This window comes from Variovorax sp. F042, assembly GCF_057814215.1.
The window spans coordinates 1-55,220 of the sequence record NZ_JBVASX010000009.1; the positions used below are offsets into that span (position 1 = coordinate 1).

Consider the following 55,220-nt stretch of genomic DNA (forward strand, 5'->3'; position numbering starts at 1 on the left):
GCTAGACGCGTTGCTCAAGCGGCTTGATCAAGCCATCGCCCAGTTCTACGACGACGGGGTCGCCATCGACGAGATCAATGGCGTTTGACGCGGCATCCGCGTCAAGATGACATGGCCGGTCGCTTACACTGATGCACTGCCGAGCGACATCCAAGAATTTCTCTTGGCTTAGTGAACTACCCGCTACATCACCAAGCAGATAGCCACGCCAAATCATTTGAAATCTCAATGGTTCACGCGCCGGTCAATCGACCGCATAGTCACCAGGAGACGCCACCGTTGCATTAGGCGCCAATCGGAATACGCACTCCACATACGGCCGAACCTCCAACCATTCCGCTTGGCGGTCATAAAACTGCGCAAGCACCCTCCCGACATCCACCGCGCTTGGTGCTCCAGAAGACCAGTGCACGGAAAACGCAGCCCGAACATCCGCGGTGGAATGCTTGTCCGCGTCCTGGTGACCGTAAGCGTGAAACTCTCTGACGGCTCCCGGCGCCGCGTAGTCGCTAGCAGCGCCCGGGCACTTGGCCCCCTTCGTTACTTGCTCACGCTCGACATGCGCGCGAGAGAACGAATCCTGAACGGTGTGCAAGAGGCTTCCGAACGCGACCGCACCCAGATAGGAAGGCTTGCGGATGTTCGGATTGCCGAGGGCAAAAAGGTCTTGCACGCTCCATCCGTTCAAGCCAAAGACGTCGCGAATACCCACCACATCCTGATTCGCGACGATGCCATTGGCAGGGATCTTTCTGGTCGCGACCTTCCACGTGAACTCCGCCCACATCATGATGCGCCCGTAAGTAATGTCCGGCGGCTCACCATCGACCGAGCCCATCGCGTGGAGAAACTGCATGTCTCCAAAGTGAGACCGTACAAGTAGCGGTGCGGTCTTGGCGTTCAGCACTTCGCCGCGGGCCGCTCTCTTCTTCCCGTCGTAGAACACTCGCCCCCAGCACTCGGGCTGGACCACAAGGCGCACCGTGTCTCCGGCCTTGCATCCTCCGTACTTGCCGAACGAAGACTCGAACCTGAATGGCGGGTCATCATTCCAACGTACTCCGGCAAGCACGTAGGCCTGCGCCGGGTCCCAATCGGGGTCGGCGCAGATATCCGCGTCTCCATCGCAGTCCAATGACCGGTTTGCAATCTCTTCGTGGACTGGGCTACCGAACTTTCGAACTCCCAGGTCCACGAGCTTGCTGAGCAACTTGTCTCCGGTCGGTTGCCCCTTCTTCGCGAGCTTCTTCTCGAAGGACGTTCCGTCCGGCGATAGCTCGAAGGCAAAGGATGCGCCCGGCATCAACATGAATGCCGCTGTGGCTACGCTCGCCGCTTTCCAAAGCATCTTCGGCCTCCCATACCTTTGTGGTACTCCCCTGCACTACGGTAGCGGGGGTGAAAGGTCCTGGGCATCCCTACTTTGTGGGATGCCCAGTGTTGAAGCCGACTGAGAGCGCTAGTGCACGCCCTACCCCAGCCCATTCTCCTGCAACAACATCTCCGCCTCCCGCGCCAGATCCGCAGCGATCCAGAGCATGCGGTCCCGGTGCATCTCCCCTGCTTCTTCGAACCACCCGTTGCCGTCGCCATAGCAACACCACAGCAGCGAGTTCAGCTGCGCCAGTTTGATTTCGAGGAGTGCCCTTGCTTCGTCGCTTGTCCGCGTGGCGGGTTTCGACGAGCCGCGTGTGCGGCGACGGGAAGATTGGGGCGTAGAACGCCCGGCCATAATTCGCTCAGCCATTTGGTGTGCTCCTTGTAGAAGATTGGCACGTCATGTGGTCAGACGGCCAGGGTGTTCACGCACCCTGGCCGTCGCCATTTGTGCCTCACGTTCGCACCAATGCACCAGGGCATCGGCAACCCGCCGTGAGGCAAGGCGGTTCATTCACTCATTCAATCGGTCGTCTTGGGGTGTTCCTTTGCGGTGGATGTTCGTCGCCCACAGGGAGGGGCGACTTGTCGATGGGGCATTCACTGTAGAGAAGCGAAGCCGCGCAAGGGAAAAGATTTCGTCGAGGATTTCTCGAATCGAAGAGATATCTGCCGGGGCGCTGCGGCGAGACACAAAGCCATGACAGTCGGGCGGCGCAAAGGCTGCGTGCTGTGCATGGCGGGCACAATCTGCGGCATGCCAACGACCATCACTCTGCACGCCCGGGCGCCGACACGGCTGGCCTTTGGCGCGTGCAAGAGTCCATTTGCCCCAGGCGGCAGTGCATGCGAATCCACGAACTGAAACAACGACTCCGCGAAGCCGGCGCGGGCCCCAGCCACGAGCAGCGCATCTTGCGGCTGTGGTCGCATGCGCTGCCCCGCAACAGCGGCAGGCGTCTGCCGGGCACCTTCTTTCCGTCGTCGTTGCTGGAGGCCCTGCCCGCCATCGAGGCCGAGCTTGCGGGGCTGGCGCGCATTCACGCGGTGCACCCCGGCGCGGATGGTTCGGAGCGGCTGCTCGTGGCCCTCGCTGACGGCCAGACGGTGGAGAGTGTGTTGCTGCCTCGCGATGGCCTGTGCGTGTCTTCGCAGGTCGGGTGCGCCGTGGGGTGCCAGTTCTGCATGACAGGCCGCGACGGCTTGCTGCGCCAGGTAGGAAGCGCAGAGATCATTGCCCAGGTCGCTCTCGCGCGCATGCGCCGGCCGGTGCGCAAGGTGGTGTTCATGGGCATGGGCGAACCGGCCCACAACCTGGACAACGTGATGGAGGCCATCGACCTGCTCGGCACGGTGGGCAACATCGGCCACAAGAACATCGTGTTCTCCACCGTGGGCGATCCGCGCGCGTTCGAGAGGCTGCTGCAGCAACGCGTAAGGCCTGCGCTGGCGCTCTCGTTGCATACGACCAAGGCTGAGTTGCGCAAGAAGCTCCTTCCGCGCGCGCCAAACCTGACGCCCGAAGAAGTGGTCGATGCAGGCGAGCGCTATGCGCGAGCCACCGGTTACCCCATTCAGTACCAGTGGACGCTGCTGGAAGGCGTGAACGACGGGCAGGATGAAATCGACGGCATCGTGAAGCTGCTCTCCGGCAAATACGGCGTGCTGAACATGATTCCGTTCAATGCGGTGGATGGTGTGGCGTTCAGCCGCCCATCATGGGAGCGCTGCGAAGAGATTGCGCGCACGCTGCACCAGCGGGGCATTCTGACGAAGCTGCGCAATTCAGCCGGGCAGGATGTCGACGGTGGCTGCGGCCAGTTGAGGGCGCGTGCAGCCGAAGTGCGGGTAACGCTTCATCGAAGGGCTGAAGACTCTCGTTGAAGGCGGCCTGCTCCCTCATCTCACGTGAGGGAGGCCACCCAATCCCAGACCTGCCCGGGCGCCTCGACCATCACGTTGTGGCCATGCGGGCCAAGGTCGCAGGCGTTGGGGTCGAGGGAGCGGGTTTGCTCCAGCGTTACCAATGCGTCGTTACCGCCGCGGGCCAGATGGATGGGGCAGCGCGCAAGGGTCATCAGCTCGGACAGCGGTGGCTTGCCTACGGCGTTGGCTCTGGGGTCCATTGCGAGGCGCCAGCCGTCGTTGTTGTCGTTATGCGCGATGCCTCGCGTGACGACGGTTGATGCCGCGTTGGTGATTCCGGCGAGGCCGGAGACCTTCAGGTATCTGTCCCATGCTTCTGCTTCCGTGGGGAAGCTCTTGGCAGGCTGGGATGCCAGCGTCTCCATGCGGCGGAGTTCTTCGTCGCTCCACGCGATCTTGATGCCGGCTGCGAAGACGCGGTGCGGTGTAACGCCGAACCAACCCGTTGCCAGGGCGAGACCTATCACTCCGCCGAGCGAGTGCCCGAGAACCACGAGGCGACCCTCTGGGTGGCTGTGCGGCAGCACTGCGCGCCCGACGCTTGCTGCGTATTGGCCGATGGCGTAGGAGTCTTGCCGATCAGATTGGCCGTGGCCGGGCAGGTCAAGAGCGAGCCAGCGGCCGGTCCCGCGGGCACTGGCCTCTGCGCACATGGGCGACCACACGGCGCCTGTTGCGCCCATGCCGTGCAGCATGAGGAGGAGGTCTGGGCCTTCGCCCCCCTGTTCTGTGTACATGTGCGCTGTCTCCGTTGTGCTTTTGACGGCGCAAGAATACTCGGGGTGCCCCTCAGCGCAGACCTCGAATTTGAGCGAGTCGGGCGAATTGCCCTTGCGCAGACGTTCAGGTAGAAAGTGCGGACCATTGCCAGCTGCCGCAAAGCGCTGGATCGCCGCCTCTGCCATTGAAGCTGGATGCCCACACCATCGCGCAAAGCAGTGCTTTCATGACGCAATACGGTCCATCGCGCCGCGCGGTACTGCTTGGTTTAGCCGCGTGCTCGGCACTGCGGCCGACGACAAGCAGTGCCCGTTCGCTCTGTGACGAGCCTGCCAATGACAACGGCCCCACCTTCTCGCCGACGGGGCCTCGTGCGGAAGCATTCGGTATCAAAGAAGGTTTCCCCGTCGCTGATCCCTTGTTGCGTGGTCAGCCAGGCGAACCTCTGGACATGAAGTACCGCGTCGGTGCCTTCAGTCACTTCGATGACCAGTACCGCACTCGCCGGGTTGCTCGCGCAGCAGCCCCATGGTGCTTTGCCTATGCGGTCACCGATGTTCGCTATCGCTACAAGGGTGCCGACCAAACCATCGAGGACTATCTGGCACGGCACCCGGTCACCGGTCTGCTGATCGCCAAGGATCAAACGATCCTGCAGGAGCGCTATCAGTACGGCCGGTCGGACCGCGATCGCCTGTTCTCGGGTTCGATGGCAAAGAGCATCACTGGCCTGCTGGTTGGCCTTGCTGTCGCGGACGGGTCGATCAGGTCGGCAGACGACGCGGTGCAGGGCTATGTTCCGGAGCTCCAAGGCACGGAGTACGGCAAGACTGCTCTGCGCGACCTCCTGCACATGTCCTCTGGCGTGAAGTTCGGCGAAGAGGCCAACGGCGACCAGGATCTTGATCGATTGTGGGGTGGGATGGTCCTCGGCCACCGCTCCTGGATCGACAGGCTGCTTGGGCGCGGAGGACCGCAGCGCAGCACCATCGACACGATCTCTGCCTTCACCCAGCGCATTGCCCCGGCCAGGACTGAATTCCACTACTCCAGCATGGAGCCCGCGGTGCTCGGCCTCGTCGTGGAGCGTGCGACCGGTCGCACCCTGTCTGACTACCTGCACGAGAAAGTCTGGTCTCAGATAGGCACCGAGGCCGACGGCGCCTGGCTCGTGAACGCGCAAGGCAGCGAAGTCGCCTGGACGTTCTTCGGCGCGGCTCTGCGGGACTATGCACGTCTGGGACGGCTGCTCGCGCATGACGGAAAGTGGGAAGGCAGACAGATCATTCCGGCCCAATGGATGATCGAGGCAACGACAACGCGCCCGTCGGATCGCTACCTTTCCCCCGGAGTATCTGGCCCTCAAGCCCTTGGCTATGGCTACTTGATGTGGCTGCTTCCCGGTTCGGGGCGCCAGTTTGTTCTTCTTGGCGGGTACGGACACCGCATCTTCATCGACCCGACTGCCAAGCTGATCATGGTGCAGACCGGTGTCGATAGCTCGATCGATCAGAGCGACGAGCCTGCTCGTCTTTGGGCGGCAGTGGTGAGCAAGTTCGGTCGCTGAAGCAAAGTATGGGATATGAGACGGCGCCAGGTTGCTTCATTTCTCGGCGGAACGGCACTTGCTTCGCTCGTTGGGTTACCAGCGTTCGCCGACCCGCCCAATGGCTGCGGTGCTCCAGGCGTGCGAGACGATGGGTGTCCTTGCGGGCGGTCGCTGGAATGACCGCCAAATCGTTTCCAGAGATTGGATCGAGACCTCGACGACATCAAAGATCAAGGCGACGGACGATCAACAACTGCAAAAGCAGGCAGCGATACAGCGGGCTAACCGTTGTGCCGCCAAACCCCTGGTGACACGCCGTACTCTCGCTTGAAGGCGCGGTTGAAGGCCGCTTCCGACTCGTAGCCGACGCCCTCGGCGATGCGCGCAAGGTTGACCTGGTCTCTGCGCAACATGCCTGCGGCCAGGATCATGCGCCAGTGCGCCAGGTAGTGCATGGGCGGCGCGCCCACCAGCTCTGTGAAACGGTCCGCCAGCACGCTGCGCGAGATGTGGGACTCCTGCGCCAGTGCCTCCACCGTCCACGCGCGTGCGGGCTCGCCGTGCATCAGCGCCAGGCAACGGCCCACGTGGGGGTCGCGCAGGCCGGCCAGCCAGCCGGGGTTGTTGGCGGGCATGGACTCGATATAGCCCCGCACCACTTCCGCGAACAGTAACTCGGCCACCTTGGCGACCAGCAACTCCGAGCCGGGCGCTCGCGCGGCTGCGTCGCCCAGCACAAAACTGACGGATTGCTCGATCCACGGCCCCGCCGGCCTGCTGCGCAGCGCCGTGATGAAGAGGCCCGGAAGGTTGGACATGACGGGGTTGGGCGCATCGCCTTCGTACGTGAGCCAACTGCACACGAGCACCGTGCGATCGCCATCGCCGCCGTAGCGAATGCGTTGCACCGCGGGCACCTGCGGGCGCACGACATGTTCGACGTCCACGTCCGCGTGGCGCAGGTGGCTCCCCAGGACATGCGGATCGCCGTGCGGCACGGCGATGACTTCGCCGGCGTTCACGCGAATCGGCTCTGCCCCCTGGAGTTGCGCCCAGCACTGCCCCTGCAGCACCAGATGGCAGATGGCAAGGCGTGGAGCGCCGGGCTTGAGCACCTGGGCCAAGTCCGCGCTCTTGGGGACGTTGAAGCACCAGGGCGCGCGCATGTCTCCGTTCAGGAACAGGGCGCCTTCCAGCCGGATGGTCCGCAGCACGTCCGACAGCACGTCCATAGTCACCTCTCGAGCAGCAAGGCCGGGGTTTCGGTCAATAACTCCGGAGGGGCGGTCAAACCACGGGCCTATCGGTTCGGCACCATGGGGCCTGGTCGCTTTTGGCCGATTCTACAAACAGGAGTATTAATATGCCCAAGTTCGTAATCGAAAGAGACATCCCCGGCGCCGGCAAGCTCACGCCATCCGACCTGAAGGCCATCTCGCAAAAGTCCTGCGGCGTCCTCAGCAGCATGGGCACCGACATCCAATGGATCCACAGCTACGTGACGGGCGATCGGATCTATTGCGTCTACCAGGCGACCGACGAGGACCTCGTGCGCCGGCATGCCGAGCTCGGCGGCTTTCCGGCCAATCGGGTGGACCGGGTGTACAGCGTCATCGACCCGGCCACAGCCGAGTAAGAAGGGCGACATAGCTGCTTCTCGGCTGCCCGATGACCTGATGTTCAACCGCGCGCGGATCAACGACCCGGGCGCCTATGCGCGCGGATGCGGCAGCGCGTCGTGGTTGTTCATCGTCGGCGAGGAATTCGCTTCCATGCCCGGCGGCATGTCATGCGAGCAGGTGCAGGCCGGCACGTCGGGCTTTCCGAGCTGCTTCCACACAACTGGCAGCTTTGGCGGGCCTGCTATCGGGATCGGCCTGCGAGGAGCCTTCGGCCCTACTTGGAATTGGCTTTGCGACCTCGTGAGGCTGTCTTTGTGGGCACGCTGCGGCCGTACTGCTCCCACCACGCCGTGAGGGCAGCCATCGTAGGTCCGAGTCCCAGGGCCTTGCCTGTGATCTCGTATTCGACACGGGGAGGCACCTCCGCAAACACCGTACGGGACACCAGACCGTCCGCCTCCAACTCCCGAAGCTGCGCCGTCAGCATGTGTTGGGTTATCCCTGGAATTGCTTTGCGCAACTCCCCGAAGCGATAGATCCGCTGGTTGAGCAACCACATGATTTCCAGCTTCCATTTGCCGGAAAGCAAGGCGAATGCCCTGCGCATTTCCTCATGCATGTTGGTGCTGCCGGCTGCATTAGTCAGTTTTTCCATACTAGCCACCGCTTTTTCATCCTACTTGTTCTTTTTGATCTTAGACGACATCCTCGCGGCCCTGACTCACCCTGATCTGGAAACCTGATGATCGAAAACTATTTCTACTGGATAAGCACTGCGCTTCTGTGCCTTCTGTATGTGGCTTCTGCGGTGATGTACATCACCAAGAGGAGCTGGGTCCGCCAGGCTCTCGCCGACCTTGGCTATCCCGAATACCTTGTTCCGATCCTGATTGCCGTAAAGCTCCTGGCGGTCGCGGCCATTCTTTCGCGTGTGAGCGTTCGGCTGAGTGACCTCGCTTACGCCGGCGTGTTCTTCCACCTGCTTCTGTCCGCGTCTGCTCACATGAATGTGCGCAAGGCCAGTGCAGCCGCACCTGCCGCGGTGGGCCTCGTGCTGCTGATCTCTTCATTCGCGACGCAGAACGCCGCTCGCGATATTCCGTCGCCTAACATCCCCGCCGCAACGGCGAAACAACCAAGCCTCGACTGAAGGAGATTCCGATGGCTCGACTCAATGGAAAGATTGCTGTTGTGACAGGAGCAGGACGCGGCATTGGCCGCGCGACTGCCAAGCTGTTTGCGGCTGAAGGCGCGAAGGTGGCCGTTCTTTCGCGGACTGCCGCGAATGTCGACCGTGTCGTCGCCGACATTCAAGAGGCCGGAGGCACTGCGCTCGGCGTTGTATGCGACGTGAGCGATGCTGGCCAGATCAAGGCAGCCATTGATACGGTCGTCTCGACCTATGGCGGTCTCGACATCCTCGTGAACGTTGCATTCGACCCTTCTGTCGTGCAAGCGACGGTCATTGGCACGTCGGTAGAGCAACTGCAGCGCAATTTCGAGATGGGTCCGATTGCCTACTTGCGCACCATGCAAGCCTGCCATCCCCACCTCAAGGCCAGCGGCGAGGGCCGGGTCATCAACTTCGCGTCGCTTGCGGGAGTGCTTGGCATGGCGCCCTACGCCCCATACAACATGGCGAAGGAAGCTGTTCGCGCGCTGACGCGATCTGCCGCCAGGGAGTGGGGAGCAGACAAGATCACGGTCAACAACATATTGCCCGTTGCAGACACCTGGGGCGCCGGAGCCGATGCACCTCCCGCAAGCAACGCGCTCGGACGGCATGGATCGCCTGAAGATGACATTGCTCCCGTCGTTCTTTTCCTGGCCAGCAGAGATGCACAGTTCCTGACGGGCTACAGCCTGACTCCTGACGGCGGGATGATCATTGACAGCGCGCGCTGATTGACCGTGTTGGCAGCATGAGCGGCAACCCCGCGGTGGCGCAGAATTTTCCCTGGCCGCCTGGCAGTAGACGCCCAAGGCAAACCCCGGGTGCCCCGCATAGACACTTGTGAGAATCCACATGATTCAAATGAGACAACCCGAAGACGCGCCCCACGCGTTTCAAGCCGCCTGGAACAACCACGACATGGAGTCCCTCGGAGCGCTGTTCCATGAGGATGCGACATTCGTGAATCGGTTCGGGCACTACGTGCGCGGCATCGAGGAAATCGTCAAGCTGCATGCGCCCATTCACGCAACCATCTACAGCGATTCCACGCTCGAGAACGAGCTGATCGACGTGGTCGCCATCAGCGACGGCGCGGCAATCATTCACTTCTGGAGCCGCCTCACGGCCGGTGCGGCTCACCCGGCGGGCCCGCACGCTGTCGACACGCTGATCCTTGCCGTGCTGACGCGGCAGGCTGGCGAGTGGCGAATCAAGGCGCTCGAGAACGTCACCCTGACGAATCCCCGTACGGGAGCAGCCGTGTTGAGGGACGAGCAGGGTTCCTGATCGAGCAGACAATCGAAGAAGCTCAATTCGACTTCACAGCCACACCATGCCCCGCCTCGACGACCCCCTCCACGACGCCGAAATCGGCTCCCGCGACAGCACGCTCGACACCACCCGGATCGACGACGTGCGCATCGGCGCAGTTCGTCCGCTCATCACCCCTGCCCTGCTGCAGGAACGCGTGCCGGTGCGCGACAACACGCTGGCGCTGGTCGAAGGCAGCCGCAAGGCCATCGCCGACGTGCTGCACGATCGCGACGACCGGCTGGTGGTGGTGGTCGGTCCATGCTCCATCCATGACCACGACCAGGCCATCGAATACGCACAGCGTTTGAAGAAGGTCGCCGATTCCCTGCAGGACGACCTGCTGATCGTGATGCGTGCCTATTTCGAAAAGCCGCGCACCACCGTGGGCTGGAAGGGCTACATCAACGACCCGCACCTGGACGGCAGTTTCGCAATCAACGAAGGGCTGGAGCGCGCGCGGCGCCTGCTGCTCGAACTGACGACCCTGGGCCTGCCGACCGGCACCGAGTTTCTCGACCTGTTGAGCCCGCAGTTCATTGCCGACCTGATCGCCTGGGGTGCCATTGGAGCGCGCACCACCGAGAGCCAGAGCCATCGGCAACTGGCGTCAGGCCTGAGCTGCCCGGTCGGCTTCAAGAACGGTACGGACGGCAGCGTGAAGGTCGCGGCCGACGCCATTCTTGCGGCGCGCGCGCCGCACGCCTTCATGGGCATGACCAAGATGGGCATGGCGGCGATCTTCGAGACGCGCGGCAACGACGACTGCCACGTGATCCTGCGCGGCGGCAAGGCTCCCAACTATTCGGCCGCGGATGTCGCCTCCAGCTGCGAAGCATTGCTGGCGAACGGCCTGCGGCCGCAGGTCATGATCGACGTCTCGCACGGCAACAGCAGCAAGCAGCATCAGCGGCAGATCGTGGTCGCCGAAGACGTGGCGGCGCAGATCGCGGCCGGCGAGCGGCGCATCACGGGCATCATGATCGAGAGCCATCTCGAAGAAGGACGGCAAGACCTGAAGCCCGGCGTTGCGCTGAAGCACGGCGTGTCGATCACCGATGCCTGCATCGGCTTTGCCCAGACGGTGCCGGTGCTCGAGGGGCTGGCTTCGGCGGTGAAGGCTCGGCGGCGCCTGTCGAAGGCGTGAGGCTGCGGGGGTGTCCGCTCGCCTGCGGGCGCCTTGACCTCAGAAAAGTATCACCCACTCGCCGCGCAGATACCGATACGTGTAGCTGGGGCCCGAGAAGGTGGTGCTGCGGCTGTAGCCGGCGCCAAAGCGAAAGACCTGCGATCCTCTGACTGGGCTTTGCAGACTCAGGTCCAGCAGTCTTGTTGGCTGATTCAAGTCGTGATTGATCGTCTCGTTGCCAAGCCCTGCCGTCAGAGCGGCAGTCCATCCCTGGAAACGATGCCGCCAGCCGACCGCCAGCATCGACTCGCTGTAGTTCTTCGGATTGAAATAGGCCCTGTCCACGTCCTCATGACTGCTCCGGTACGTTCGATAGCGCGCTTGCAAGGTCAGCCCCAGATCGAGCGACGGTTGATAAATCAGCCGCAGGCGGGCGTGGTCACGTCGATTGCTGTCGGAAAAAAACTGCTGTCCCAGCAGCCCCACCAGGGTCACATGGCTTCCAAGCCCTTGGTCCACGGCAACCCCGACAAATGAAAAATCGATTCCGCGGTCCAGGGATTTCGGGGTTTCCACCCAGTCGCGCGTCACAAGAAACTCCACTGCCGTGCTCTTTGTCGGCGACATGCGGTAGCTGCCGTCGAGCGTCAGCAGCGTGTGCCCTCCCTGCTCGAACAGGCCAGCCTCCATTGCCCCTCCATCGCCGGTTCTGGTTTCGATCGAGCGGGCCAGAAATGAGATTTTCTTTCCGGCTCTTTGCCAGTTATTTTGCCGGTATTGATAATCGCCAAGCCGAAATCCGAGGAAGCGATCGGCATTTTCAAAAGCAGGGAAAAACTCGACCGACACTCGCCGCGATTGAAAGTTGTCGCTGTCGTTGGTCAGATAGAAATCCGTGCCGAAAGCCATGTCGGTTGTTTTCTCCGGGCTTTTTTCCTCCGCCCCTTCGCAGGAGGAAGCCAGAAAAACAAATCCCGAAGCAACGGCGGCAAAATATTTCAACGCGTCGATCATTTTGTCCCCCAGGATTTAGGTCTTCTGAACAGTTCATCCAGATATCCGAGAACACTGGCCGGCTGCAGCAACAGGCTATATAGCAATACGTAGAAAAAGAAGCCCTGGACATTCTTGCGCACGACCAACCCTGTTTTCTTGAACGTCCGGCGCTCGATCAAGAACATCAGGAGGCTCAATGCAAATGCAGCCGGTATCAGCGCGAGAGTCATCGGACCCACAATCCAGTAGTAGCCGAAAAGGGCCATTGCCAGCCCTGGTATGAATCCGATGGTGAACGCCAGGTCCAGCCACGGAAAGAGCAGGTTCCAGTAAATGAAGAATGTCGACAAGCGGGGCTTCAGGAGAATTCCCGGGTGCTTGATAAAGGCTTCCGTCATGCCGCGCGCCCATCGCTGGCGTTGCTTGACCAGTTGCTTGAGGGTGCTGGGCACATTGGTGAACAGGCACGCGTCCTCGCAGTGGCCAACCCTATAGCCGGCTTTCAGCAGGGCCCACGTGAGCACGATGTCTTCTCCCACGCACTCAGGCCACCCGCCAACCTCCACCAGCGCGGCCCGGTCGTAGACAGAAAATGCACCTTGCGCAACCAAGGTGCCCTGGAACAGCGATTGCACCCGCTTGATTGCAGCAATGCCGTGGAAATAGTCCCACTCCTGGCAACGGGTAATCCAGTTCTGCCGCGAGTTTCGAACCAGGATTTTTCCCGCGACGGCCCTCGTATTGGGCGGGTCAGCCAGATAGCGCTCGACAATACTGGCCAGCGCGCCTCGATACAGGAAAGAATCGGCATCAACCGTGACGACCAGATTGTGCAGAACTTCCTTGAACCCGATGTTGAGGGCGCGGGCCTTGCCTCCGTTCTTTTTCAGATCGACGAAGGTAAGCCATGGATATCGATTCTGGACGCGCTGGACAACAAGAGAAGTGCCGTCGGTGGAGCCGTCATTGATCACGATGACCTGCAGCGGGCCAGGGTAATTTTGCCGGTCGATGCTGATAAGAGTTTCCTCGATGGAGGCTTCCTCGTTGTACGCGGCGACCAGCATGGATATCGCAGGATAAGCGGACAAAGAAGGATGCGACGGCCTCTTGTCCAAAAGCAGGCTTATGGCCATGAATGCATTCATGAAGCCCGGAATAATGGCAATGCCATAGACCAGAAAAATGGCCAGCGCGGCGCCGACGTGGTATTTCAAATCGGCCAGCCAGAGTTCGGCGGCCCATATTGAAAACCCCATCCAGGCAATTGCGCCAATCAATGCAATAAGGAATTTCCCCGATACCGGTAGATAAATCCTTGATCGCGGCGCTTTTTGGCCATCTTCGTTCATATCACCCTCGATAGTTTCGGGAAACGTAACACTGATGAAACGCTCCGAACAGTCTGTTTACACCTTTTGATGCACTCCAACAACCATTAGTCAAGAAACCATGCCCGCCCGGCTCCGATGAAGGCTTCTATTTGTATCTGAGGTAGGCTGCGGAGACCTTGCGCGATGTCAATCGATCGCACGCAAACGCGTCGCAGCGCTGGGGGGTCATCGGATCGCACCGCTTCGACAACCGCTCGTTGCATGGTGATGCATCAGACCAATGCGAGCGGTTGACGCCTGCATTCGCCCATGGCTACATTCCCCTCAAAAGCTCTTGGGGAGGCCACGTTGCCCAGACATGTCTACTTCGTACTCGCCTTCATGGCCATCGCAGTGCTCGCAGGCAACCTGACCGCAACGGTCGTCGTGTTGCGCAGCGACTTTTATTCGCCACTGCAACGACGACTTCAGTTGGCTCTGGTGTGGTTGATTCCTGTGATCGGGGCGGCCTGCTGCGCAAGTTTCGCATCCATTCACAGGCGCGCAGTTCCCAAGCCCGACAAGAGATTCCCGGGACCCGACTCCTTCGATCTTCCCGGTGGCGAGGCCAACGGTCTTTGAGACTGGCGGTGCCTTCCTGCCAGCACTGGCGATCCAGCGCGCAAGGAGCGAATGAAGATGGGTAGTTTTTCGATGGAGCACTGTGCTCTGGCGGCTTGCGTACAGCAAGTGGCCCAGCATGCCCGAGCAGTCCTGATGCATGCCCGTGTTTGCTGATACCCAGGCCCTGCGCGAATCGCTGCGCAAGGCCGGGCTGAGCGACTACGCCCGGCGCATCGGGGCCTCGGTGCGGCCCGTGGTGATGTTCGTTCGCCGCCAGGAGAAGGACGACACGCTGCCCGTCGGCACCAGCAAGATGGCCGGCAACCCCGACCTTCCACCCGATGCGCCGTGGCCCATGCGCCCCGCACTGGCCGCGCCCGAGCGGCATCTGGCGCAGCTTCGCAAGCAGATCGAGGACATCCGGCACCCCAAGCCGTCGATGTCCGCAAGCGATGTCGAAGGGCTGCTGCAAACGATGCGCGCCAGCGGCGCCACCGAGAAAGACCTGGCGCTCATGCGCGACGCACTGCCAGGCACCAAGCGGCGCGACCCGAAGGTCGATGCGAGCCGCATCGCGTGGCTGCAGGCTCGCATGGCCGCACTGCAGACCGAATTTCCACTCGCCTTCATCGCGCAGCTCGACCTGGGCCAACTGTCCGCGCTCCCCGGCTTCGATCCGAAGCTGCCGCGCAGCGGCGTGCTCTTCATCTTCATGGACGCGATGCGCGACGACGATGGCAAGACGCCGCTTCACCACGTGTACTGGCACGACGCACGGCCGGCCGCGCTGCGGCGCCGCGAATGGCCCGTCGAGCTCCAGCGCTGGAACGACCGCTGGTCTTCCTACGGCCATCCTGCAAGCCCCGAAGAAGCCTGGTCCCGTCTGCCGATGGCCGACCGGCTGCTGCCGCATTCCGGCCTCAGCGTGCCGCATCACTGGAAGACGGCCCTGCCGCAGCACAGCAGCAAGGCGATCTGGGCCTGGTTCCAGGGGGCAGACCCGCTGCAGCTGTCGCCCCACCTGCCTCCAGGCGACACCGCGCACGGCGGCAACTTCGGCGATCGGCTAGGCGGCTGGCCCGACGACATCCAGGGCCACGCCGAAGATGACGTGGACCCGGCGGGCGGGCACATCGCAGTGCCCGGCCAGACGCCATGGCGGCATCTGTTTTCGTACGGCGGTGAATACCATGCCGGCGCCCGCCGATCGGATTCCGTAGCCAGTGGCGACGGCAACCATTTCCTCATGATCCGCGACGAAGACCTCGCGCAACGCCGGTTCGATCGTGTGCGCGATACCTACCAGTCGACCTGAGCACCACGGAGGCAGGATGGCTGACAGCAAGAAACGCCTGTTCTTGAGACTCATGGCAATGCCTCTCGCCATGCTTGGGCTGTCCCCGCCGGCACCCGCAAAGCCCGTGTCGGAAAACATGCAACTGATGGGCACCAGCTACGGCCCAAGCTCGGATCAGCAAGCGGCAAATGACGCAGTCATGTTTTGGAAATGCCGTGACCGAGCGATCTGATCTCCGAATAGGCGACGGCACCGTGTCGAAGACGCGGATCACGCGACTTTCAAGGCCCTGAACCTTCGTTACGCGCACGACCGGGAGCGCGCCTGCTACATCACCGCCAAGGCGATCCGCACGAAGAGCCCGGAGGCCTTCGAGATCGTGCCGGAGATACGGCTCAACTACCGCGACGGTACGCGCGATGAGCTGCATGACATCAGCCACATCGCTCGTGATCGTGAAGCTGTCTATTTCTACGGAACCCGCCTGAAGGGTGCCAGGCCGGAAAACTTCCGCGACCTGGGCCACGGCTATGCGACCGACGGCACTACCGTGTGGTTTCTTGACGAGAAAAAGGTGATCGAAGGCGCGGATGCGGCCACCTTCACCGTTCCCGGCCCTGGCGAGCCGCATGTGCCCGGCCGCTGGTGGTGGCACCAGCTTGCGGGCGAAGCGGCGGGCAACAAAGGCCCGTCGCCCTAGGAGGCCGTCTTGCTCGCTGTTTACGACGGGTCGTAACCCGGCGCCGAGCTGATCTCGGTCGGCTTGTAGATCTTGTGCTGCGCTACCCCGCTGCCCGCATCCGTCACCACCAGCAGCCGCCACAGCGGCTCGCGCACCGAACACGCGCTCTCTTCGCTGCTGAGCTTGAAGCTGGGCACCCCGGGCGCCGTGCCCTTCACCACGACGCGCAGGAGCGTCTGCCCCTTGGCGTTCGAGACTTCGAGGTCGAAGCCGATGTTCTGGGCGATCACGCTCTCGGCCTTGTAGCCGTAGCCGGTGAAGTGCTTCGTCACGTACTCGATGGCGGCTGCGTGCACTTCCTCGGGCGAAGCCTGGCCGGTTGCGACCGCTGCCGCGGGCTCGGCCACCTTCGGCACGCTGCCGCGCGCCTTCGCGGCTTGCAGGTCGGCCTCGGTCGGAACCCAGCCGCGCGGGCCACGCACCAGCACCGCAAGCTTTTTCTCGGGCTCCCAGGTGGCGACGTGCCATTCGTCGTCGTCACGCACGCGGGTGGAAACCTTGGCGTCCTTGTTGCTCTCCAGCTCGGCGATGGCGATGCGGTTGGTCTGCAGCACGGCGCGGAAGCCCTGGCCTGCATCGAAGGTGCGCTTGAGCAATGCAAGCCGGTCCTTGGCACGCTGCACCTGCTGCGCGTTGCGCGGGCCGCCGCCAACGCGATGCTGCGTATCGAGCGACTCGATGCAGAACCAGCGCCCGCCCGAACCGACACTCACGAACTCGCCCCAGATGGTGGCGATGACGTTGTCGCCGGTCGCCAGCCAAGCGTGGTCGAATGGCTTGTCCCGCGCGTCGAACACACCCATCTTGGCGACGATCTCGACCGGCGTGAGCCGTGGTCCTTTGAGCCGCATTTCGTCGATGACGGCGAGTACGTGGGGTTCGACTTCCTTGTCCATTCAGTGGAATTCTGGTGAGTTTGAGGGGGGTGGGAGTATGCCGCATCGCTTGCCGCGCCCACCGGGACAGGCGCGATCGTATGGCAGGATCAAAGGATGAACGAGCCCTCACGCCGAATACCGTATCGCACCTGGCCGGGCGCGCTCGCGGTGCTTCTCGCCATTGCCGTCTACGTGGGCGGCCTGACATTCTGGGACCGCCATACCTCGGGCAGCAGACCGTTGCCCGTGGGGGAGACGATAGATGTCGGCCAGGCCCGGTTCATTCCCGCCGACGGATGGGAGATGGATGTGTCGCGCTCGAAGGCAGGCAAGTCGCTGATGCTGTTCAAGGGCGGCCACAAGTTCCTGGTGACCACGGGCCGGTGGGTGGGCGGACCCGACGGCCCCCTGATACGGCAGCAGCGGCTGATGGAACGCGGCCAGCGCCTGAGCATCGAGGGCGACGTGTCCGACTTCGTCACCTCATGGGGCCTGCAGGGCAAGACTTTCGCGTATTACGGCTCGAAGCTGGCCGGCCGGTTCTGGCAGGTGGTCGACCTGCGGCGCAAGTCGCTGGTGCAGATCGACTTCTACGGCTCCAACGACGGCATGGACGATGCGCTGACGGAAGCGCGGCGCATGCTGGACTCGATGGACCTGGAGGCGCCGCAATGAGTTCGCCCGCCTTCGAGCAGGGCGACGCAGGCTGGCCGGTTGGCACCGATTCATTCTTCCAGCCGCAGCGCGCCGCGTTCTGGGTGCTGACGGCGCTGATCGTCAACGGCCTGTTCTACACGGTCAGCATGTTCTCGATGGGGTTCCGCGTGGTGCCCGTTACCGCGTTTCTGGGGCTGCTGGTGTGGGGGCTCTACTCCCTGGCTTTCTTCCAGGCGTTTCGCACGCTGGACTTGCTCGAGCAGCATCCGCCAGAGGCTTATGTGCTGGCCTTTGCGTGGGGCGGCATGGGCGCTGTCTACTTCGCCGCGCCGGCCAACATCGCGATTCAGAGCCTGTGCGCGAAGCTGGTGTCGCCGGAGTTCGTCGCGGTCTGGGGGGCGGCGATTGCGGGGCCGATCACGGAAGAATTCCTGAAGCTGGCTGGCGTCATCCTGCTGGTGCTGGTCGCGCGCAACCAGTTTCAGACTTATCTCTCGGTGCTGATCGTCGGTGCGATGGCGGGGCTGGGCTTTCAGGTGATCGAGAACCTGAGCTACACCGTCAATTCGTCCATGCACTTTCCGCTCGAAAACCAGGTGTATCCGGTACTTCTGAACCTGCTGACGCGCGGGCTGCTGAGCGGGCTGTGGAGCCACGCGGCCTACACGACGATCGCGTCCTTCGGCGTTGCATGGTTCCTGCTCCACCCGGAGCGGCCGATGGTGATGCGGATTGCCTGCGCGCTGCTGTGCTTCGGCCTTGCGTGGGCCATGCACTTCGTGTGGAACGCGCCGTTTCTGGAAGACCTCTTCGAGGGCGGATACGGCGAGATGGCCGTACTGCTGATCGTCAAGGGCATTCCCGTTGTCATCGCGGCAGGGCTCTTCTGGCGGGTTGCCGTTCGCGAGAACGGCACATACCTGCATGCCCTCGCAGCCTGGTTCGTGCCGGAGCGCGAGTTGATCCGCGACGACGAATGGGTTCGCCTGGGCGCGCCCATGCAGCGCTACAAGGTCCGCAGGGAGATGGGGTGGACCTTCGGCTGGAAAGCAAGGCGCCTGAAGACGCAGCTGCAGCGCGAGCAACTACGGCTGATCCGCAAGGCCGGCACCTACGGACGCGGGGCGCAAACGCTGCGGCATGAAGTGGCCATCAGGCGGCTGCGCGCGGAGCTGGATCCGCTCATCGGGGCGAAAGCATGAGGGCGCTGCTGTTGCTGGTGCTCGCGGTGCTGGGAGCCGGATGGAGCGCTCCTTCGCGGGCAGTCACGCTCATCGAGCAGGCGCAGCTCACGCTGGCCTTGCGCGGTCAGGCTCCAGCCCAGGCACCGCAGCCGCAGACCGTCGCACTGCCTTATGACTGGGATCAGCGGCAAGGTGCAGTCGACGGCGAGGCACGTTTCGCGTTCGACATACCGGTGGCCGACCCTGCCGCGCCGCTGGCGCTGTTCGTGCCGCGCCTGGGCAACAGTTTTCGTGTGCTGGTGAACGGCCAGGAACTGGCCCGATTCGGCGCCTTCCCGCCGGGCCCCTACGACGATGCCTCCGTTGCGCCGCAGTACTTCGTGCTGCCGGCCTCGGGCTCGACGTCGCCGCATCGCGTTGAAGTCGTCATCGCGGCACAGGCTGCGAGGCAGGGAGGGCTGTCGCCGGTGGTGGTCGGCAGCAAGGCCGAGGTTCTTCCGTTATACGAAGACGCCCTGTTCTGGCATGTCAGCGGCGGACGCTTCATTGCCATCGTGAGTGGCGTGCTGGGAGCGCTGTCGCTGCTGGTGTGGCTGCGACAGCGCGAACCGATCTACCTCTACTACGGCCTGGGAGAGTTGTTGTGGTCCGTGCAGACGGCGCGCGTGCTGTTCACGCATGTGCCTCTGCCCTGGCCCTGGTGGGGTGTGCTGCCGCTGGCTGCGTTCCAGGCGGCGGTGCCGCTGCTGTGCCGCTTCGCCCTGGCCGTGGTGGGACGCGACAACACCCGCCTGGCACGCCTGCTGGGCCTGATGGCCTGGCTGGCACCGGTTGCGGCCGTGCTGGGCATCATGGTGCCTTTGCTGTGGCTGATGCCGCTGTGGCGGTCGCTGGGCCTGCTGGCCGCGCTGGCAATGATGGTCGTCGTGGTGCGCGTAGCGCTGCGCAGTGCCGTGCTGGAACACCGCGTGCTGGGCGTGGCCGTGGTGCTGGTGGTGCTATGCGGCGCGCGCGACGTCTGGGTGATGCGCACATCGCCGGAGGCCTACGCGATGGTGCCGTGGATCCGCTTCGCCTGGGTTGGCTTCGCCATCACGCTGGCATGGGTCATCGCCGAGCGCATGCGCAAGGACGCCCGGGCGATGGCGACAATGAACGCCTCGCTGGAAGCGGAACTCGCAGAGCGCAACGCTGCCCTGGAAGCTTCCTTCGCGCGCGAGCGGGAAGGAGAAAAAGCGCGCGGCGCGCTGGAAGAACGCCAGCGCCTGACGCAGGACCTGCACGATGGTCTCGGTGGGCAGCTGGTCGGGCTGCTGCAGATGACCCAGCAACCAGGAACGGCCCTCGGCGATGTGGCGCTGCACCTGCGCGACGCGGTGGACCAGCTCAAGCTCACGGTGGACGCCATGCATGGCTGCGAGGGCGACGTTGCCTCGGCCCTGGGCAGCGTGCGCTACCGCCTGGGGCCGCGCCTGCAGGCTGCCGGCATCGAACTGCACTGGGACGTGGGCCCCCTGCCGCTGATGACGGGCTGGAGCGCGCGCGAGTCTCATCAGACGCAGATGCTGCTGTTCGAGGCGTTCGCCAACCTGATGGCGCACGCGCAGGCGACGCGGGCCAGCCTCGGCGCGAGACTGGTGCCCGCCAGCACCGGCGAAATCATCGAGATCGAGTTGCGCGACAACGGCCGCGGCTTCGATGCAGAAGCCAAGTTCGCGGGCAAGGGACTGACGAACATGCACACGCGCGCCGCCGCGCTGGGTGGCGCACTCACGGTGCGCTCTCAGCCCGGAGATACATGCCTGCGCCTGCGACTGCCCGTGCCGGCGGCGACAGCAGTCGGCAAATAAAAAAGAGAAGGGCTTCAGGGAGAAATTCAGGGAGAAATCGAGCGCTGCGTCGCGCTCGACAAGGCCCGTGGCACCCATGCCGGGTATCCCGGTGCGTATCGATTTGACTTTATTTTAGATATATCTAAAATAATTCCGATACACATCACAAAGGATGCCCACCATGAGACATTTCCATCTCAACCATCACCACTGCCACACCGCCCGCGGCGAACATGAAGACGGCCTTTCCGGCGGCCGCGGACACCGTGGCGGCCGCGGCGGCGGACGCGTGTTCGGCCATGGCGGCCTGCGCTTCGTGCTGCTGCAGCTCATCGCCGACAAGCCGGCCCACGGCTACGAACTGATCAAGGCCATCGAAGACCGCCTCGGCGGCAGCTATGCGCCGAGCCCCGGCGTGGTCTACCCAACCCTCACGCTGCTCGAGGAAATGGGCTACCTCAGCGTGGAAACCGCCGACGGCAGCGGCCGCAAGCGCTACAGCATCACGGCCAGCGGCCAGGAATTCCTCACGGCCAATCGCGAGATGGCCGACGCCATGATGTCCCGCATGAGCGGCGGCGTCGACGGCGCCGGCCCGCGCGGCGGACGCCCGCCGCAGGTCACGCGCGCCATCGAGAACCTCAAGCTCGCAATGCGCATGCGCCTGTCTGGCGTGCTGACCGAGCAGCAGGCCCACGACTTCGCCGCGGTGCTCGACAGCGCTGCACAGCAGATCGAAAAGATCTGAACCCCATCTCAACCCGCCCTGCTCACCCAGGACTTCTGCAATGACTGACTTCAGTACTTCATCTGCTTCCACCGCCCCCGACCGCACGCCGCGCCGGGTGCGCCACGACCTGCGCTTTCGCCAGCTCACGGTGAAATCCGCGCAGCGCGTGACGCCGCACCTGATCCGCATCACCCTCACGGGCGACGACCTCGCGGGCTTCACCAGCCCCGGCTTCGACGACCACGCGAAGATCTTCTTTCCCGATGCCACCACCGGCAAGCTCACGCTGCCCACCGCCGGCCCCGAAGGCCCGGTGTGGCCCGCAAGCGGCCGCCCCACCATGCGCGACTACACGCCGCGCCGCCACGACGCCAAGGCCGGCACGCTCGAAATCGACTTCGCGCTGCACGAAGCCGGCCCCGCCACGCAGTGGGCCGAGCAGGCCAAGCCCGGCGACGTCGTCGGCGTGGGCGGCCCACGCGGCTCGTTCATCGTGCCGACCGAGTTCGACTGGCACCTGCTGATCGGCGACGACACCGCCCTGCCCGCCATCTCGCGTCGCCTGGCCGAACTGCAGGCCGGCTCTCGCGCGGTAGTGCTGGCGGAAGTCGACAGCGAAGCCGACGAGATTCCGTTCGACACGCAGGCCGAACTCACGTTGAAGTGGGTGCACCGCCGCGGCACCGAGCCGGGCCTGAGCCCCGTGCTGCTCGACGCGCTGAAGGCCATGCAGCTACCGGCCGGCGATTTCCATGCGTGGGTAGGCTGCGAATCGGCCATCGCCAAGGCGCTGCGCGCGCACCTGGTGGGCGAGCGCGGCGCGAACCCGAAGTGGACGCGGGCCTCGGGCTACTGGCGTCGCGGTGCGGTGGCAACGCACGACACGCACGACGAGTGATGGGTCCTTTCAGTGCGGCACTTCGGCCGGGCCTGAGGCGGCCGCACTGCGCCTCGGGCTTTTGATCAGCAACAGCAGCGGAATCGCCAGCACCGTGATGATCATCATGATCGCGAAGTCGTCCAGGTAGCCGATCAGCGCGCCCTGCCGCGTCACCTCCGCATTCAGCAGCGCCAGCCCCGTCATCGTGTCGGGCGACATCATCTGCGGCAGCGTCGACAGCGCGGTATTGCCCGGCGCCACGGTCGACGCGATCTGCGCATGCGCCTTGCTCGAGCCTTCGGTCAGCAGCGCCTGCACGATCGAGATGCCCACGCTGCTGCCGATGTTGCGCAGCAGGCTGAAGATGGGCGTGCCCTGGTTGCGCAGCCGCGGCGCCAGCGTGGCGAAGGTGGCGGTCGACAGCGGCACGAAGGTGAAGCCGATGCCCAGGCCCTGGATGAAGCCCGAGACGATGATCAGCGTGCTGTCCATCTGCAGCGTGAGCCGCGTCATCTGGTAGAGCGAGAACGCCGTGAGGCCGAAGCCCACAGCCATGATCGCGCGCACGTCCACCTTCTGCACCAGCCGGCCCACGATGATCATCGCGATCATCGTGCCAACGCCGCGCGGCGCCGTCACCTCGCCCGTGTAGACCACCGGATAACCCATCAGCCCCTGCAGGAAGTTGGGCAGCAGCGCCATCGTCGCGAACAAGATCATGCCGACGATGAACGCGAACAACAGGCCAGTGACGAAGTTGCGGTCTTTCAGCAGGTCGCGGTCGAAGAAAGACACGCCCTGCACCGTCCACGTGTGGACTACGAAGAAGCCGAAGGCCACCAGCGCGGCGGCAGCTTCGAGCTTGATCTCCCACGAATCGAACCAGTCGAGCTGTTCGCCGCGGTCGAGAAACAGCTGCAGCATGCCGATGGCCAGGCTCAGCGTGACAAAGCCGAAGATGTCGAGCTTCTCGCCCTGCGGCCGGCTCTCGGGCAGGTAGCGTGCGATGCCCCAGAACGCGAAGATACCCACCGGCAGGTTGATGAAGAACACCCAGCGCCAGTCGAAGTTCTCGGTGAGCCAGCCGCCCAGCAGCGGCCCGAGGATGGGTCCGACCATGATGCCCGCGCCCCAGATCGCCATTGCCTGGCCGACCTTCTCGCGCGGGTTGATGTCGAGCAGCACAGCCTGCGACAGCGGCACCAGCGCCGCGCCGAAGATGCCCTGCAGCAGCCGCGCGGCCACGATGCCGACCAGCGAGGTCGCAAGCCCGCACAGCGCCGAGGCCACCGTGAAGCCGATCACCGAGATGATGAACACGCGCCGCCGCCCCCAGTGGCCGCACAGCCAGCCGGTCAGCGGCAGCGCGATGGCCGAGGCCACGATGTACGAGGTGAGCACCCAGGTGATCTGGTCCTGCGAGGCCTGCAGGCTGCCCTGCATGTGGGGCAGTGCGACGTTGGCGATCGTGGTGTCCAGCGCCTGCATGATGGTCGCCAGCATGATCGAGATGGTGATCATGCCGCGGTGCGGCACCTTGGTTCCGGGCGCGACGCTCATGGCTTCTTGCCCTCGCCCGAGGTGATTTCCACGAGGCTGCCTTGCACCTTGGCGAGCAGGCTCAGCAGTTGCGCGCGCTCGGGTTGCGACAGCACCGCCATCACGCGGGCATTGAGCCCGTCGCTGAGGCTGAGCGCGCTGTCGAGCGCTTTCTCGGCGCTGGGCTCCAGATGAATCTTGTTGACGCGGCGGTCCGTGGCGCTGGGCTCGCGGCGGATCCAGCCGGCCGCGGCCATGCGGTCGCACAGGCCGGCCACGGCCATCGGGGTCAGGTCGAGCCGCTGCGCGAGTTCGGCCTGCGAGAGGGGCTCTTCATCGCCGTGCATGGCCAGCGCGCCGAGCAGGCGGCACTGGGCGCTGGTGAGGCCGATGCGTTCGCGCGCGAGGCGGTCGAACTCTTCGCTGTAGAGCTTGCCCACGCTCTTGACGAGGAAGCCGAAGCGCTGGGTGAAGTCCCTTTTCATAAGGGACTTGATTATCTACATGTTTATTAGTTGGGACTTAGCAAGCCCCCCTCGCACTCACACACTCACAGTCAAAGCCAGCCGGCGCGCCTGAACCGGTAGTAGAGATAGCCGCAGGTGCTGACGATCAGCCCCAGCGCCACCGCATAGCCATAGCGGAATTTCAGCTCCGGCATGTTCTCGAAGTTCATGCCCCAGATGCCGGCGAAGGCGGTGCACACCGCGAAGATGCTGGCCCAGGCCGCGAGCCGCTTGGTGACTTCGCTTTCCTCGATGGTGACCATCGACAGGTTCACCTGGATCGCCGTGCCGATGGTGTCGCGCATAGCGTCGATCGAGCCGTTGATGCGCCCCAGGTGGTCGCCCACGTCACGAAAGTACTCCTGCGAGCTCATGCAGATCTGCGGCACGCGCCCTCCGTGCATCTTGCCCGATGCCTCCAGCAGCGGCGCCACCGCACGCTTGAGGATCATGCTGCGCCGCTTCAGGTCGTAGAGCTGCTTGATCTTGTCGCGCGCTGCGCCGCCCTGGCCGAAAAGCTGCTGCTCGATGGCTTCGAGCTCGTCCTCCAGCGCGTCGATCACCGGAAAGTAGCGGTCGACCACCGCGTCCATCAACGCATACAGCACGAAGCCCGCGCCGTTGCGCAGCAGGTCCGGCTCGCGCTCGCAGCGCTCGCGCACGCCAAGAAAGCCCTGCTTGCTGCGGTTGCGCACCGACAGCACGTAGTTGCTGCCGACGAACACGTCGACCTCGCCCACGTTCGTGCAGTGCTCGCCCTCGGGCGATGGCTCGACCATGTGCATGACGACGAAGAGCGAGTCGCCGTATTCCTCCATCTTCGGCCGCTGGTGGCCGTTGCGGGCGTCTTCCACCGCGAGTGGATGCAGGCCGAATTCGTGCTGCATCACGCTCAGTTCTTCCGGTGAGGCGTCGCTCAGCGCCACCCAGACGAAGCAGCCCGGCCGGCTGATGTAGTCGCTGATGGCCTCGACCGAGATGTCGGCGAGCTTGGCGCCGTTTTCATAAGCGACGCAATTGATCAGCATCGGTACTCTTCCATATTCAATCTGGACGTCGATCAGGTCGTCGCGTTGGAATTCGAAGTTGCGGCCAGTTGGGCGGTGGCCGCCAGCGAAGCCTCGATGGCTTGCGTTTCGCTCCTGAGCAGCGCGAGCCCCTTTTCAGCCAGCGCGGAATGGCTCGCAACATCGGCCCACAGGCTGGCCGCGGCTTCGGAGCATGTCAGCGATGCGAATCGGATGCGGCCTTTCGCGAGCTCGACGAAACGCGCCTCGCGCAGGGGGTCGGTCCGGTCCCAGGCACCGCCGATGATCACGCGCTTGCCGCGCTTGATGCGGGGTTCGAGTTCCGCGAAGAAAGGCAGCTTCGCCGACACCCAACCCAGCATGCCGGCGCTGGCCGCGGTGTCGAAGGCGGATGGAGCGGCGTGCGCTTTCGCAAAGTCGCGCAAGGCACCCAAGTTGTAGAGCACCGGGTCCTTGGGCCCCGCTGCGCCGCCTTCCACCGGCCTGATGACAGACGGGCTGTGGCCCGCGCGCCCCTCGGGCCGTTTCGACTTTCGCAGCTCCGCAAGCTGGGCCGGTGTTATGCACAGATACAGCGCGGCAAGCTCTGCGGGCAAGGTGGCGCTGCCGGGCAGCGCAGCCGCGTTCGCTTCAAGGCCTTTGAAATCATCCAGCTGGGCCATGGGCGCCTTGTTTGTTCTTCACGCGGGGGTCGCGTCGGGGGATTTTAGAGTGGTGGGTGCGGGCCCGGCCGGCGCCTTGCGGATGCCCCATACAAGATAATCCGAGCCAAGGCTCGCTCGGATACCCCGACACAGACACAAGGCGAAATCATTGAATTCGAAGGATAAATCGACGGCATCCCCTGGCGGGGCAGAAGCAACGCTCGGGCACACCCCGATGATGGCCCAATATCTAGGCCTCAAGGCGGACCATCCGGACACCCTGCTGTTCTACCGGATGGGCGATTTCTACGAACTCTTCTGGGCCGACGCCGAAAAGGCCGCGCGCCTGCTCGACATCACGCTCACCCAGCGCGGCCAGTCGGCCGGCCAGCCGGTGGTGATGTGCGGCGTGCCCTTCCACGCGGTCGATACCTACCTGGGCCGCCTCATCAAGCTGGGCGAATCGGTCGCCATCTGCGAGCAGGTGGGCGAAGTCGGCGCCAGCAAGGGCCCGGTCGAACGCAAGGTGGTTCGCGTGGTCACGCCCGGCACGCTGACCGACTCCGAACTGCTCAACGACAAGAGCGAATCGCTGCTGCTCGCGGTGCATGCGGGCTCGCGCAATTTCTGCGGGCTGGCATGGCTCAGCGTGACCGGTGCCGAACTGCGGCTGGCTGAATGCCCAGCCGACGCGCTCGAAGCCTGGATCGCTCGCATCGCGCCCAGCGAGCTGCTGTACAGCGCCGAAGTAACGCCTGCCTTCGAGCAACGCCTGAAAGCCGCGCGCAGTGCCACGCCCTTCACGCTGTCGATTCGCCCAGCGTGGCAATTCGACGGCGGCCTGGGCGAGCGCAAGCTGGCCGAGCAGATGGGCAGCAACAGCCTCGCCGCCTGGAACGCCGAATCGCTGACCAACGCACATGCCGCGGCCGCCGCGCTGCTGGGCTATGCCGAGCACACCCAGGGCCGCGCGCTTTCGCACGTGCAGCGCCTGTCGGTCGAGCGCGACGGCGACCTGATCGAGCTGCCGCCCACTACGCGCCGCAACCTCGAACTGGTGCAGACGCTGCGTGGCGAAGACTCACCCACGATGTTCTCGCTGCTCGACACCTGCATGACGGGCATGGGCAGCCGCCTGCTGAAACGCTGGCTGCTCTCGCCCCGGCGCGACCGCTCCGAAGCGCAGGCCCGGCTCGAAGCCATCGGCGCCCTGCAGTCGACCGTGCTTGGCGGCACTGCCGCGCCGTGGCGCACGCTGCGCGAGCAGCTCAAGAACACGAGCGACGTGGAACGCATCGCCGCACGCATCGCGCTACGGCAGGTGCGCCCGCGCGAACTGCTGGCGCTGCGGCTGGCGCTATCGAAAGCGGAGCAGCTTGCGCCCTTGCTGCCTGCGTCTGCAAACCTCCTGGCCCAGATCACCGAACGCCTGGCCCCGCCCCCCGGCTGCGCCGACCTGCTGACCAGCGCCATCAAGCCCGACCCGTCCGCGCTGGTGCGCGACGGCGGGGTGATCGCTACCGGCCACGACGCCGAACTCGACGAGCTGCGCGCCATCAGCGAGAACTGCGACGACTTTTTGCTGAAGCTCGAAATCAGCGAACGCGAGCGCACCGGCATCAGCAACCTGCGGGTGCAGTTCAACCGCGTGCACGGCTTCTACATCGAGGTGACGCAAAGCGCGCTCTCGAAGGTGCCCGACAACTACCGCCGCCGCCAGACGCTGAAGAACGCCGAGCGCTTCATCACGCCCGAGCTGAAAGCCTTCGAGGACAAGGCCCTGAGCGCGCAAGACCGCGCGCTGGCCCGCGAGAAGTGGCTGTACGAGCAACTGCTCGACGCGCTGCAGCCCTCGGTGCCCGCGCTCACGCAGCTGGCCGGCGGCATCGCCACGCTCGACGCGCTGTGCGCGCTGGCCGAGCGCTCGCACACGCTGCACTGGCGCGCACCGAGCTTCGTGGCGCACCCCTGCATCGAGATCCAGCAGGGCCGCCACCCGGTGGTGGAAGCGCGGCTGGCCGAGAAGTCGTCGGGCGGCTTCATCGCCAACGACACGCAACTCGGGCCGCAGCAGCGCATGCAGGTCATCACCGGTCCCAACATGGGCGGTAAGTCGACGTACATGCGGCAGGTGGCCATCATCGTGCTGCTGGCCTCCATCGGCTCGCACGTGCCGGCGGCAGCCTGCCGGCTCGGGCCGATCGACGCCATCCACACCCGCATCGGCGCAGCGGACGACCTGGCCAATGCGCAGTCGACCTTCATGCTCGAAATGACCGAGGCTGCGCAAATCTTGCACAGCGCCACCGCGCAGTCGCTGGTGCTGATGGACGAGATCGGCCGCGGCACCAGCACCTTCGACGGGCTTGCGCTGGCCGCCGGCATCGCGGCCCAGCTGCACGACCGCAGCAAGGCCTTCACGCTGTTCGCCACGCACTATTTCGAGCTGACCGAGTTCCCGGCCACGCACCATGGCGCGGTGAACATGCACGTGAGCGCGACCGAGGCGGGCCGCGACATCGTGTTCCTGCACGAAATGCAGCCCGGCCCGGCCAGCAAGAGCTACGGCATCCAGGTGGCGCGGCTCGCGGGCATGCCCGCGGCGGTGGTCAACCATGCGCGGCAGGCGCTGGAGGCGCTTGAATCGCAGCATGCGCAAACTCGTGCACAGGTCGACCTGTTTGCACCGCCTCCGGTGGCCGAGACACCGCTGGCCAGCGCCGTAGAATCCGCGCTGGCCGCGCTCGACCCCGACACCATGAGCCCGCGCGAGGCCCTCGATGCCTTGTATGCCCTTCAAAAACTGAATAAACGTGAACTCGGTGCCGCATGATCCGGCGCCGGTCATGCCAGACGAACCCATGACTTACTGCGTAGGCATCAAACTCAACGCCGGCCTGGTGTTTCTCTCCGACTCGCGCACCAACGCGGGCGTGGACCACATCAGCACCTTCCGCAAGATGATCGTCTACGAGCAGCCGGGCGACCGCGTCATGGTGCTGCTGTCGTCGGGCAACCTGAGCATCTCGCAGTCGGTGCGAGAAATCCTCCAGATCGAGGAGCTGCGCGAAACCCGCGAAGACGGCACGCAGGGCGAGCCCATCACCATCTGGAACGCGAAGAGCATGTTCGATGCCGCGCGCGTGCTCGGCTCGGCGGTGCGCCACGTGTACGACCGCGATGCCGAGGCGCTCAAGCATGCGGGGCTGGACTTCAACGTGTCCTTCATCTTCGGCGGGCAGGTCAAGGGCGAAGGCATGCGCCTCTTCCTGGTCTACGCAGCCGGCAACTTCATCGAGGCCACCACCGAGACGCCCTACTTCCAGGTCGGCGAGTCGAAGTACGGCAAGCCCGTGCTCGACCGTGTTCTCACGCCCGAAACGCCGCTCGACGAAGCAGCCAAGTGCGCGCTGGTGTCGATGGACTCGACCATGAAGTCGAACCTGTCGGTCGGCCTGCCGCTCGACCTCGTGGTGTACGAGGCCAACAAGCTCGAAACCGACCGCGTGATCTGCATCGACGCCGACAACCCCTACTACCGCATGGTGCACAGCAGCTGGGGCCAGAAGCTGCGCGAGGTGTTCGACAGCATCGAAGACCCGGTGTGGGACGACAGCCAGACCGAGCATCCGCTGAAGATGCCGGCCACGCGGCACAGCCCGCTGCGCAAGATTTCCACGCCAGACGAAAAGCTGATCTGACCCCCGTGCCCCCGGTCGTCTTCTCGCACGGCAACAGCTTTCCCGCGAGCACCTACCGCGTCGTCCTCGACAGCCTGCGCAACCGCGGCTTCGAGGTCGATGCCATCGAGAAATTCGGGCACGACCCGAAGTACCCCGTCACCGACAACTGGCCGCACCTGGTGCAGCAGCTGGCCGACTTTGCAAAGCTGCGTGCCGACCGCGCGGGCGGACCGGTGTTCCTGATCGGCCATTCGCTTGGCGGATTCCTGAGCCTGATGTGCGCGGCGCTGCACCCGGAGTTGGCGCGCGGCGTGGTGCTGATCGACTCGCCCATCCTCGGCGGCTGGCGCGCGAACACGCTCAACGTGGTCAAGCGCACGCCGCTCATGAAGAGCATTTCGCCCGGCGCCATCAGCCGCAAGCGCAAGAACAGCTGGGAGCATCGCGAGGCGGTGTTCGAGCATTTCCGCAGCAAGAAGGCGTTCGCGAAGTGGGATGAGCAGGTGCTGCACGACTACATCGACCACGGCACCTTCGATGCCGACAAGGCTGGCGAGGACGGCCGTTCACTGAGCTTCGACCGCGACGTCGAAACCGCCATCTACAACACCCTGCCCCACAACCTCGGCGCGCTTCTGCGCGCGCACCCGCTCAAGTGCAAGGCCGCCTTCATCGGCGGGCGCCAGTCGGCCGAGATGAAGCGGGTGGGCATGGCGATGACCGAGCAGGTCACCAAGGGCCGCATCGCCATGATGGACGGCACGCACCTGTTCCCGATGGAAAAGCCGCTGGCAACAGCCGCGGCCATCGAGGCCGCGCTGCGCAACCTGCTCTGAGCGACCGCGCCGTCACCCCTGGGTGACGTGCACCCCGGGCCGCCGGCCCGCATTCCACTTGCCGTCGAGCGCCCGCTCGATCTGCGCAGCCAGCTGCAGCAGCAGCCCGTCGTTCGCCTGCGCCGCCTGTGCCTGGATGCCCAGCGGCATGCCGTTTTCCTGCGAGGCCATCGGCAGCGAGATGCCCGGCATGCCGCACAGATTGGCCAGCGGCGTGTACGCGAAGTTCTTCCAGAGGTTGGCAAACCAGTCGTAGACGGACGGGTTCGTGCTCGTCGTCAGGTACTCGCTGGTGCCGACCTTGGGCGTAGGCAGCGCGGTGATCGGCGTCAGGATGACGTCCCAGCGCTGGAAGAAATCGCCGAAGGCGCGCGAGGTGGTGTTGAACACCGCCTGCATCTTCGAGCGCTCGGTGTACGAGGTGTGCAGCCCGGCTTCCCAGATCTTGATGTTGATCGGCTCCAGCAGCTCGGCCGGCGGGCGCTCCAGCCCAAGCCGGTGCAGGTGGCCGTCGATGACCTGCGCGAAGTTGCTGATGTAGCAGGTGGTCTGCGCGGCAAAGGCGGCTTTGAAATCGACCTCGGGCAGCACCCATTCGACGTGATGGCCTAGCCCCTCGAGAAACTTGCCGACACGCTCCAGCTCGGCCACGAAATGCGGCGTGGCGCGAAAGTCGCCCCACTCGTGCGACAGCGCGATGCGCAGGCGGCCCGGGTCGCACCGGATGAGTTCGCTGTACGGCGCTGCCGGCGACCAGAAGGGCATGAACTCGCCGGGCGCGCCGCCGCGGCAGTGGTCGACGAAGGCCGCCGTGTCGCGCACCGTGCGGCTGTGGCAGCCCTGGATCGACACCAACCCCGAGAGGTCCGACAGGCCGGGCGCCAGCGAGAACACGCCACGCGACACCTTCAGGCCGATGTTGCCGTTCACGCCCGCCGGAATGCGGATGGAGCCGCCGCCGTCGGTGGCATGCGAGAGCGGCAGCACACCGGCGGCAACGGCGGCGGCCGTACCGGCCGACGAGCCGCAGGTGGTGTATTCCAGATCCCAGGGGTTGCGCGTGGTGTGCAGCGCGTTCTCCGCCGAGCTGCACACGCCGAACTCCGGCGTCGTGCTGCGGCCCACGATGTTGAGGCCCGCCTTGCGTAGCTGCTGCGTAAGAAAGCTGTCGGCCGCCGGGCGATGGCCCTGCATCATCATCGAGCCGAATTCCTGCAGCCGGCCCTTCAGCGTCGGCCCGAGATCCTTCATCAGGTAGGGCAGGCCCGCGAACACGCCATCGGGGTTCATGCCGTCCTTCAGCGGATCGGCCACCACGTCGTCGAACACCTCGACCACCGCATCGAGTTGCGGGTTGAGCTTCGCGATGCCCGCCGCGGCCTGGGCCGCCAGCTCCGCCGCCGTCACGTCGCCCTTGCGGACCCGTTCCGCCAACCCGATGCCGTCGTGATCGGCCCATTCGTTCCAGCTCATTGCCAGCGTCATCCGCGGTGCTCCATTCTTTCGAGATTTCGTTTCAAGGACTGAGCGCCCGATTTTGCCGAGCGTGTCGGCGCGACGCATACTCGCTCGTCCTTGGGTGAGCAGGAACGAGGGACAACGAGCGCATCGCATGACCGACACCGCCAGGATCGCCACCACGCTGACCGCCTCGCGCCCGCGCGCGGTGGCGGCGCTGCTGCGCTACTTCCGCGAGCTGGACACGGCCGAGGAAGCCTTCCAGGAAGCCAGCCTGCGCGCCCTGCAGCACTGGCCCGCAAGCGGCCCTCCCAGCGACCCGCTGGCCTGGCTGATCTTCGTCGGGCGCAATGCGGCGCTCGACGAGGTGCGCCGGCGCAACCGGCACGACGCGCTGCCCGAGGACGACACACTCATCTCCGATCTCGAAGACACCGAGGCCCGGCTCGTCGAGCAGCTTGACCACGCCCACTACCGCGACGACGTGCTGCGCCTGCTGTTCGTCTGCTGCCACCCCGAGCTGCCGCTCACGCAGCAGATCGCGCTGGCGCTGCGCATCGTCTCGGGCCTGTCGGTGCAGGAGATCGCGCGTGCCTTCCTCGTCGGCGAAAGCGCGATGGAGCAGCGCATCACGCGCGCCAAGAAGCGCGTGGCGTCGGCCGGCATTCCCTTCGACACGCCGGGCCGACGCGAGCGCGACGAGCGGCTGGCCGCCGTGTGCACCACGGTCTACCTGCTGTTCAACGAAGGCTACTCGGCCAGCGGCGGCACCGAGCACGTGCGCGCAGCGTTGTGCGAAGAGGCGATACGCCTCGCGCGGCTGCTGCTCGCGATCTTTCCCGACGAGCCCGAGCTGATGGGCCTTGCCGCCCTGCTCCTGCTGCAGCATGCGCGCGCCGATGCGCGGCTCGATGCCGGCGGCATGCTCGTGCTGCTCGAAGACCAGGACCGCGCGCGCTGGAACCGCACGCTGATCGGCGAGGGCCTTGCGCTGGTCGAAGGCGCGCTGCGGCAACGCCGGCCCGGCCCCTACCAGCTGCAGGCGGCCATCGCAGCCACCCACGCGCAGGCCGCGCGCGCCGAAGACACGAACTGGGCCGAGATCGACCGTCTCTACGTAGCGCTCGAAACCCTTCAGCCCTCGCCGGTCGTCACGCTGAACCGCGCAGTGGCCGTGCACAAGCTGCACGGGCCGCAGGTGGCACTGGCGCTGACGAAACCGCTGGCCGGTGCACTGGCCGACTACTTCCACTTCCACGGCCTGCAGGGCACGCTGCTGATGCAGCTCGGCCAAGACGAGGAAGCCCATGCCGCCTTCGCGCGCGCCCTCGGCCTGGCCCGCACGGCGGCGGAAGCGGCGCACATCCGAACGATGCTCGACCGCCTCAGCGCGCCGCACTGATCGATCCTCCCGAACCACGAACCACAGCCAGAAAAAGGAAGACCATGCTCTATTCCATCCTCATCTACGGTTCCGAATCCGCGGTGGCCGCCTGGGAGCCCGGCGTCGAAGAGGAGATGCTCGATCGCCACACCGACCTGCGCGACGACCTGCAGGCACAAGGCCGGCTCGGCACGGTACTGCGGCTGATGCCGAACGTGGCCACCACGGTGCGCCGCGCGGGCGACATGCACCCGCTGGTCACCGACGGCCCCTTTGCCGAGACAAAGGAACAGCTGATGGGCATCTACATCGTGGAGTGCGAAACCGTCGAGGAGGCCACGCATGCCGCGCACCGGCTGGCCTTCGAGACCGGCGTGTTCGAGATCAGGCCGATCACCTGGTACGACCCGGGCGTGATTCCGGCGAGGATTCCGCAGGTCTGAAGCGACGGAAGATTTTTTCGGCAGCGTTGTCGGATCGCGCCGCCGCCGTCCGTCCTTGGCTGGAACGCCCGCATGTCGCGGGCGGCAACCCAAGGAGAAGACGATGTCCCACACATTCAAGGACCGGTGCTTGGTGATTCATGGCGGCAGCGGCGCCATCGGCGGCGCGGTGGCCCGCGCTTTTGCCCGCGAAGGCGCCCGGGTGTTCATCACGGGGCGCAACCGCGCCAGGCTCGATGCGGCGGTGCAGGCCATCGTGACCGAGGGCGGCCGCGCCGAGGCGGCGGTGGTCGACGCGCTCGACGAGCAGGCCATGGTCCGCCACGCCGGCGAGGTGGCCGAACGCGCCGGCGGCATCGACATTGCGCTCAACGCCATCGGCATCCTGCACGTGCAGGGCACGCCGCTGTCGGCGCTGTCGCTGGAAGACTTCTTCGTGCCCGTGCACGCCTACACCCGCAGCCCCTTTCTCACGGCCAAGGCCGTCGCGCCGCACATGGCAAAGCGCGGCGGCGTAATCCTTTCAGTGTCGACACCGGCTTCGCGCCTGCCCGGCCCGGGCTATCTGGGCCACGCGGTGGCCTGCGCGGGCGTGGAGGCGTTGTCGCGCCACATGGCCGGCGAACTGGCAGCCTTCAACATCCGCACGGTGTGCATCCGCTCGCACGCCATTCCCGAAGCGGCGTTCGGCGGCTCGCATTCCTACGAAGTGTTCCGCCCGGCCGCGGAGAGCATGGGGATCACGGTCGAGCAGATGCTCGCGGACAAGCCACCCGGCCTCCTCGTGAAGCGGCTTCCCTCGCTCGACCAGATGGCGGCCGCCGCGCTGTTCGCCGCATCGGAAGGCGCTGGCGCGATGACAGGCGCGGTGCTGAACCTCAGCGGCGGCATCACGCTGGACTGAGGGCGGCTCCCTAGAATCGCGCAGGTCATCCTGAACCTCACCGACCTCCGCATGTCTCTCGAACTCCCGTCAGCGCCCGCATTGGCCGACGCACTCATCGTCGATCCGTTCTATCTCGCAATCTCCGTCGACTTCGGGCACGACATGCCGACCCGCAAGGCGGTGCTCGCCAGGTACTTCGCCTACTCGCTGGGCGAGGCCGCGCGAACCGGGCGCTTCCTGGCGACGGAAGACGGCAAGCTCGGCGCGGCGGCCTGGCTGCTGCCGCGCACGAATGACGTCGACGCAGCCGAGTCGGCGGCAAAGAACGAATTCCTCGCGAGCACACTGGGCCCGCGCGGCTACGACAACTACCACCGCATCGTCGAATTCATGGCTGCATGTGCGCCGGCCGTGGTGCCGGCGGGGGCCTGGTACCTGTCGATCCTCGGCATCTCGCCCGCCGCACAGGGGCGCGGGCTGGGTGCGCAGCTGCTGGCGCCAACGCTGGTCGAAGCCGACGCGGCAGGCGCGCCGTGCTTCCTGGAAACCTTCACGCCGCGCAGCGTGGCGTTCTACGAGCGGCTGGGCTTTCGCAGCGCGGCGGAACACCTGGAGCCGGTCACGAACTCGGCGTACGCGATCATGTGCCGGCCCGCCGCGGACATACTTCGCAACAACCACGGAAAATAAGCAAATACCGTTACCCGTCGCGCCGCGCTGGCCGAAGAATCCGCCGCATGTCCCCTCTCCCGATCGAAGACGCCGAACCCGTCTCGCTGAGCCCCGCCCTCATCGTCGAGGACGACCCCGCCATGCAGGCACGCCTGCGCTACGTGCTCTCCACGCTCGGCTGCAACGAGGAGCGCATTGCGGTGACCGACAGCGTCGCCGGGGCGCAGCAACTGCTCGGCGAGCATGGCTACGGCGTGGTGCTGGTGGACATCGGCCTGCCCGACGGCAGCGGCGTGGAGCTCATCGGCTGGCTGCAGGCGCACCACCCGGGCATTCCGGCGGTGGTGATATCGGCCTGGCGCACCGAGGAAATCATCTTCGCGGCACTGCGCGCGGGCGCCATCGGCTATCTGCTGAAAGAGCGTGACGACGTCGAACTCGGCATTGCGCTGCGCAGCATCGAACAGGGCGGTGCGCCCATCGACCCCAGCATCGCGCGCCACATCCTCGCGTGGCTCGCAACGCACCAGCCGACGGCCGACGCGCAGGTGCAAGCCTCCGGCGCCGCACCCGCCGCCGATGGACTGGCCCCGCTGACGCGCCGCGAGCGCAAGATCCTCGAGCTCGTGTCGCAAGGCCTGAGCAATCGCGACATGGCCGAGTCGCTGTCGATCTCCAGACTGACCGTGGAATGCCACACCAAGAACATCTACCGCAAGCTGGCCGTCAATTCGCGCACCGAAGCCGTCTTTCAGGCGCGAAGGCATGGCTTGCTGCGCTGACGGGCGCACTGCTCCTCCTGCTTCTTGCGGCCAGCCCGGCCTTCGCCCAGGCAACCGCCGCGCCCGCGCTGCACGTCGAAGCCGTGCGCGGCACCGGCTGGAACGACACGGCCCCGCCCGCTGAAGGCTGGGCACCCGTCACCCTGCCCGACAGCTGGGCCACGCGCTGGCCCGGCTTCGACGGCGTGGTCTGGTACCGCCTTAGCTGGGAGCAGCCCGAGCAGGTGCGCGAAACCGGCCTGCTGCTGCACTACCTCAACATGGCCGGCGAGGTGTCGCTCAACGGCACGCCGATTTCGCGCGACGACAGCCTGGTCGAGCCGCTCACGCGCGCCTGGAACACACCGCGCCACTGGCTGCTGGCGCCGCCGCTGCTCAGGCCCGGCACCAACACGCTGCTGGTGCGCGTATCGGGCCTGTTCGCCTATCAGGCGGGGCTGGGGCCGGTGAGCCTGGGCACGCCGGCCGCGATGCAGGCAGAGTTCGAGCAGGAGCGCCTCGTGCGCCGCGACCTGCAGGTACTGGGCCTCGCGGTGAGCGCGGCGGCCTCGGCCTTCTTCGCCGCCCTGTGGCTGCTGCGTCGGCGCGAGACGGCCTACGGATGGTTCGCGCTGATGTCCGTGCTGTGGCTGCTGTTCGGCTACAACCAGATCGCGACCAGCCCCTGGCCTTTTGCCAGCAACCACAGCTGGCAGGCGCTGAACATCTCGACGCTGCTGGTCTTCGGCGTTTCCTACGTCGTCTTCGCGCTGCGCTTCTGCGGGCGGCGCATGCCCCGGCTGGAGGGCGCGGCGCTGCTGGTTGCGGTGATCGGCGTGCTCGACCTGTGGCTGGCGCCCCACGCAGACCTGATCGCGCACCGCGCCATCTGGACGCTGGTGGGCGGCTTCACCGTCATCGCGGTGAACGGCACCTCGATCGCCCACGCCCTGCGCCACCGAAACAGCCCGATGCGCTCGCTCGCGCCGTTCATGGCGGTGTCGGCGCTGACGGACGCGCACGACCTGCTGGTGTTCACGCAGGTGATCGACAGCAACACCTACTACACGACGATGTCTTCGTACATCCTGCTGCTGGGCATGGCGCTGACGCTGGCCGCGCAGTTCGTGAAGAGCCTCAAGCGCATCGAGAACTTCAACACCGAGCTGATCGAGGAAGTGAACGCGGCCAAGGCCGACCTCGCCGCCACGCTGGCGCAGCAGCACGCGCTGGAGCTGACGCATGCGCGCATCGGCGAACGCGTGAACCTGGTGAGCGACCTGCACGACGGCCTCGGCGGCATGCTGGTGGGCAGCATCGCCACGCTGGAGCGCACGCCCGAGAACCTCAGCGCGCCCGAGCTGCTCGCCATGCTCAAGCGCCTGCGCGACGACCTGCGGCTGATCATCGACGCCACCGGCCGCGACGACGGCGTCCGCGCGCTGGGCGAGCTGCTGGCGCCGCTGCGCCACCGCAGCGCGCAGCTGCTCGACGCCAACGGCATCGACTGCCGCTGGCAGGTGTCGGGCATCGACACGCTCGAACTGCCGCCTTCGCAGAGCCTCGACCTGATGCGCTTCCTGCAGGAGGCGCTGACCAATGTGCTCAAGCACAGCGCGAGCCGGCGCGTGGACGTGACCGTGGCGCGCGCGGGCGCCGAGCTCCGGCTCAGCGTGCGCGATGACGGGCGCGGCTTTGCGGTCGAAGGCACTGGCGAAGCCGGCGGCGCAGGGTTGCGCAGCCTGCGCACGCGGGCGCGCCGCCTCGGCGCCGAGCTGCAGTTGCAGTCGCGCCCCGGCGAGACGCAGGTTGCACTGCGAATGCCACTCGCGAGATGACTAGAGTTCGAGCACCAGGCGCCCTTCGCAGGCACGCGAGCAGCAGGCCATCATCTTCGTGTTGGCGTCGCGCTCCGTACGCGTGAGCACCACGTCGCGGTGATCGACCTTGCCGGAGAGCACGCGCACTTCGCACGAGCCACACAGGCCTTCTTCGCAATCGCTCTGCACGTCGACGTTCGCGGCGCGCAGCGCGGTCAGCAGGGTCTGGTCGGGCGGCACGGTGAGGACGAGGCCGGAGTCCTTCAGCTCGACCTCGAAGGCGTGCTCCTTCGACGGATCGAGCGTGGCGAGCGTCGACTCGAAATGCTCCACACGCAGCGCGCCTTCGGGCCACGCGGCGCAGCAGCTTTCCAGCGCTTCGAGCATTCGCAGCGGGCCGCAGGCATAGACCTGTGCGCCGGGCACGGGTTGCGCGAGCAAGGCCTGCAGATCGTTGCGGCGCCCTTCGTCGGCAGCGTGCACGTGCAGGCGTTCGCCATGCAGCGCGGCCAGCTCGTCGACGAAGGCCATGCTCGCACGGCTGCGGCCGCTGTAGTGCAGTTCGTAGTCCATGCCCAGCGCCTTCGCGCGCCGCGCCATCGCGCTGACCGGCGTGATGCCGATGCCGCCGGCAATGAAGATCGCCTTCTTCAGCGACTCGTCGAGGCGAAAGTGGTTGCGCGGACCGCGAATGCGCAGCCGGTCGCCCGGCTTCACGTTCGCATGCATCCATGCCGAGCCTCCGCGCCCATCGGGCTCGTGCAGCACGGCGATTTCCAGCACGCCCGCCTCGTCGGGGTCGCCGCACAGCGAGTACTGGCGCGACAGCTCGGGCGTGCCGCATTCGACGTCGATGTGCGAGCCAGGCGTCCAGCGCGGCAGCGCCTTGCCGTCGGGCGAGACGAGGCGCAGCTTGACGATGCCGTCGGCCACCGGCGTCACGCGCTCGACCACCACGGGCCTCGCGATCGAATGCGCCGAAGGTTCGCCGATGCGCACGGGCACCTGCACATCGCGCAGGCCCTTGTTCGCGCGCTCGGGGTTGGCCGCCGGGTCCCATTCCACCCACAGGTGCTCGGGCCCACGGAACGAAGTGTTCGGCACGTAGCTGAAGCGCTGCTCCGACAGCCGCATGTGCGGCAGCCGGCGCGTGAACTCCTCCAGGAAGATCTGCATTTCCATGCGCGCCAGGTTCTTGCCCATGCACTGGTGCGAGCCGTAGCCGAAGGTCAGATGGTCGCTGGCGTTGTCGCGGCGGATGTCGAACAGGTCGGCATCGGCGAAGTGCCCTTCGTCGTGGTTGGCCGACGAGGTAACGATCAGCAGGCGCGAGCCCGCCGGCAGGTCGACGCCGTCGATCTGCGTGTCTTTCGTGACGAGCCGGCGCCATGCGGCCACCGAGCCGTTGTGGCGCAGGCACTCTTCCACCGCGTTGGGAATGAGCCCCGGGTCTTCGCACAGCTCGCGCCACACGTCGGGGTGCTGCAGCAGCAGCTTCATCGCGTTGGCCGTGGCGTTGGCGGTGGTCTCGTGCGCGGCCACGATGCCGGCCATCATCATCGAGTGCAGGTACGAGTCGGTCACCACCTCGGGGTGCAGCATCTGCTTGCGGATGCCGTACTGCATCCAGCCGGGTGCGTCGGGGTCTTGCCGCATCTTCTCGAGCACCTTGCCGGCGTACTGCCAGAAGTTGCCGACCGCGTGCGCCACGGCCACCTGCTCCTCGGGCTTCGGGCGGCCCCAGGTGTTGACGGTGTGCGCGATGGAGTATTTGCGCAGCGTGTCCATGTCTTCCTCGGGCACGCCAAGGAAGTGCAGCGCCACGGTGAGCGGAATTTCCCACAGCATCTGGTCGACGAGGTCGGCCTTGCCGTCGTCGATGAAGCGGTCGACATACGCGCGCGCCAGCTCGCGCACCATCGGCTCGTGGTGCTTCAGCGCCTCGGGCGTGAACGGGTCCATCAGCGCGCGGCGGCGCGGCATGTGGGCGGGCTCGTCTTCATTGACCAGCGTGCGGTTCAGCGCGAAGCCGTATGAGGCCAGCACCGCGTTGGCTTCCTCGCCGGTGGGCGTGATCTTTTCCAGCGCATTCGACGGGCTGAAAGTGATGTTGTCGCGGAACACCGCCTTGATGTCCGCATAGCGCGTGAGCACCCAGTAGCCCAGCTTGGGGCTGTAGAAGATGGGCTCCTGCTCGCGCGCCCAGCGCACGTACTCGGGCGGGTCCTGCTGGTAGCCGTCTTCGAAGGGGTCGAAGCCGGCGGCGCGCTGGCTCACGGGGCAGCCGGTGGGCGTGCGCTCGGAAGACAGCGGCCCGTGCGCGACGGGGCAGCCGGAAGTACGCGATGGCAAGGCGGTGTCGGGCATGGCGGCAGACTCAGTCGAGGGTGATCTTCAGGTCGCGGATCAGCTTGTGCCAGCGCACGGTTTCGTTCTTCAGCAGCTCGGTGTACTGGGCTGGCGTGTTGCCCACCGGCTCCACGCCGAAGTCGACCATGCGCGTGCGCACCGAAGGCTCGTTGATCGCTGCGACGATCTGGCGGTTGAGCGTGTTCACTACCTCCGGCGACGTGGCCGAGGGCACCACCACGCCGACCAGCGCGGCAGCCTCGACGTTCTTGTAGCCGAGCTCGGCGAAGGTGGGCACGTCGGGCAACTGCGGCAGGCGCGTGGGGTTGGCCACGGCCAGCGCGCGCACCTTGCCGCCCTTGATGAAGCCGGAGCCCGCGGCCAGGTCGACCATCATGGCCGGCAGTTGTCCGCCGACCACGTCGGCCAGCGCAGGCGCCGCGCCGCGGTACGGCACATGGACCATGAAGAGCTTCGCTTCCACCTTCAGCAGCTCCATCGCGAGGTGGTGCGGGCTGCCCGCGCCGGCCGAGGCGTAGTTGATGCCGCCGGGCTTGGCCCTGGCCTGGGCGATGAAGTCCTTGGCCGAGGCGAAGCCCGAGTTCGCGCCGACCACCAGGATCATCGGGAACTTGCCCATCAGCGTGACGGGCGCGAGGTCTTTCGTCGGGCTGTAGCTCAGCGACTTGTAGAGCGCGGGGTTGAAGACCAGCGTGCCGTTGTCGGCCGAGAGGATGGTGTAGCCGTCGGCCGGGGCACGCGCGGTTTCGGCGGCGGCCAGCGCGGTGTTGCCGCCGGGCTTGTTGTCCACCAGCACCGGCTGCGCGACCTGGGTGGACAGCGTCTGGGCGACCGTGCGCGCGAGAAAGTCGGAACCGCCGCCGGCCGCGTACGGAACGATCCAGCGGATCGGCTTGGCGGGAAATGTCTGGGCGTTTGCGCTGGCAGCAGCTGCCAGCGAAAGGATCACGGCAATGCACTTCTTCATGGGGTGTCTCCGGATTGGATATTGTGTATTGCGTAATTATCATACGCATAGCGTAATCACAAAATCGCGGGTTTACCCGGCCATGCGGACCGAGCACATAACATGAAGGCGACATGACCTCATCCCCGGAACCCAGCTCCCCTGCCCGCGAGCGCCGTCAGCGCGTGCAATCCGCCGAAACCGGCATGGCCGTGCTCAAGGGGCTGGCGCACCTGGGCGGCCGCAGCAGCCTCACGGCGTTGTCGGCGCACGTCGCCGAGAGCCCGGCCAAGGTGCACCGCTACCTCGCCAGCCTGATGGAAGCGGGCCTCGTGCTGCAGGACACGGCCTCGCAGCACTACTACCTGGGCACCGAAGCGATCCAGATCGGGCTGGCCGCGATGCGGCAGGCCGACCCGATCCGCGCGGCCGAGCCCTGCCTGATCCGCCTGCGCGAGTCGCTGGAGGTGACGTGCTTCGTCGCGGTCATGGGCAACAAGGGCCCGACCATCGTGCGTTTCGAGGAGCCGGGCCTGCCGGTGACGGTGAACGTGCGCGCCGGCTCGGTGATGTCGATGCTGTGGTCGGCCACCGGCCGCGCCTTCCTGGGGCTGCTCGACGAATCGCGCGTGCTGGCGCTGGCCGAGCAGGAGCTGGGCGAAGCCACGCCGGAGATGCGGGCGCAGCTCGACGCGAAAGACCCGATCGGGCATCTGCGCCGCGAGGTGCGGCAGGCGCACTGCGCCAGCGTGAAAGACACCTACCTGCGTGGCATCAGCGCCGTGGCGGCGCCGGTGTACGACTATGCGGGCCGGGTGTGCGCCGTGATCACCGCACTGGGCGCCACGGGGGGCTTCGATCCGGCCATCGACGGGCCCATTGCCACGGCGGTGCGGCAGGAGGCCCGGGCCGCCAGCGCCCTGCTGGGCGCCGCAGCCTGAAGCTTCAGAGCCGAATCAATCGGCCCAGACCACCGTGCCGGTCCACGCCGTGGCCAGCACCAGGATGCCAAAGGCAATGCGGTACCAGGCGAACGGAATGAAGTTGTGGGTGCTGATGAACTTCAGCAGCCAGCGCACGCACAGCCAGGCACTGATGAACGAGAACACCAGCCCCACGGCGAACAGCGGGATGTCGGCCATCGACAGCGCCGCGCGCTCCTTGTAGATGCTGTAGAGCCCTGCGCCGATCAGCGTAGGAATAGCGAGGAAGAACGAGAAATCGGTCGCCGCCTGGCGCGACAGGCCCAGCAGCATGCCGCCGATGATGGTCGAGCCGCTGCGGCTCGTGCCCGGGATCATCGCGAAGCATTGCACCAGGCCGACCTTCAGCGCATCCCACGGCGTCAGGTCGTCCACGTGCTCGACGCGCACCGAGCCCGGCGGCCGCTTCTCTGCCCACAAGATGATGAAGCCGCCGATGATGAAGGTGCTTGCCACCACGGTCGGAATGAACAGGTGCTCCTTGATGACCTTGCCGAACAGCAGGCCCAGCACCACCGCGGGAAGAAAGCCGATGAAGATGTTCAGCGCCAGTCGCTGTGCCTTCGGTTGCCGCGGCAATGCGACGACGGTCGATTTGATCTTCTGCCAATAGACCAGGATCACCGCGAAGATCGCGCCGGTCTGGATGGCGATCTCGAAAACCTTGCCCCGGTTGTCGCCGAAGCCGCCGAGCAGCGAGCCCGCAAGAATCAGATGGCCGGTCGATGAGATCGGAAGGAATTCGGTCAGCCCCTCGACGATGCCCATGACGGCGGCCTTGGCCAGCAAAACAATATCCACGCGTACTCCTTTTAAGAGCAGCCATTATCACGATGGGTCGGTCAGGAGGAATTCAGGATCCCCAGTTCCGGTGATGTTCAGATGCAGTGCGTTAACACAAAGTAGTGCATTACCGGGCATGTGTGATGTCCGAAGGAGCTTGCGCCAAATGCGAACGCCAATGCCCGCCAACGGGCACGAAGAACATAACTCGACCGTCGACGACCACGGCGAAGACCGTCGCAAGAATGCACAGGACCTCGAGCGCGAGCAGTGCGCCTCGATGCGGCGCGTTACCGAGGCCACCGGCGCGTCGGCCCACGAACTGCAGCAGCTGATGCAGCGGCTGCTCGACATCGACCGCTCGGGCTCGAGCGCCGGCATCGTCGCGCAGGGCCACATCGCGGCCGACCGCATGCAGTCGGGCATGCAGGCACTCGACCTCGGCGACGGCCACCTGGCCGAACAGCACGGCGATGCCGCGCAGAGCATCGATTTCTGGCTGCTCGAGCCGCTCGACCCGGCGCACGACAAGAAGTGGTACGCCCGCTGGAAGTTCTGGAGCTTCATCCTCGGCGCGTCCGGTTCCGAAGCCGCACTCACCCTGCAGGGCCTGGCGCTGCGCCCCACCGAGCCCGGCGACACGCACGCGGACCTGGTGGCCAAGGCGCGCAAGGTGCTGGAGGCCTGGCGCCGCACTTCGGAGCCGCTCTTCTGGGCGGCCGTGGAATGCTACGTGCGGCAACAGTCGTTCTCGCTCGAAACACAGGCCTACCTGATGCACTGCATCGCCGCCATGTTCGCGGGCGACCCGATGAAGCTGTCGAACGCGCAGAGCGAACAGCTCGCGGGCGTTCTCACCGACACCTATTGCGACGCGCTGGGCACCTCGGCGAGCATGCCCTCGGCGGACATCTACCGGCGCCTATCGCAGGGGCTGGAGGCGACTGATCGCGAAACCGGCCTTACCCGCAACCTGGGGCGCAGCGACGCGGCCCAGATCGCGATCACGGCGCTGTTCTCGGTCATCGAAGGCTCGCGTTCACGCTACTGAGCCGTGCACCGGCGCAGCGCGCGCACCGCGCTGTCGACCGTGGTCAGCACCGGCAGGCCGCTGGCGGCCTCGCAGGCAGCGCGTGCCCTGGCCATGCTGAACTGCGCCAGTGCAATGCGCGTGCAGCCGCGCTCTCGCAGCGCCACAGCCTGCGCGGCGATCAAGGCATCGTGTCGCTGCACATCGCCGGCATTCAGGGCGTCGAGTGCACCCTCGGCCAGCGCGGTTTCGAGTGCTGTGCCTTGCGGAAACTCCGGCGGCATCGAGGCCAGCGTGGGCGCAAAGGTCGCGATCAACCCGAGCCGCCCCTGCCCTTGCGCCGTCTCGTCGATCATGGCCTCGTTGGGCTTGAGCACCGGAATGCCGGCGTGCCGCCGCGCCACCGCCTCGATGCACGGCCCGAAGGCCGAGCAGGTGAAGAGAATGCCCTGCGCGCCCGTATCGACCGCGTACTGCGCCAGGCGCTGGAAGCGCTCGTGCATCGCGGCGTCGAGCCCCTTGCCGTTGCGCGCCAGGTCGGCCGAGAGGCTGTCGTCGAGCAGGTTCATGCGCACGGCCTCGGGCCAGTCGCGCGCGAAGGCTTCATTGATGGGCGCGACGGAGTGCGAGAGCGCGTGGATCAGGGCAATGCGGGTCATGGAATTCAGAGGCTCTTCAAAAGCTCAGATGCCCTTCGAAGAAGGATTGGCGAACGCTTCCTTCGTCTCGGCATTCAGCGGGTAGTTGATGTTGATGCCCTTCGGCGGAATCGGCGACATGAACCACTTGGCATAGAGCTTTTCCATCTCGCCCGACTTCATCATGCCCGACACCACGCGGTCGACCAGCGCCTTGAAGGCCGGGTCGTCCTTGCGGAACATCAGCGACTGGTTCTCGGTGCGCAGGCTCTCGCCGGTGATGATGAAGTCCTTCGGGTTGCGCGCATTCGCGATCTGCCCGGCCAGCAGGATGTCGTCGAGCACGAAGGCCTGGGCGCGGCCGCTTTCCACCAGCAGGAACGAGTCGCTGTGATCCTTGCCCGCGAGGTTGTTCACTTCGAGGCTGCGGCCGCGGTCGGCCTCGCGCAGCAGGCGGAACGAGGTGGTGCCGCTGGTGGTGGCCACCGTCTTGCCCTGCAGGTCGGCAATGCTCTTGATGCCCGAATCGGCCTTCACCAGCATGCGCACGTTGTAGCGAAAGATGTCGGGCGAGAACGCCACCTGCTTCTGCCGCTCGACCAGGTTGGTGGTGGAGCCGCATTCGATGTCGACCGTGCCGTTCTGCACCAGCGGAATGCGATTGGCAGAGGTGACGGCCTGGTACTTGATCTCGATGGCCGGCATCTTCAGCTCGCTCTTCACCGCCTCGACGATGCGGTTGCAGATCTCGATGCTGTAGCCCACGGGCTTGAGGTTGCCGTCGAGGTACGAAAAGCCGAAGGACGACTCCCGGTAGCCGAAGGTGATGGCGCCGCTGGCCTTGATCTTGGCGAGCGTGTCGCTCTCCTGGGCCTGCGCGGCCGTGAGCGGCATGAAGGCCGCAAAAATCACCGCGAGCGCGGCACCAAAGGGAAACGGCAGACGAAGCTTGGGCATGGAACGCTCCTCGGAACGATGGTTGAAGAAAAAGCGGATGGGAAAGTGGTAGCGCTCAGCGCGCGGCGGCGCGTGTGACCGCATCGATGGAGGCCGCGAGCCGCGCGGCGATCTCCTGCAGGTCTTGCCGCGTGGCGATGAAGGGCGGCGCGAGCAGCACGTGGTCGCCCAGCCGGCCATCGACCGTGCCGCCGAAGGGGTAGCACAGCAGGCCGCGCGCCATGGCGTCCTTCTTGACGGTGGCGTTGACCTTCAGCGCCGGATCGAAGGGCGTCTTGCTCGCGCGGTCGGCCACCAGCTCGATACCCCAGAAGAAGCCGCGGCCGCGGATGTCACCCACGTGCGGGTGCGCGCCCAGCGCCTCGGCCAGCATCGCGCCGAAGGCAACGCCGTCTTCGCGCACCTTGGCGACCAGCCCGTCGCGCCGGATCACCCGCTGCACTGCGAGCGCAGCAGCGCAGGCCATCGGGTGGCCGAGGTAGGTGTGGCCGTGCTGGAAGAAGCCACTGCCGCTGGACATGGCCTCGACGATGCGGCGCTGCGCCAGCACAGCGCCTACCGGCTGGTAGCCGCCGCCCAGGCCCTTGGCGACGGTCATGAGATCGGGCACCACGCCCTCTTGCTCGCAAGCGTGCAGCGAGCCGGTGCGGCCCATGCCGCACATCACCTCGTCGAGGATCAGCAGCACGCCGTATTTGTCGCACACCGCGCGCACCGCCTTGAAGTAACCCGGCACCGGCGTGAGCACGCCGGCCGTGGCGCCGCCAACGGTCTCTGCCACGAAGGCGATCACGCGATCGGCGCCCTGCGCGAGGATGGCCGCTTCGAGCTCTGCCGCCAGGCGCAGGCCGTACTGCCCGGCGCTTTCGTCATCGCGTTGCTCGCGGTACGGGTAGCAAGGCGACACGTGCGTGGCCGGCACGAGGATGGGTGCGAAGGGCTCGCGACGCCATGCGTTGCCGCCCACGGCCAGCGCGCCCAGCGTGTTGCCGTGGTAGCTCTGGCGGCGCGCAATGAAGTGCGTGCGCTGCGGCTGGCCGATTTCGACGAAGTATTGGCGCGCCATCTTCAGCGCCGACTCCACCGCTTCCGAGCCACCGCTCACTAGGTAGACGTGGCTCATGCCCTCGGGAGCGGAGCTGATCATTTCGTCGGCCAGTTGCTCGGCCACTTCGCTCGTGAAGAAGCTGGTGTGCGCATAGGCGAGCTTGTCGATCTGCGCGTGCATGGCGGCCAGCACCTCGGGGTGCGCATGGCCGAGCGACGACACCGCCGCACCGCCAGAGGCGTCGAGGTATTCGCGGCCTTCGGCGTCGCGGATGAACATGCCGTGGGAGCCGGCGGCAACGGGCGGGGTCTGGCGAAGGTGGCGGTGGAAGACGTGCGTCATGGGAGCTGGCAACTGGATTCGAAGGTTGGAACTAACGTTTCCGCTGGATTATTGTTTGAAACATTTGTTCCGTCAACTGCCGCCATTCGACCCCTCCGGTACATTTGTTCCAACGACAGCCGAAGAGAGACACCGCCATGGGCGCCCGAGAGCAGATCCGCCAGCGTTTCAACGAACTGAGCCCCGCCCTGCAGCAGGTGGCGCGCTACGTGCTCGACCATCCGAACGAGGTGGTCACGGGCTCGATGCGCAACGTCGGCACGCGCTCGCAGAGCACGCCCGCCACCCTCGTGCGTTTCGCGCAGCATCTGGGCTTCGAAGGCTGGCCGCAGCTCAAGGAAGCCTTCGCCGCCGACATGGGCCTGGGCTCCGCCGAAACCTACGGCGGTCGCGCCAAGCAGCTCGTCGGCCGCGCCAAGGACCAGACGCTGACCGGCGAAATGTTCGAGGTGCAGCGCCGCAATCTCGAAGCCACGCACCAGCAGAGCGAGCAGGCGCTGCAAAAGGCCTGCGCGCTGATCGAGAAGGCCCCGGCAGTGCACGCCGCGGGATTCAGGGCGTGCTTTCCGATCGCCTTTTCATTCGTCTACGTGTACCGGCTCTTCCGCGCCAGCGTGCACCTTGTCGACGGCCAGGGCGGCTCGCTGGAAATGCAGCAACGAGCCTTCGCCAAGGGCGACGCGCTGGTGGTGGCGAGCTTCGTGCCCTACTCGCGCGAGGCGCTGCAGGTGGCGCAGGCGGCCAAGGCGGCGGGTTGCCGCATCGTCGCCATTACCGACAGCGTGACCTCGCCGCTGTCGCTGCTGGCGGACGAGACGCTGCTCTTCACGATCAATAGCCCCTCGTTCTTTCCGTCGGTGGCGGCCGGGGTGGCGGTGACGGAAGCGCTGGTCGAGTTGCTGGCCAGTCGCGCGGGCAAGCCGGTGATCCGGCGCATCGACCAGGCGGAGGCGCAGCTGTTCGAATCGGGGGCCTACCTCACGCCGCCGGCGGCGCGCGGCGGCTAGGGCCAGGAGCTCAGATCAGCGCCCGGGTGCGGCCGGCGGCCTGCTGGCTCAGGTGAAGCACCAGCAGGTCGCGGTTGGCGATGATGTGGTCGCGCATGGCGGTTTCGGCGCCGGAGGCTTCCTGCCGGCCCAGCGCTTCGACGATGCGGCAGTGCTCTTCCAGCGCCTGCAGAGCCTGCTCGTGGCGGTACAGCTGCATGGACGCATCGCGGTTGTGCGGACGCAGCTTGCTGTCGAAGATGATCGGCAACTGGCTGGCTCGCTGCACCGCCTCGGTCAGCCAGCGGTTGTCCGCCAGTGTCAGCAGCTTGCGGTGAAAGGCCTGGTTCAGGTCCTGCCAGCACTCGGCCCGGACGTCAGTCCATTCGCCCCTGCCGTGCAGCACTTCGTACTGCTCGTCGAGCATGGCCGTCAGTTGCGCCAGGGCTCCGCCTTCGAGACCGCGCTCGCTGATCAGGCGGCAGCACATGCCCTCCAGCGTGGCACGCACGCTGAAGGCGTCGAACACGTCCTTGGCGTTGAAGCGGCGCACCTGGAAGCCCTTGTTGGGCAGATACAACAGCAGCCCCTCGTCGGCCAGCCGCGCCATGGCGCCGCGCACAGGAGTGCGCGACACGCCAAGCTCGTTGGCGAGCGAGATCTCCATCAAATGGGAGCCAGGGGCAATCACACCATCGAAGATGCGATTGCGCAGCGTGTCGGCCACGGACAACGCTCGTGTCCGAGAGGGGTCTGGGGGGGTCATCGAAAGTCGGGAACTAGGGGGCGCCGGAAGCGGGTCGCGCGGATGGTACGGCCGCGTACAAAAGCTTCATATCCCCGATTTCCGTAAAAATTTTATTCCGGGACTTTTTCGATGATTACTTCAAATTTATTAACTTTTGTAAACTTCTCTTCAGCTGTACGCGTTAACCCGCCCCCGGTAGCCCTTCCGGACAGCCTGCCTATCTGGCAATGATCCAGTCGGCGATCTGCGGAACAACCTCGCGATCGAGCCCGTTGAAGCCGTGATACGCCATGGCCTCGCACGGGTCGCCCCTGTTCTCCCCGCCCTTGAAGCTCAGCAGCGCCTTCCTCGGCGAGTTCTCGAGCTTTCCCATGAGGACGGGCACGTTGGCAAACGCGCAGAGCGCGCAACCATCCTGCTCGTGATGGACGACGAGAACGGGAACCCGGATCTTTTCCAGCGGCATTGCCGGAACGGGCCGTCCCCGGTCGTCGGTGAGGATGGTCGAGCTCAGCACGATGCCGTCCGGCCCTTCAGGGCCCGCGAGCTCGGTCGCGACGTATGCCGCGGACTGCGTACCCCGGCTGGTGCCCACAAGCCACACAGGCACCCTGGATTGCTCTCGCATCCACGCAATGACCGCCTTGAGGTCGGCCGCATGCTCCGGCTTCTGGCGAAAACCGCTGAGGTAGGGTGGACTCAGTCGGTCGGACGGAGCATCGACGACGGCGACCATGAGCCCTTGGTCCGCAAACAGCTGCCGCGTGCGAACGAGAAAATTCCCGGCGCCCCAGTTGAACGAGCCATTGGGAAAGATCTGCAGCCCGCCGTGCCCGCCTGCGAGCAGGATCACGGCAGCCCTTGTCGCTGGCGGCGACAGCACGAGCATCCGCTGCGTTACGCCTGGCCGGGTGGGAATGTCGACCACCTTCTGCGTGGTCTGCGCCTGGGCTGGCAAAACCAGCGCAATCAGGAAGAGAAAGCCCGCGATCCAGTACCTGGCAATGTTGCGCATCGACGATCTCCTGGGGGTACAGCTTTGAGTCCGTTTGCCGGCCGACCTGCATAATCGCGCCCTTTTTCCCTAGGGACGCCAGATGAATCTGGAAATCGCGCAATCCACGCCGACGGCGGCAAGCATTGCGAAGCTCGTTCAGGTGCACTACGGCCTGGGCGAAGTGGTCGAGAGCGAGTTCCTGCGGCGCAGCTTCAATCAAGTCTATCGGCTGAGCTTTGCCAGCGGGCGACGTGCCGTGGCGCGGCTCTGCGCCGAGCGGCCCCGAGGCGGCCCCAACATGCTGTTCGAATCAGCCGCGCTGCAGCATTGGGCGCAGGCCGGATGCCCCGTATCCCGTTGCCTGCCCACCGCGGACGGTGAAGTCGCCATCCACGTGTCGCTACCAGAGGGCTCCCGGGCGCTGATGCTGTTCGAGTATCTGGACGGAGAGTTCACCGGCGATTCGGCCGATGACATCGGAGCCTTTGCGCACGGACTGGCCGCCTTGCACATCGCTGGCGAAAGCTACCAGGGGCCGGCCAGCAGCTATCACCTGGACCTGGACTACCTGCTGCTGCGCCCCCTGCAAGGCCTGCTGCACGCTCCGACCATGACCGCCGAGTTGCGCCCGCAATTCGAGAGGCTGGGCCAGCGGCTGCACAGCGACGTCCTGGCATTGGGCGAGCTCAGCCGCGTGCTGTGCCACGGCGACGCGCACGGCAGCAACAACTTCATCGTGCGCGGTGCGCAGGAGCAGCACGAGGCGGTGTTCTTCGACTTCGACGAGGCAGGCCCCGGCTACCTGGCCTATGAACTGGCGGTCTATCCGTGGAGCCTGCATCCGCGCACGCCCGATGGCGTACTGAGCGACAAGGCAACGGGGCAGTGGCGGAACTTCATATCCGCCTATCGCGAGGCCCGGCCTGTCGCCGATGCCGACCTCGCCGCCGTCGCACGCTTCATGGCGGTGCGGCAGATCTGGCTGCTGGGAGAGTGCGCAGGACGGGTTCCTGTCTGGGGCTCCCAGACCATACCGACCGACTATCTCCGCCGGCAGGTGACCATGCTGCGCAAGTGGGAAACATTGGAGTTGCCACTCTAGTAGGGCCCGGAACCCTCCCCTGCCAGCGCAAGTCAAACCGCTTGTCGCGGCGCCTTGTCGCGACAGGAGGTAATGACCATGAAGCAAGTGAAGCATTGGCAAGACCCCGTCAACGCCGTCGCCGGCGCCTGGCTGATCGTCTCGCCCTGGGTCCTGGGCTTTTCGGACTTGACGCCCGCCATGTGGACGATGGTGGCGACCGGCATCGTGCTCGGCGCGGTGGCGCTCGGTGCGACCTTCGTGCCCCGACAGTGGGAAGAATGGACCGAGGTCGCGCTGGCGGCCTGGCTCGCGATATCGCCCTGGGTGGTCGGCTTCCGTGGCGTCGAGACGGCGATGGTCAATGCGGTGCTCGTCGCCGCGGTGATCCTCGTGCTGGCGCTCTGGGTGCTGGTGACCGACAAGGACTATCTGGGCAACATCAGCGACCGTCCGGCGCATTGACCTGAGCGCCGGGCCTGAGGATGGGCCCAGTGCCCGTCCTTCATATCGATCAGCCGCTTACTGCGTGCGCGAAGCGGCGGGTTGCGGTGCTGCCGCGTCCGCTTTGGCGTTGTTGCCATCGCCCATCCACCCAGCCTGCCAGCCCCCGCCCATCGCCTGGATCAGCGCGATGGCCGTGGTCTGGCGACTGACCTGCAGCTGCACAAGCGTGCGCCGCGCGCTCAGCGCGGCGGCCTGTGCGGTGACCACGTCGGTGTAGCTCACCTGCGCGGCGCGATAGCGGTTCAGCAACTGCTGCTCGGTCTTGTCGGCCGCAGCCGAGGCCTCGCGGCGGAAGCCCTCCTGCTCGGCGAGCGTCGCGCTCGCGGTGAGCTGGTCTTCCACGGCCTGGAAAGCCGTGAGCACGGTCTGCCGATAGCGCGCCACGCTCGACTCGTAGGAGGCCTTGGCCGAATCGACGTTGGCCGCGATGGCGCCCGCATCGAACACCACCTGCGCCACCGAGAAGCCCAGCGACCACAGCGAGTTGGCCGAGCTGAACAGGTCCTTCACGCGGCTGGCGCTGCTGCCGACCGAGGCCGTGAGGCCGATGTTCGGAAAGTAGGCTGCGCGCGCAATGCCGATCTGCGAATTGGCCGCCGCCACGCTGCGCTCGGCGGCCGCGATGTCGGGTCGGCGCTGCAGCAGCGTCGAGGGCACGCCGAGCGGCACGCCGGGCACCACGGGCGTCCATTGCGCGGCCGGCAGGCTGAAGTCGGCCGGCGCCACGCCCAGCAACGCGGCAATCGCGTGCTCGTAGGTGGCGCGCGTGCGCTGCAGGCCCACGCGCTCGGCCTTGGCGTTGACAAGCTGCGTCTGCGCCTGCAGCACATCGGTCTGCGCGGCAATGCCGGCCTGATAGCGGTTGCTCGTGATCTCGAAGGCGCGCTGGTAGCCCTGGATGGTTTCGTCGAGCAGCACGATCTCCGTGTCGGCCTCGCGCAGCGAAAAGTAGTTGGTGGCCAAGTCGCCGATGGCCGACAGGCGCGCCGCGGCCAAGTCGGCCTCGCTCGCCTGGGCATTGGCCTGGGCGCTGCTCACGGCTTCGCGCAAGCGGCCCCACACATCCGGCGTCCAGCTGGCGCCCAGCGTGGCCGAGAAGGCATTCGACGGACTCGACGTGCTGCTGCCGCCCACCGTGCCGGAGCGCTTGCCGCTGCCGTCCAGCGACACCGACGGGAACAGCGCCGCCCGCTCGCCGCGCACCAGCGCCTGGGCCTGCGAGTAGTTGGCCACCGCCGCGGCGATGTTCTGGTTCGACACCTGCACGCGGCCCGCCAGTTCGTCGAGCGTGGCATCGCCGAACAGCTTCCACCATTCGCCGCGGTCGAGCGCATCGGCCGGCGCGGCGGGCAGCCAGCCTTCGGCGGTCCTCTGCTCCTTCCAGTTGACGGAAGCTGCGGTGGTCGGCTGTTCGTAGCGCGGGCCGACGGAGCAGCCGGCGAGCACAGCAGCCAGAGCGAGTGCCGAGAGCGGGAAGCGGCTCGCGCGGAAGGAGGAAAAGGAAAGCAGTGCGTTCATGGCGGTGTTGTTCTCAAGCTGGCGCGACCCGGCTCAGTTCGTGTTCGTTCTTGCCGCGGCGGCGCAATTTGTCGAGCAGCAGATAGACGACCGGCGTCGTCAGCAGGGTCAGCAGCTGGCTGGCGATCAGCCCGCCGATGATGGCCACGCCCAGCGGCCGGCGCAGCTCGGCCCCCTCCCCGAAGCCGATGGCCAGCGGCAGCGCGCCCAGTGCGGCCGCCAGCGTGGTCATCAGGATCGGGCGGAAGCGCAGCAGGCAGGCCTCGCGCACCGCCTCCAGCGGCGAGAGCCCGCGCGAGCGCTCGGCCTCCAGCGCGAAGTCGATGATCAGAATGGCGTTCTTCTTCACGATGCCGATCAGCAGGAACACGCCGATCAGCGCAATGATCGAGAACTCCATGCGGAACATCAGCAGCGCCAGCACCGCGCCCACGCCAGCCGACGGCAGCGTCGACAGCACGGTGATCGGATGCACCAGGCTCTCGTACAGGATGCCCAGCACGATGTAGATCACGATCAGCGCGGCCAAGATCAAGATGGCCTGCTGGCCCTGCGACTGCTGCGCGCTGGCCGCAGTGCCGGCGAAGGCGCCGCGCACGTTGGTGGGCATCGCGATGTTGGCCTCGGCCTTGGCAATGGCCTCGCGCGCATCGCCGAGGTTCGCGCCTTCGGCGAGGTTGAACGAGATGGTGGTCGCCAGTTCGCCATCTTCATGGCTCACCGAGGTGGCGACCGATTGCTCTTCGAACTTCGCCACCGCCGACAGCGGCACGAGCGCAGTGGCCGTGTTGCTCAGCACGTTGCCGGTCGATGCGCTGCGCAGGCCCGCGTTGGCCGACACCGGCACGGAGGTGCTGCTGCTGGCCGTGCTCGAGGACGACGACGAACTTGAACTCGTCGACGTCGTGGTGCTCGCCGCCACCTGCGTGGTCACGGTCTGGCCCGCCACCACCGTCGTCTTGGTGGCCGGCACGTACACGTCGCTCAAGGCATTGGGACTGCGCGAGTAGCGCGGCGCCCACTCCATCACCACGTGGTACTGGTTCAGCTCGGTGTAGATGGTCGCCACCTGCCGCTGCCCGAAGGCGTTGTAGAGCGCGTTGTCGACGGCTGTGGAAGTAAGGCCCAGCCGGCGTGCGCTGTCGGGGTCGACCTTGGCCACCGTCTCCACGCCGTTCTCGTCCTGGTCGGTGTCGATGTCGGTCAGCACCGGCTGCATCTTCAGCTCGTCGGACAGCTTCAGGGCCCAGGTGCGCAGATCGGCAAGGGAATCGCTCTTGAGCGTGTACTGGTAGGTGGAATTGCTGGCGCGGCCGCCCGAGCGCACGTCCTGCACCGTTCCCAGGAACACGCGCAGGCCGGTCACCTCGTTGAGCTGTGGCCGCAGCCGCGCGATCACGGCCAGGCCGCTGTCCTTGCGCTGGTTGGCCGGCTTCAGGTTGACGAACATGAAGCCGCCCCCTGCCCGGCCCGCGCCGGTGAAGCCGACCACGGTGTCGACCGCCTCGTCCTTGCGGATGATGTCGACCACCTGCCGCAGCTTGGCGGCCAGCGCCTGCGACGAAATGCTCTGGTCCGCGCGCAGGCCGCCGTTGAGCTGCCCGCTGTCCTGCTGCGGGAAGAAGCCCTTGGGTGCGGCGCTGAAGAGATACACATTGAGCCCGACCACCGCCACCAGGATCAGCATGACCAGCGCCTTGCTGTCGAGCGCCCAGTCGAGGCTGGTCTCGTAGCGCTTGAGCACCCAGTCGTAACTGCTTGCAGCCATGCGACCGAAGCGGCCCTGCGGCTTGCTCTTGTCGTGCTCGCCACCGGGCTTGAGCAGCCACGCGCACATCATGGGCGTGGTGGTCAGCGAGATGACGAGCGAGATCATCACCGCCGCCGACAGCGTTACCGCGAACTCGCGGAACAGCCGGCCGACCTGCCCGCCCATGAACAGCAGCGGAATGAACACCGCCACCAGCGACACGCTGATCGACAGCACGGTGAAGCCCACTTCCTTCGCGCCCAGCAGCGCCGCCTTCATGCGCGTCATGCCCGACTCGATGTGCCGGCTGGTGTTTTCGAGCACCACGATCGCGTCGTCCACCACGAAGCCGGTGGCCACCGTGAGCGCCATCAGGCTCAGGTTGTTCAGGCTGAAGCCCAGCAGGTACATGACCCCGAAAGTGCCCAGCAGCGCCGCCACCGTGGCCACTGCAGGCACGATGGTCGCGCGCACACTGCGCAGGAACAGGCTGACCACCAGCACCACCAGGATGACCGAGATGACCAGCGTGAGCTCGACCTCGCGCAGCGAGCCGCGGATGGAGTTGGTGCTGTCCGACGCCACCTGCAGCGTGACGTCGGGCGGCAGCTGAGCCTGCAGCTCGGGCAGCAGCGCGCGCACGCTGTCGACGGTCTCGATGATGTTGGCCGAGGGCTGCCGCGTGATCAGCACGATGATCGCGGGCTCGCCGTTGAACAGGCCGAGCGTGCGCGTGTCTTCCACGCCGTCGACCACCTCGGCCACGTCCTGCAGCCGCACGGCCGCGCCGTTGCGCCAGGCGATGACCATCGGTGCGTAGTCGCTGGCGCGCAGGGCCGGTGTCTGCGTGTAGATCTGCAGCTTGCGGCCCTCGCCCTGGACCATGCCCTTGGGGCGGTTGGCGTTGGAGGCCTGGATGGCGGCGCGCACGTCTT

The 55,220-nt window shown here is 65.8% G+C and carries 53 protein-coding genes and 1 pseudogene (1 of these 54 running past the window's edge); 30 read left to right on the forward strand and 24 right to left on the reverse strand.

Annotation, left to right across the window (positions count from 1 at the left end; translation table 11 throughout):
* Positions 1-244 precede the first annotated feature (244 nt).
* Positions 245-1,348, reverse strand: a complete 1,104-nt coding sequence (locus tag ACZYSP_RS23995) for a hypothetical protein (RefSeq protein WP_489016990.1) — start codon at positions 1,346-1,348, stop codon at positions 245-247.
* A gap of 123 nt (positions 1,349-1,471) precedes the next feature.
* Positions 1,472-1,747 carry a hypothetical protein gene (locus ACZYSP_RS24000; protein WP_489016992.1) on the reverse strand — a complete coding sequence of 92 codons (276 nt, stop codon included), beginning with the start codon at positions 1,745-1,747 and terminating at the stop codon, positions 1,472-1,474.
* A 476-nt stretch (positions 1,748-2,223) separates the two neighbouring features.
* Here ACZYSP_RS24000 and ACZYSP_RS24005 point away from each other — a divergent pair, with 476 nt between their 5' ends.
* Entirely contained in the window at positions 2,224-3,261 is a 1,038-nt protein-coding gene (locus ACZYSP_RS24005) for an RNA methyltransferase (RefSeq protein WP_093082447.1), read from the forward strand.
* A gap of 20 nt (positions 3,262-3,281) precedes the next feature.
* Here ACZYSP_RS24005 and ACZYSP_RS24010 read toward each other — a convergent pair whose 3' ends face one another.
* Positions 3,282-4,040, reverse strand: a complete 759-nt coding sequence (locus tag ACZYSP_RS24010; RefSeq protein WP_489016994.1) for an alpha/beta fold hydrolase — start codon at positions 4,038-4,040, stop codon at positions 3,282-3,284.
* A 167-nt stretch (positions 4,041-4,207) separates the two neighbouring features.
* Between ACZYSP_RS24010 and ACZYSP_RS24015 the strand changes: the two genes are divergently transcribed.
* Positions 4,208-5,590, forward strand: coding sequence for a serine hydrolase domain-containing protein (locus ACZYSP_RS24015; protein ID WP_489016996.1), 1,383 nt, complete (start codon positions 4,208-4,210; stop codon positions 5,588-5,590).
* A gap of 263 nt (positions 5,591-5,853) precedes the next feature.
* Here the strand turns inward: ACZYSP_RS24015 and ACZYSP_RS24020 are convergent, their stop codons facing one another.
* Complete coding sequence (locus ACZYSP_RS24020; protein WP_489016998.1) at positions 5,854-6,804, reverse strand: AraC family transcriptional regulator; 951 nt, start codon at positions 6,802-6,804, stop codon at positions 5,854-5,856.
* A gap of 131 nt (positions 6,805-6,935) precedes the next feature.
* On the opposite strand from ACZYSP_RS24020, the gene ACZYSP_RS24025 reads away from it, so the two are divergent.
* The gene (locus tag ACZYSP_RS24025) at positions 6,936-7,208 is read left to right on the forward strand and encodes a DUF4242 domain-containing protein (protein ID WP_093059083.1); all 273 of its coding nucleotides are present in this window, start codon (positions 6,936-6,938) and stop codon (positions 7,206-7,208) included.
* Between the two features lie 75 nt (positions 7,209-7,283).
* On the opposite strand, the gene ACZYSP_RS24030 is transcribed toward ACZYSP_RS24025, so the two are convergent.
* Positions 7,284-7,412: a hypothetical protein gene (locus tag ACZYSP_RS24030; protein ID WP_489017000.1), complete on the reverse strand. Its 129-nt coding sequence runs from the start codon at positions 7,410-7,412 to the stop codon at positions 7,284-7,286.
* Between the two features lie 56 nt (positions 7,413-7,468).
* Positions 7,469-7,849: a winged helix-turn-helix transcriptional regulator gene (locus tag ACZYSP_RS24035; RefSeq protein WP_354337529.1), complete on the reverse strand. Its 381-nt coding sequence runs from the start codon at positions 7,847-7,849 to the stop codon at positions 7,469-7,471.
* Between the two features lie 87 nt (positions 7,850-7,936).
* Here ACZYSP_RS24035 and ACZYSP_RS24040 point away from each other — a divergent pair, with 87 nt between their 5' ends.
* The 4 genes from ACZYSP_RS24040 to ACZYSP_RS24055 all read left to right on the forward strand — a co-directional run bounded on the left by ACZYSP_RS24040 (position 7,937) and on the right by ACZYSP_RS24055 (position 10,826).
* A complete protein-coding gene (locus ACZYSP_RS24040) occupies positions 7,937-8,344 on the forward strand; it encodes a DoxX family protein (RefSeq protein ID WP_440533907.1) in 408 nt (135 codons plus the stop codon).
* A gap of 11 nt (positions 8,345-8,355) precedes the next feature.
* Positions 8,356-9,099 (forward strand): SDR family NAD(P)-dependent oxidoreductase, encoded by a 744-nt coding sequence (locus ACZYSP_RS24045; protein ID WP_489017003.1) that lies wholly within the window; start codon positions 8,356-8,358, stop codon positions 9,097-9,099.
* 130 nt (positions 9,100-9,229) lie between these two features.
* The gene (locus tag ACZYSP_RS24050; protein ID WP_489017005.1) at positions 9,230-9,655 is read left to right on the forward strand and encodes a YybH family protein; all 426 of its coding nucleotides are present in this window, start codon (positions 9,230-9,232) and stop codon (positions 9,653-9,655) included.
* A 46-nt stretch (positions 9,656-9,701) separates the two neighbouring features.
* Positions 9,702-10,826 carry a 3-deoxy-7-phosphoheptulonate synthase gene (locus ACZYSP_RS24055; RefSeq protein WP_093059079.1) on the forward strand — a complete coding sequence of 375 codons (1,125 nt, stop codon included), beginning with the start codon at positions 9,702-9,704 and terminating at the stop codon, positions 10,824-10,826.
* Between the two features lie 39 nt (positions 10,827-10,865).
* On the opposite strand, the gene ACZYSP_RS24060 is transcribed toward ACZYSP_RS24055, so the two are convergent.
* Positions 10,866-11,822 (reverse strand): hypothetical protein, encoded by a 957-nt coding sequence (locus ACZYSP_RS24060; RefSeq protein WP_489017007.1) that lies wholly within the window; start codon positions 11,820-11,822, stop codon positions 10,866-10,868.
* A complete protein-coding gene (locus ACZYSP_RS24065; protein ID WP_093082430.1) occupies positions 11,819-13,156 on the reverse strand; it encodes a glycosyltransferase family 2 protein in 1,338 nt (445 codons plus the stop codon). Before ACZYSP_RS24065 ends, ACZYSP_RS24060 begins: the two co-directional genes overlap by 4 nt.
* A gap of 291 nt (positions 13,157-13,447) precedes the next feature.
* Here ACZYSP_RS24065 and ACZYSP_RS24070 point away from each other — a divergent pair, with 291 nt between their 5' ends.
* The 4 genes and pseudogenes from ACZYSP_RS24070 to ACZYSP_RS24085 form a co-directional block, all read left to right on the forward strand.
* A complete protein-coding gene (locus tag ACZYSP_RS24070) occupies positions 13,448-13,759 on the forward strand; it encodes a hypothetical protein (RefSeq protein ID WP_143047771.1) in 312 nt (103 codons plus the stop codon).
* Between the two features lie 139 nt (positions 13,760-13,898).
* Positions 13,899-15,056 (forward strand): DUF1963 domain-containing protein, encoded by a 1,158-nt coding sequence (locus ACZYSP_RS24075; protein WP_489017010.1) that lies wholly within the window; start codon positions 13,899-13,901, stop codon positions 15,054-15,056.
* A 16-nt stretch (positions 15,057-15,072) separates the two neighbouring features.
* Positions 15,073-15,270 carry a hypothetical protein gene (locus ACZYSP_RS24080; RefSeq protein ID WP_093082425.1) on the forward strand — a complete coding sequence of 66 codons (198 nt, stop codon included), beginning with the start codon at positions 15,073-15,075 and terminating at the stop codon, positions 15,268-15,270.
* Positions 15,271-15,300: 30 nt separating this feature from the next.
* A pseudogene (locus ACZYSP_RS24085) lies at positions 15,301-15,738 on the forward strand (DKNYY domain-containing protein); the annotation flags it as partial.
* A gap of 20 nt (positions 15,739-15,758) precedes the next feature.
* Here ACZYSP_RS24085 and ACZYSP_RS24090 read toward each other — a convergent pair.
* Positions 15,759-16,676 carry a DUF3883 domain-containing protein gene (locus ACZYSP_RS24090; RefSeq protein ID WP_093082420.1) on the reverse strand — a complete coding sequence of 306 codons (918 nt, stop codon included), beginning with the start codon at positions 16,674-16,676 and terminating at the stop codon, positions 15,759-15,761.
* 96 nt (positions 16,677-16,772) lie between these two features.
* Between ACZYSP_RS24090 and ACZYSP_RS24095 the strand changes: the two genes are divergently transcribed.
* From ACZYSP_RS24095 to ACZYSP_RS24115, 5 genes are all read left to right on the forward strand, one after another.
* Positions 16,773-17,333, forward strand: a complete 561-nt coding sequence (locus tag ACZYSP_RS24095; RefSeq protein ID WP_093082416.1) for a hypothetical protein — start codon at positions 16,773-16,775, stop codon at positions 17,331-17,333.
* A complete protein-coding gene (locus tag ACZYSP_RS24100) occupies positions 17,330-18,517 on the forward strand; it encodes a PrsW family intramembrane metalloprotease (protein ID WP_489017013.1) in 1,188 nt (395 codons plus the stop codon). The genes ACZYSP_RS24095 and ACZYSP_RS24100 overlap by 4 nt, the downstream gene beginning before the upstream one ends.
* Positions 18,514-20,349 carry a sensor histidine kinase gene (locus ACZYSP_RS24105; RefSeq protein WP_093082410.1) on the forward strand — a complete coding sequence of 612 codons (1,836 nt, stop codon included), beginning with the start codon at positions 18,514-18,516 and terminating at the stop codon, positions 20,347-20,349. The genes ACZYSP_RS24100 and ACZYSP_RS24105 overlap by 4 nt, the downstream gene beginning before the upstream one ends.
* A 163-nt stretch (positions 20,350-20,512) precedes the next feature.
* Positions 20,513-21,079, forward strand: a complete 567-nt coding sequence (locus tag ACZYSP_RS24110) for a PadR family transcriptional regulator (protein ID WP_093059065.1) — start codon at positions 20,513-20,515, stop codon at positions 21,077-21,079.
* Between the two features lie 40 nt (positions 21,080-21,119).
* A complete protein-coding gene (locus tag ACZYSP_RS24115) occupies positions 21,120-21,959 on the forward strand; it encodes a siderophore-interacting protein (RefSeq protein ID WP_489017016.1) in 840 nt (279 codons plus the stop codon).
* 9 nt (positions 21,960-21,968) lie between these two features.
* Here ACZYSP_RS24115 and ACZYSP_RS24120 read toward each other — a convergent pair whose 3' ends face one another.
* The 4 genes from ACZYSP_RS24120 to ACZYSP_RS24135 all read right to left on the reverse strand — a co-directional run bounded on the left by ACZYSP_RS24120 (position 21,969) and on the right by ACZYSP_RS24135 (position 25,676).
* Positions 21,969-23,501, reverse strand: a complete 1,533-nt coding sequence (locus tag ACZYSP_RS24120) for a DHA2 family efflux MFS transporter permease subunit (RefSeq protein ID WP_093059063.1) — start codon at positions 23,499-23,501, stop codon at positions 21,969-21,971.
* The gene (locus tag ACZYSP_RS24125; RefSeq protein WP_093082406.1) at positions 23,498-23,965 is read right to left on the reverse strand and encodes a MarR family winged helix-turn-helix transcriptional regulator; all 468 of its coding nucleotides are present in this window, start codon (positions 23,963-23,965) and stop codon (positions 23,498-23,500) included. Before ACZYSP_RS24125 ends, ACZYSP_RS24120 begins: the two co-directional genes overlap by 4 nt.
* Before the next feature lie 71 nt (positions 23,966-24,036).
* Positions 24,037-25,014: a magnesium and cobalt transport protein CorA gene (locus ACZYSP_RS24130; RefSeq protein WP_093082404.1), complete on the reverse strand. Its 978-nt coding sequence runs from the start codon at positions 25,012-25,014 to the stop codon at positions 24,037-24,039.
* Between the two features lie 32 nt (positions 25,015-25,046).
* Positions 25,047-25,676 (reverse strand): hypothetical protein, encoded by a 630-nt coding sequence (locus ACZYSP_RS24135; RefSeq protein WP_489017019.1) that lies wholly within the window; start codon positions 25,674-25,676, stop codon positions 25,047-25,049.
* 217 nt (positions 25,677-25,893) lie between these two features.
* Between ACZYSP_RS24135 and mutS the strand changes: the two genes are divergently transcribed.
* The 3 genes from mutS to ACZYSP_RS24150 are packed head-to-tail and all read left to right on the forward strand — an operon-like array spanning position 25,894 to position 30,177.
* On the forward strand, positions 25,894-28,491 hold the full coding sequence (gene mutS / locus ACZYSP_RS24140; protein ID WP_093082400.1) for a DNA mismatch repair protein MutS: 2,598 nt from the start codon (positions 25,894-25,896) through the stop codon (positions 28,489-28,491).
* 28 nt (positions 28,492-28,519) lie between these two features.
* Positions 28,520-29,359 (forward strand): proteasome-type protease, encoded by an 840-nt coding sequence (locus tag ACZYSP_RS24145; protein WP_093059103.1) that lies wholly within the window; start codon positions 28,520-28,522, stop codon positions 29,357-29,359.
* A gap of 5 nt (positions 29,360-29,364) precedes the next feature.
* Positions 29,365-30,177, forward strand: coding sequence for an alpha/beta fold hydrolase (locus tag ACZYSP_RS24150; protein WP_354337544.1), 813 nt, complete (start codon positions 29,365-29,367; stop codon positions 30,175-30,177).
* 12 nt (positions 30,178-30,189) lie between these two features.
* On the opposite strand, the gene ACZYSP_RS24155 is transcribed toward ACZYSP_RS24150, so the two are convergent.
* The gene (locus ACZYSP_RS24155) at positions 30,190-31,662 is read right to left on the reverse strand and encodes an amidase (protein WP_489017021.1); all 1,473 of its coding nucleotides are present in this window, start codon (positions 31,660-31,662) and stop codon (positions 30,190-30,192) included.
* 127 nt (positions 31,663-31,789) lie between these two features.
* Here ACZYSP_RS24155 and ACZYSP_RS24160 point away from each other — a divergent pair, with 127 nt between their 5' ends.
* The 6 genes from ACZYSP_RS24160 (at position 31,790) to ACZYSP_RS24185 (ending at position 37,619) form a co-directional block, all read left to right on the forward strand.
* The gene (locus ACZYSP_RS24160; RefSeq protein ID WP_489017023.1) at positions 31,790-33,037 is read left to right on the forward strand and encodes an RNA polymerase sigma factor; all 1,248 of its coding nucleotides are present in this window, start codon (positions 31,790-31,792) and stop codon (positions 33,035-33,037) included.
* Between the two features lie 44 nt (positions 33,038-33,081).
* Positions 33,082-33,462: a YciI family protein gene (locus tag ACZYSP_RS24165; RefSeq protein WP_093177748.1), complete on the forward strand. Its 381-nt coding sequence runs from the start codon at positions 33,082-33,084 to the stop codon at positions 33,460-33,462.
* A gap of 103 nt (positions 33,463-33,565) precedes the next feature.
* Positions 33,566-34,366, forward strand: a complete 801-nt coding sequence (locus ACZYSP_RS24170) for an SDR family NAD(P)-dependent oxidoreductase (RefSeq protein ID WP_489017025.1) — start codon at positions 33,566-33,568, stop codon at positions 34,364-34,366.
* A gap of 51 nt (positions 34,367-34,417) precedes the next feature.
* Positions 34,418-35,038: a GNAT family N-acetyltransferase gene (locus ACZYSP_RS24175; protein ID WP_489017027.1), complete on the forward strand. Its 621-nt coding sequence runs from the start codon at positions 34,418-34,420 to the stop codon at positions 35,036-35,038.
* Between the two features lie 47 nt (positions 35,039-35,085).
* A complete protein-coding gene (locus ACZYSP_RS24180) occupies positions 35,086-35,802 on the forward strand; it encodes a response regulator transcription factor (RefSeq protein ID WP_489017029.1) in 717 nt (238 codons plus the stop codon).
* On the forward strand, positions 35,712-37,619 hold the full coding sequence (locus tag ACZYSP_RS24185) for a sensor histidine kinase (RefSeq protein ID WP_489017031.1): 1,908 nt from the start codon (positions 35,712-35,714) through the stop codon (positions 37,617-37,619). Before ACZYSP_RS24180 ends, ACZYSP_RS24185 begins: the two co-directional genes overlap by 91 nt.
* On the opposite strand, the gene ACZYSP_RS24190 is transcribed toward ACZYSP_RS24185, so the two are convergent.
* The gene (locus tag ACZYSP_RS24190; RefSeq protein WP_489017033.1) at positions 37,620-39,968 is read right to left on the reverse strand and encodes a cytochrome P450/oxidoreductase; all 2,349 of its coding nucleotides are present in this window, start codon (positions 39,966-39,968) and stop codon (positions 37,620-37,622) included.
* 10 nt (positions 39,969-39,978) lie between these two features.
* Entirely contained in the window at positions 39,979-40,938 is a 960-nt protein-coding gene (locus tag ACZYSP_RS24195) for a Bug family tripartite tricarboxylate transporter substrate binding protein (protein ID WP_093082375.1), read from the reverse strand.
* Between the two features lie 113 nt (positions 40,939-41,051).
* On the opposite strand from ACZYSP_RS24195, the gene ACZYSP_RS24200 reads away from it, so the two are divergent.
* Positions 41,052-41,858: an IclR family transcriptional regulator gene (locus ACZYSP_RS24200; protein ID WP_489017036.1), complete on the forward strand. Its 807-nt coding sequence runs from the start codon at positions 41,052-41,054 to the stop codon at positions 41,856-41,858.
* A gap of 15 nt (positions 41,859-41,873) precedes the next feature.
* Here ACZYSP_RS24200 and ACZYSP_RS24205 read toward each other — a convergent pair whose 3' ends face one another.
* Positions 41,874-42,701, reverse strand: coding sequence for an undecaprenyl-diphosphate phosphatase (locus ACZYSP_RS24205; protein WP_093059047.1), 828 nt, complete (start codon positions 42,699-42,701; stop codon positions 41,874-41,876).
* A gap of 148 nt (positions 42,702-42,849) precedes the next feature.
* Here ACZYSP_RS24205 and ACZYSP_RS24210 point away from each other — a divergent pair, with 148 nt between their 5' ends.
* Entirely contained in the window at positions 42,850-43,734 is an 885-nt protein-coding gene (locus ACZYSP_RS24210; protein WP_489017038.1) for a hypothetical protein, read from the forward strand.
* On the opposite strand, the gene ACZYSP_RS24215 is transcribed toward ACZYSP_RS24210, so the two are convergent.
* Genes ACZYSP_RS24215 through ACZYSP_RS24225 form a run of 3 tightly spaced genes read right to left on the reverse strand, consistent with a single transcriptional unit; the run spans position 43,728 to position 46,698 of the window.
* Positions 43,728-44,372: an aspartate/glutamate racemase family protein gene (locus ACZYSP_RS24215; protein WP_489017040.1), complete on the reverse strand. Its 645-nt coding sequence runs from the start codon at positions 44,370-44,372 to the stop codon at positions 43,728-43,730. The two genes, ACZYSP_RS24210 and ACZYSP_RS24215, sit on opposite strands and share 7 nt — an antisense overlap.
* A gap of 24 nt (positions 44,373-44,396) precedes the next feature.
* The gene (locus ACZYSP_RS24220; RefSeq protein WP_093082453.1) at positions 44,397-45,308 is read right to left on the reverse strand and encodes a transporter substrate-binding domain-containing protein; all 912 of its coding nucleotides are present in this window, start codon (positions 45,306-45,308) and stop codon (positions 44,397-44,399) included.
* A gap of 55 nt (positions 45,309-45,363) precedes the next feature.
* Positions 45,364-46,698: an aspartate aminotransferase family protein gene (locus ACZYSP_RS24225; protein WP_489017043.1), complete on the reverse strand. Its 1,335-nt coding sequence runs from the start codon at positions 46,696-46,698 to the stop codon at positions 45,364-45,366.
* 137 nt (positions 46,699-46,835) lie between these two features.
* Here ACZYSP_RS24225 and ACZYSP_RS24230 point away from each other — a divergent pair, with 137 nt between their 5' ends.
* Positions 46,836-47,705 carry a MurR/RpiR family transcriptional regulator gene (locus ACZYSP_RS24230; protein ID WP_489017045.1) on the forward strand — a complete coding sequence of 290 codons (870 nt, stop codon included), beginning with the start codon at positions 46,836-46,838 and terminating at the stop codon, positions 47,703-47,705.
* Between the two features lie 10 nt (positions 47,706-47,715).
* On the opposite strand, the gene ACZYSP_RS24235 is transcribed toward ACZYSP_RS24230, so the two are convergent.
* Both ACZYSP_RS24235 and ACZYSP_RS24240 read right to left on the reverse strand, forming a co-directional pair.
* Positions 47,716-48,411 (reverse strand): GntR family transcriptional regulator, encoded by a 696-nt coding sequence (locus tag ACZYSP_RS24235; protein ID WP_177192905.1) that lies wholly within the window; start codon positions 48,409-48,411, stop codon positions 47,716-47,718.
* 238 nt (positions 48,412-48,649) lie between these two features.
* The gene (locus ACZYSP_RS24240; RefSeq protein ID WP_489017048.1) at positions 48,650-49,447 is read right to left on the reverse strand and encodes an alpha/beta hydrolase; all 798 of its coding nucleotides are present in this window, start codon (positions 49,445-49,447) and stop codon (positions 48,650-48,652) included.
* Between the two features lie 82 nt (positions 49,448-49,529).
* On the opposite strand from ACZYSP_RS24240, the gene ACZYSP_RS24245 reads away from it, so the two are divergent.
* The gene (locus ACZYSP_RS24245; protein WP_489017050.1) at positions 49,530-50,531 is read left to right on the forward strand and encodes a phosphotransferase enzyme family protein; all 1,002 of its coding nucleotides are present in this window, start codon (positions 49,530-49,532) and stop codon (positions 50,529-50,531) included.
* Positions 50,532-50,609: 78 nt separating this feature from the next.
* Positions 50,610-50,975 carry an SPW repeat protein gene (locus ACZYSP_RS24250; RefSeq protein WP_093059100.1) on the forward strand — a complete coding sequence of 122 codons (366 nt, stop codon included), beginning with the start codon at positions 50,610-50,612 and terminating at the stop codon, positions 50,973-50,975.
* A gap of 57 nt (positions 50,976-51,032) precedes the next feature.
* On the opposite strand, the gene ACZYSP_RS24255 is transcribed toward ACZYSP_RS24250, so the two are convergent.
* Entirely contained in the window at positions 51,033-52,535 is a 1,503-nt protein-coding gene (locus ACZYSP_RS24255; RefSeq protein WP_489017052.1) for an efflux transporter outer membrane subunit, read from the reverse strand.
* A gap of 13 nt (positions 52,536-52,548) precedes the next feature.
* Positions 52,549-55,220, reverse strand: the 3' portion of a protein-coding gene (locus ACZYSP_RS24260) for an efflux RND transporter permease subunit (protein ID WP_489017054.1). It continues 604 nt past the right edge of the window; 2,672 of the gene's 3,276 nt are visible here — the last part of the coding sequence; its start codon lies beyond the right edge, outside the window; it ends in the stop codon at positions 52,549-52,551.

Excerpts from the sequence above, each read along its gene's own strand:
- ACZYSP_RS24130 (WP_093082404.1), bottom strand. The coding sequence starts at position 25,014 with ATGCTGATCAATTGCGTCGCTTATGAAAACGGCGCCAAGCTCGCCGAC.
- ACZYSP_RS24105 (WP_093082410.1), top strand. The coding sequence starts at position 18,514 with ATGAGGGCGCTGCTGTTGCTGGTGCTCGCGGTGCTGGGAGCCGGATGG.
- ACZYSP_RS24035 (WP_354337529.1), bottom strand. The coding sequence starts at position 7,849 with ATGGAAAAACTGACTAATGCAGCCGGCAGCACCAACATGCATGAGGAA.
- ACZYSP_RS24240 (WP_489017048.1), bottom strand. The coding sequence starts at position 49,447 with ATGCGCAACATTGCCAGGTACTGGATCGCGGGCTTTCTCTTCCTGATT.
- ACZYSP_RS24065 (WP_093082430.1), bottom strand. The coding sequence starts at position 13,156 with ATGAACGAAGATGGCCAAAAAGCGCCGCGATCAAGGATTTATCTACCG.
- ACZYSP_RS24255 (WP_489017052.1), bottom strand. The coding sequence starts at position 52,535 with ATGAACGCACTGCTTTCCTTTTCCTCCTTCCGCGCGAGCCGCTTCCCG.
- ACZYSP_RS24080 (WP_093082425.1), top strand. The coding sequence starts at position 15,073 with ATGGCTGACAGCAAGAAACGCCTGTTCTTGAGACTCATGGCAATGCCT.
- mutS (WP_093082400.1), top strand. The coding sequence starts at position 25,894 with ATGATGGCCCAATATCTAGGCCTCAAGGCGGACCATCCGGACACCCTG.
- ACZYSP_RS24050 (WP_489017005.1), top strand. The coding sequence starts at position 9,230 with ATGAGACAACCCGAAGACGCGCCCCACGCGTTTCAAGCCGCCTGGAAC.
- ACZYSP_RS24090 (WP_093082420.1), bottom strand. The coding sequence starts at position 16,676 with ATGGACAAGGAAGTCGAACCCCACGTACTCGCCGTCATCGACGAAATG.
- ACZYSP_RS24225 (WP_489017043.1), bottom strand. The coding sequence starts at position 46,698 with ATGACGCACGTCTTCCACCGCCACCTTCGCCAGACCCCGCCCGTTGCC.
- ACZYSP_RS24245 (WP_489017050.1), top strand. The coding sequence starts at position 49,530 with ATGAATCTGGAAATCGCGCAATCCACGCCGACGGCGGCAAGCATTGCG.
- ACZYSP_RS24075 (WP_489017010.1), top strand. The coding sequence starts at position 13,899 with ATGCCCGTGTTTGCTGATACCCAGGCCCTGCGCGAATCGCTGCGCAAG.
- ACZYSP_RS24135 (WP_489017019.1), bottom strand. The coding sequence starts at position 25,676 with ATGGCCCAGCTGGATGATTTCAAAGGCCTTGAAGCGAACGCGGCTGCG.
- ACZYSP_RS24040 (WP_440533907.1), top strand. The coding sequence starts at position 7,937 with ATGATCGAAAACTATTTCTACTGGATAAGCACTGCGCTTCTGTGCCTT.
- ACZYSP_RS24250 (WP_093059100.1), top strand. The coding sequence starts at position 50,610 with ATGAAGCAAGTGAAGCATTGGCAAGACCCCGTCAACGCCGTCGCCGGC.
- ACZYSP_RS24115 (WP_489017016.1), top strand. The coding sequence starts at position 21,120 with ATGACTGACTTCAGTACTTCATCTGCTTCCACCGCCCCCGACCGCACG.
- ACZYSP_RS24145 (WP_093059103.1), top strand. The coding sequence starts at position 28,520 with ATGACTTACTGCGTAGGCATCAAACTCAACGCCGGCCTGGTGTTTCTC.
- ACZYSP_RS24125 (WP_093082406.1), bottom strand. The coding sequence starts at position 23,965 with ATGAAAAGGGACTTCACCCAGCGCTTCGGCTTCCTCGTCAAGAGCGTG.
- ACZYSP_RS24000 (WP_489016992.1), bottom strand. The coding sequence starts at position 1,747 with ATGGCTGAGCGAATTATGGCCGGGCGTTCTACGCCCCAATCTTCCCGT.
- ACZYSP_RS24060 (WP_489017007.1), bottom strand. The coding sequence starts at position 11,822 with ATGATCGACGCGTTGAAATATTTTGCCGCCGTTGCTTCGGGATTTGTT.
- ACZYSP_RS24190 (WP_489017033.1), bottom strand. The coding sequence starts at position 39,968 with ATGCCCGACACCGCCTTGCCATCGCGTACTTCCGGCTGCCCCGTCGCG.
- ACZYSP_RS24180 (WP_489017029.1), top strand. The coding sequence starts at position 35,086 with ATGTCCCCTCTCCCGATCGAAGACGCCGAACCCGTCTCGCTGAGCCCC.
- ACZYSP_RS24160 (WP_489017023.1), top strand. The coding sequence starts at position 31,790 with ATGACCGACACCGCCAGGATCGCCACCACGCTGACCGCCTCGCGCCCG.
- ACZYSP_RS24010 (WP_489016994.1), bottom strand. The coding sequence starts at position 4,040 with ATGTACACAGAACAGGGGGGCGAAGGCCCAGACCTCCTCCTCATGCTG.
- ACZYSP_RS24045 (WP_489017003.1), top strand. The coding sequence starts at position 8,356 with ATGGCTCGACTCAATGGAAAGATTGCTGTTGTGACAGGAGCAGGACGC.
- ACZYSP_RS24170 (WP_489017025.1), top strand. The coding sequence starts at position 33,566 with ATGTCCCACACATTCAAGGACCGGTGCTTGGTGATTCATGGCGGCAGC.
- ACZYSP_RS24020 (WP_489016998.1), bottom strand. The coding sequence starts at position 6,804 with ATGGACGTGCTGTCGGACGTGCTGCGGACCATCCGGCTGGAAGGCGCC.
- ACZYSP_RS24120 (WP_093059063.1), bottom strand. The coding sequence starts at position 23,501 with ATGAGCGTCGCGCCCGGAACCAAGGTGCCGCACCGCGGCATGATCACC.
- ACZYSP_RS24025 (WP_093059083.1), top strand. The coding sequence starts at position 6,936 with ATGCCCAAGTTCGTAATCGAAAGAGACATCCCCGGCGCCGGCAAGCTC.
- ACZYSP_RS24110 (WP_093059065.1), top strand. The coding sequence starts at position 20,513 with ATGAGACATTTCCATCTCAACCATCACCACTGCCACACCGCCCGCGGC.
- ACZYSP_RS24155 (WP_489017021.1), bottom strand. The coding sequence starts at position 31,662 with ATGACGCTGGCAATGAGCTGGAACGAATGGGCCGATCACGACGGCATC.
- ACZYSP_RS24230 (WP_489017045.1), top strand. The coding sequence starts at position 46,836 with ATGGGCGCCCGAGAGCAGATCCGCCAGCGTTTCAACGAACTGAGCCCC.
- ACZYSP_RS24070 (WP_143047771.1), top strand. The coding sequence starts at position 13,448 with ATGGCTACATTCCCCTCAAAAGCTCTTGGGGAGGCCACGTTGCCCAGA.
- ACZYSP_RS24175 (WP_489017027.1), top strand. The coding sequence starts at position 34,418 with ATGTCTCTCGAACTCCCGTCAGCGCCCGCATTGGCCGACGCACTCATC.
- ACZYSP_RS24220 (WP_093082453.1), bottom strand. The coding sequence starts at position 45,308 with ATGCCCAAGCTTCGTCTGCCGTTTCCCTTTGGTGCCGCGCTCGCGGTG.
- ACZYSP_RS24095 (WP_093082416.1), top strand. The coding sequence starts at position 16,773 with ATGAACGAGCCCTCACGCCGAATACCGTATCGCACCTGGCCGGGCGCG.
- ACZYSP_RS24200 (WP_489017036.1), top strand. The coding sequence starts at position 41,052 with ATGACCTCATCCCCGGAACCCAGCTCCCCTGCCCGCGAGCGCCGTCAG.
- ACZYSP_RS23995 (WP_489016990.1), bottom strand. The coding sequence starts at position 1,348 with ATGCTTTGGAAAGCGGCGAGCGTAGCCACAGCGGCATTCATGTTGATG.
- ACZYSP_RS24100 (WP_489017013.1), top strand. The coding sequence starts at position 17,330 with ATGAGTTCGCCCGCCTTCGAGCAGGGCGACGCAGGCTGGCCGGTTGGC.
- ACZYSP_RS24195 (WP_093082375.1), bottom strand. The coding sequence starts at position 40,938 with ATGAAGAAGTGCATTGCCGTGATCCTTTCGCTGGCAGCTGCTGCCAGC.
- ACZYSP_RS24215 (WP_489017040.1), bottom strand. The coding sequence starts at position 44,372 with ATGACCCGCATTGCCCTGATCCACGCGCTCTCGCACTCCGTCGCGCCC.
- ACZYSP_RS24185 (WP_489017031.1), top strand. The coding sequence starts at position 35,712 with ATGCCACACCAAGAACATCTACCGCAAGCTGGCCGTCAATTCGCGCAC.
- ACZYSP_RS24165 (WP_093177748.1), top strand. The coding sequence starts at position 33,082 with ATGCTCTATTCCATCCTCATCTACGGTTCCGAATCCGCGGTGGCCGCC.
- ACZYSP_RS24210 (WP_489017038.1), top strand. The coding sequence starts at position 42,850 with ATGCGAACGCCAATGCCCGCCAACGGGCACGAAGAACATAACTCGACC.
- ACZYSP_RS24005 (WP_093082447.1), top strand. The coding sequence starts at position 2,224 with ATGCGAATCCACGAACTGAAACAACGACTCCGCGAAGCCGGCGCGGGC.
- ACZYSP_RS24055 (WP_093059079.1), top strand. The coding sequence starts at position 9,702 with ATGCCCCGCCTCGACGACCCCCTCCACGACGCCGAAATCGGCTCCCGC.